This window comes from Janthinobacterium sp. SUN033 (assembly GCF_030397595.1).
In the GTDB taxonomy this organism is placed as follows: domain Bacteria; phylum Pseudomonadota; class Gammaproteobacteria; order Burkholderiales; family Burkholderiaceae_D; genus Janthinobacterium; species Janthinobacterium kumbetense.
Genome location: NZ_JAPQNV010000001.1, coordinates 912,979 through 967,151 on the forward strand (window position 1 = coordinate 912,979; position 54,173 = coordinate 967,151).

58 protein-coding genes (2 of these 58 only partly in view) are annotated in these 54,173 nt (G+C 63.3%); 23 read left to right on the forward strand and 35 right to left on the reverse strand.

What is annotated here, in order from left to right:
• Positions 1-396, forward strand: the end of a protein-coding gene (locus OX460_RS04235) for a response regulator (RefSeq protein WP_251348576.1). It extends 618 nt beyond the left edge of the window; only the last 396 of its 1,014 coding nucleotides appear in the window; its start codon lies beyond the left edge, outside the window; it ends in the stop codon at positions 394-396.
• Between the two features lie 76 nt (positions 397-472).
• Here OX460_RS04235 and OX460_RS04240 read toward each other — a convergent pair whose 3' ends face one another.
• Positions 473-1,000, reverse strand: a complete 528-nt coding sequence (locus OX460_RS04240; RefSeq protein WP_289897780.1) for an SRPBCC family protein — start codon at positions 998-1,000, stop codon at positions 473-475.
• 227 nt (positions 1,001-1,227) lie between these two features.
• On the opposite strand from OX460_RS04240, the gene OX460_RS04245 reads away from it, so the two are divergent.
• Together OX460_RS04245 and OX460_RS04250 are read left to right on the forward strand one after the other, a co-directional pair.
• Entirely contained in the window at positions 1,228-2,013 is a 786-nt protein-coding gene (locus OX460_RS04245; RefSeq protein WP_289897781.1) for a DNA/RNA non-specific endonuclease, read from the forward strand.
• Between the two features lie 20 nt (positions 2,014-2,033).
• Positions 2,034-2,288: a hypothetical protein gene (locus tag OX460_RS04250; protein WP_077404902.1), complete on the forward strand. Its 255-nt coding sequence runs from the start codon at positions 2,034-2,036 to the stop codon at positions 2,286-2,288.
• Positions 2,289-2,303: 15 nt separating this feature from the next.
• Here the strand turns inward: OX460_RS04250 and OX460_RS04255 are convergent, their stop codons facing one another.
• From OX460_RS04255 to OX460_RS04280, 6 genes are all read right to left on the reverse strand, one after another.
• Complete coding sequence (locus OX460_RS04255; protein WP_289897782.1) at positions 2,304-4,646, reverse strand: M20/M25/M40 family metallo-hydrolase; 2,343 nt, start codon at positions 4,644-4,646, stop codon at positions 2,304-2,306.
• Positions 4,647-4,831: 185 nt separating this feature from the next.
• On the reverse strand, positions 4,832-7,696 hold the full coding sequence (locus OX460_RS04260; RefSeq protein WP_289897783.1) for a pitrilysin family protein: 2,865 nt from the start codon (positions 7,694-7,696) through the stop codon (positions 4,832-4,834).
• Between the two features lie 88 nt (positions 7,697-7,784).
• The gene (locus OX460_RS04265) at positions 7,785-8,117 is read right to left on the reverse strand and encodes a type II toxin-antitoxin system RelE/ParE family toxin (RefSeq protein WP_289897784.1); all 333 of its coding nucleotides are present in this window, start codon (positions 8,115-8,117) and stop codon (positions 7,785-7,787) included.
• 1 nt (position 8,118) lies between these two features.
• Positions 8,119-8,406 (reverse strand): type II toxin-antitoxin system Phd/YefM family antitoxin, encoded by a 288-nt coding sequence (locus OX460_RS04270; RefSeq protein WP_289897785.1) that lies wholly within the window; start codon positions 8,404-8,406, stop codon positions 8,119-8,121.
• Positions 8,407-8,476: 70 nt separating this feature from the next.
• Positions 8,477-9,463: a diguanylate cyclase gene (locus tag OX460_RS04275; RefSeq protein ID WP_289897786.1), complete on the reverse strand. Its 987-nt coding sequence runs from the start codon at positions 9,461-9,463 to the stop codon at positions 8,477-8,479.
• A 101-nt stretch (positions 9,464-9,564) separates the two neighbouring features.
• Complete coding sequence (locus tag OX460_RS04280; RefSeq protein ID WP_289897787.1) at positions 9,565-10,464, reverse strand: sensor histidine kinase; 900 nt, start codon at positions 10,462-10,464, stop codon at positions 9,565-9,567.
• Between the two features lie 288 nt (positions 10,465-10,752).
• Here OX460_RS04280 and queE point away from each other — a divergent pair, with 288 nt between their 5' ends.
• The 8 genes from queE (at position 10,753) to OX460_RS04320 (ending at position 19,401) form a co-directional block, all read left to right on the forward strand.
• Positions 10,753-11,388, forward strand: coding sequence for a 7-carboxy-7-deazaguanine synthase (gene queE, locus OX460_RS04285; RefSeq protein WP_289897788.1), 636 nt, complete (start codon positions 10,753-10,755; stop codon positions 11,386-11,388).
• A gap of 10 nt (positions 11,389-11,398) precedes the next feature.
• The gene (gene queD / locus OX460_RS04290; protein ID WP_035819191.1) at positions 11,399-11,845 is read left to right on the forward strand and encodes a 6-carboxytetrahydropterin synthase QueD; all 447 of its coding nucleotides are present in this window, start codon (positions 11,399-11,401) and stop codon (positions 11,843-11,845) included.
• The gene (gene tadA, locus OX460_RS04295) at positions 11,838-12,347 is read left to right on the forward strand and encodes a tRNA adenosine(34) deaminase TadA (protein ID WP_289897789.1); all 510 of its coding nucleotides are present in this window, start codon (positions 11,838-11,840) and stop codon (positions 12,345-12,347) included. The genes queD and tadA overlap by 8 nt, the downstream gene beginning before the upstream one ends.
• 245 nt (positions 12,348-12,592) lie before the next feature.
• Entirely contained in the window at positions 12,593-14,956 is a 2,364-nt protein-coding gene (locus OX460_RS04300) for a TonB-dependent hemoglobin/transferrin/lactoferrin family receptor (protein WP_289897790.1), read from the forward strand.
• A 61-nt stretch (positions 14,957-15,017) separates the two neighbouring features.
• Positions 15,018-16,172, forward strand: a complete 1,155-nt coding sequence (locus OX460_RS04305) for a ChuX/HutX family heme-like substrate-binding protein (RefSeq protein ID WP_289897791.1) — start codon at positions 15,018-15,020, stop codon at positions 16,170-16,172.
• 163 nt (positions 16,173-16,335) lie between these two features.
• The gene (locus tag OX460_RS04310) at positions 16,336-17,253 is read left to right on the forward strand and encodes an alpha/beta hydrolase (protein ID WP_289897792.1); all 918 of its coding nucleotides are present in this window, start codon (positions 16,336-16,338) and stop codon (positions 17,251-17,253) included.
• A gap of 37 nt (positions 17,254-17,290) precedes the next feature.
• Positions 17,291-18,208 carry a muramoyltetrapeptide carboxypeptidase gene (gene ldcA, locus OX460_RS04315; protein WP_289897793.1) on the forward strand — a complete coding sequence of 306 codons (918 nt, stop codon included), beginning with the start codon at positions 17,291-17,293 and terminating at the stop codon, positions 18,206-18,208.
• A gap of 14 nt (positions 18,209-18,222) precedes the next feature.
• Positions 18,223-19,401: a DUF418 domain-containing protein gene (locus OX460_RS04320; RefSeq protein WP_289897794.1), complete on the forward strand. Its 1,179-nt coding sequence runs from the start codon at positions 18,223-18,225 to the stop codon at positions 19,399-19,401.
• Here OX460_RS04320 and OX460_RS04325 read toward each other — a convergent pair.
• Complete coding sequence (locus OX460_RS04325) at positions 19,398-20,111, reverse strand: SOS response-associated peptidase family protein (protein ID WP_289897795.1); 714 nt, start codon at positions 20,109-20,111, stop codon at positions 19,398-19,400. The two genes, OX460_RS04320 and OX460_RS04325, sit on opposite strands and share 4 nt — an antisense overlap.
• A gap of 144 nt (positions 20,112-20,255) precedes the next feature.
• Here OX460_RS04325 and OX460_RS04330 point away from each other — a divergent pair, with 144 nt between their 5' ends.
• A complete protein-coding gene (locus tag OX460_RS04330; RefSeq protein WP_289897796.1) occupies positions 20,256-20,477 on the forward strand; it encodes a hypothetical protein in 222 nt (73 codons plus the stop codon).
• Positions 20,478-20,484: 7 nt separating this feature from the next.
• On the opposite strand, the gene OX460_RS04335 is transcribed toward OX460_RS04330, so the two are convergent.
• The 6 genes from OX460_RS04335 to OX460_RS04360 all read right to left on the reverse strand — a co-directional run bounded on the left by OX460_RS04335 (position 20,485) and on the right by OX460_RS04360 (position 23,968).
• The gene (locus OX460_RS04335) at positions 20,485-20,730 is read right to left on the reverse strand and encodes a hypothetical protein (protein ID WP_289897797.1); all 246 of its coding nucleotides are present in this window, start codon (positions 20,728-20,730) and stop codon (positions 20,485-20,487) included.
• Positions 20,731-20,801: 71 nt separating this feature from the next.
• Complete coding sequence (locus OX460_RS04340; protein ID WP_289897798.1) at positions 20,802-21,131, reverse strand: hypothetical protein; 330 nt, start codon at positions 21,129-21,131, stop codon at positions 20,802-20,804.
• A 227-nt stretch (positions 21,132-21,358) separates the two neighbouring features.
• Positions 21,359-21,565, reverse strand: coding sequence for a hypothetical protein (locus OX460_RS04345; protein ID WP_289897799.1), 207 nt, complete (start codon positions 21,563-21,565; stop codon positions 21,359-21,361).
• A 101-nt stretch (positions 21,566-21,666) separates the two neighbouring features.
• Positions 21,667-22,236, reverse strand: coding sequence for a manganese efflux pump MntP (gene mntP / locus OX460_RS04350; RefSeq protein ID WP_289897800.1), 570 nt, complete (start codon positions 22,234-22,236; stop codon positions 21,667-21,669).
• Positions 22,237-22,415: 179 nt separating this feature from the next.
• Complete coding sequence (locus tag OX460_RS04355; RefSeq protein ID WP_289897801.1) at positions 22,416-23,270, reverse strand: undecaprenyl-diphosphate phosphatase; 855 nt, start codon at positions 23,268-23,270, stop codon at positions 22,416-22,418.
• Positions 23,271-23,347: 77 nt separating this feature from the next.
• On the reverse strand, positions 23,348-23,968 hold the full coding sequence (locus OX460_RS04360; RefSeq protein ID WP_289897802.1) for a LysE family transporter: 621 nt from the start codon (positions 23,966-23,968) through the stop codon (positions 23,348-23,350).
• A 172-nt stretch (positions 23,969-24,140) separates the two neighbouring features.
• Here OX460_RS04360 and OX460_RS04365 point away from each other — a divergent pair, with 172 nt between their 5' ends.
• A complete protein-coding gene (locus tag OX460_RS04365; RefSeq protein ID WP_289897803.1) occupies positions 24,141-25,028 on the forward strand; it encodes a LysR substrate-binding domain-containing protein in 888 nt (295 codons plus the stop codon).
• A gap of 9 nt (positions 25,029-25,037) precedes the next feature.
• Here the strand turns inward: OX460_RS04365 and OX460_RS04370 are convergent, their stop codons facing one another.
• Entirely contained in the window at positions 25,038-25,901 is an 864-nt protein-coding gene (locus OX460_RS04370) for an alpha/beta hydrolase-fold protein (RefSeq protein ID WP_289897804.1), read from the reverse strand.
• 97 nt (positions 25,902-25,998) lie between these two features.
• Positions 25,999-26,640 carry a hypothetical protein gene (locus OX460_RS04375; RefSeq protein ID WP_289897805.1) on the reverse strand — a complete coding sequence of 214 codons (642 nt, stop codon included), beginning with the start codon at positions 26,638-26,640 and terminating at the stop codon, positions 25,999-26,001.
• A 162-nt stretch (positions 26,641-26,802) separates the two neighbouring features.
• Here OX460_RS04375 and OX460_RS04380 point away from each other — a divergent pair, with 162 nt between their 5' ends.
• Positions 26,803-27,231 carry an SMI1/KNR4 family protein gene (locus tag OX460_RS04380; RefSeq protein WP_289897806.1) on the forward strand — a complete coding sequence of 143 codons (429 nt, stop codon included), beginning with the start codon at positions 26,803-26,805 and terminating at the stop codon, positions 27,229-27,231.
• Here OX460_RS04380 and OX460_RS04385 read toward each other — a convergent pair.
• The 3 genes from OX460_RS04385 to OX460_RS04395 form a co-directional block, all read right to left on the reverse strand.
• Positions 27,228-27,560 (reverse strand): hypothetical protein, encoded by a 333-nt coding sequence (locus tag OX460_RS04385; RefSeq protein WP_099667867.1) that lies wholly within the window; start codon positions 27,558-27,560, stop codon positions 27,228-27,230. The two genes, OX460_RS04380 and OX460_RS04385, sit on opposite strands and share 4 nt — an antisense overlap.
• 26 nt (positions 27,561-27,586) lie before the next feature.
• Entirely contained in the window at positions 27,587-28,273 is a 687-nt protein-coding gene (locus OX460_RS04390) for a hypothetical protein (protein ID WP_289897807.1), read from the reverse strand.
• A gap of 98 nt (positions 28,274-28,371) precedes the next feature.
• The gene (locus OX460_RS04395; RefSeq protein ID WP_289897808.1) at positions 28,372-30,042 is read right to left on the reverse strand and encodes a DUF6138 family protein; all 1,671 of its coding nucleotides are present in this window, start codon (positions 30,040-30,042) and stop codon (positions 28,372-28,374) included.
• Positions 30,043-30,439: 397 nt separating this feature from the next.
• Here OX460_RS04395 and OX460_RS04400 point away from each other — a divergent pair, with 397 nt between their 5' ends.
• Positions 30,440-31,132 carry a DUF3334 family protein gene (locus tag OX460_RS04400; protein ID WP_289897809.1) on the forward strand — a complete coding sequence of 231 codons (693 nt, stop codon included), beginning with the start codon at positions 30,440-30,442 and terminating at the stop codon, positions 31,130-31,132.
• Between the two features lie 59 nt (positions 31,133-31,191).
• Here the strand turns inward: OX460_RS04400 and OX460_RS04405 are convergent, their stop codons facing one another.
• The 3 genes from OX460_RS04405 to OX460_RS04415 all read right to left on the reverse strand — a co-directional run bounded on the left by OX460_RS04405 (position 31,192) and on the right by OX460_RS04415 (position 32,976).
• Positions 31,192-31,638, reverse strand: coding sequence for a GNAT family N-acetyltransferase (locus OX460_RS04405; protein WP_289897810.1), 447 nt, complete (start codon positions 31,636-31,638; stop codon positions 31,192-31,194).
• Positions 31,639-31,701: 63 nt separating this feature from the next.
• Entirely contained in the window at positions 31,702-32,364 is a 663-nt protein-coding gene (locus tag OX460_RS04410; RefSeq protein WP_289897811.1) for a hypothetical protein, read from the reverse strand.
• Positions 32,365-32,433: 69 nt separating this feature from the next.
• The gene (locus tag OX460_RS04415; RefSeq protein ID WP_289897812.1) at positions 32,434-32,976 is read right to left on the reverse strand and encodes a DUF2939 domain-containing protein; all 543 of its coding nucleotides are present in this window, start codon (positions 32,974-32,976) and stop codon (positions 32,434-32,436) included.
• A gap of 223 nt (positions 32,977-33,199) precedes the next feature.
• On the opposite strand from OX460_RS04415, the gene OX460_RS04420 reads away from it, so the two are divergent.
• The 5 genes from OX460_RS04420 to OX460_RS04440 all read left to right on the forward strand — a co-directional run bounded on the left by OX460_RS04420 (position 33,200) and on the right by OX460_RS04440 (position 38,888).
• Positions 33,200-34,798, forward strand: a complete 1,599-nt coding sequence (locus tag OX460_RS04420) for an ABC-F family ATPase (RefSeq protein ID WP_034756044.1) — start codon at positions 33,200-33,202, stop codon at positions 34,796-34,798.
• A gap of 137 nt (positions 34,799-34,935) precedes the next feature.
• The gene (gene nadA / locus OX460_RS04425; protein WP_092708677.1) at positions 34,936-36,069 is read left to right on the forward strand and encodes a quinolinate synthase NadA; all 1,134 of its coding nucleotides are present in this window, start codon (positions 34,936-34,938) and stop codon (positions 36,067-36,069) included.
• Positions 36,066-36,932 carry a carboxylating nicotinate-nucleotide diphosphorylase gene (nadC, locus tag OX460_RS04430; protein ID WP_289897813.1) on the forward strand — a complete coding sequence of 289 codons (867 nt, stop codon included), beginning with the start codon at positions 36,066-36,068 and terminating at the stop codon, positions 36,930-36,932. The genes nadA and nadC overlap by 4 nt, the downstream gene beginning before the upstream one ends.
• Complete coding sequence (locus OX460_RS04435; protein ID WP_289897814.1) at positions 36,932-37,690, forward strand: transporter substrate-binding domain-containing protein; 759 nt, start codon at positions 36,932-36,934, stop codon at positions 37,688-37,690. The genes nadC and OX460_RS04435 overlap by 1 nt, the downstream gene beginning before the upstream one ends.
• Positions 37,691-37,805: 115 nt before the next feature.
• Positions 37,806-38,888 (forward strand): TIGR03118 family protein, encoded by a 1,083-nt coding sequence (locus OX460_RS04440; protein ID WP_289897815.1) that lies wholly within the window; start codon positions 37,806-37,808, stop codon positions 38,886-38,888.
• A 55-nt stretch (positions 38,889-38,943) separates the two neighbouring features.
• On the opposite strand, the gene OX460_RS04445 is transcribed toward OX460_RS04440, so the two are convergent.
• Positions 38,944-39,837 (reverse strand): neutral zinc metallopeptidase, encoded by an 894-nt coding sequence (locus tag OX460_RS04445; protein ID WP_099667876.1) that lies wholly within the window; start codon positions 39,835-39,837, stop codon positions 38,944-38,946.
• A 165-nt stretch (positions 39,838-40,002) separates the two neighbouring features.
• On the opposite strand from OX460_RS04445, the gene OX460_RS04450 reads away from it, so the two are divergent.
• Positions 40,003-40,896: a GNAT family N-acetyltransferase gene (locus tag OX460_RS04450; protein WP_289897816.1), complete on the forward strand. Its 894-nt coding sequence runs from the start codon at positions 40,003-40,005 to the stop codon at positions 40,894-40,896.
• 4 nt (positions 40,897-40,900) lie between these two features.
• Here the strand turns inward: OX460_RS04450 and OX460_RS04455 are convergent, their stop codons facing one another.
• Positions 40,901-41,599: a hydrolase gene (locus OX460_RS04455; RefSeq protein WP_180278785.1), complete on the reverse strand. Its 699-nt coding sequence runs from the start codon at positions 41,597-41,599 to the stop codon at positions 40,901-40,903.
• Positions 41,600-41,706: 107 nt separating this feature from the next.
• Between OX460_RS04455 and OX460_RS04460 the strand changes: the two genes are divergently transcribed.
• On the forward strand, positions 41,707-42,381 hold the full coding sequence (locus OX460_RS04460; protein ID WP_289897817.1) for a TetR/AcrR family transcriptional regulator: 675 nt from the start codon (positions 41,707-41,709) through the stop codon (positions 42,379-42,381).
• On the opposite strand, the gene OX460_RS04465 is transcribed toward OX460_RS04460, so the two are convergent.
• The 7 genes from OX460_RS04465 to OX460_RS04495 form a co-directional block, all read right to left on the reverse strand.
• Complete coding sequence (locus tag OX460_RS04465) at positions 42,344-43,024, reverse strand: DNA alkylation repair protein (protein WP_289897818.1); 681 nt, start codon at positions 43,022-43,024, stop codon at positions 42,344-42,346. The genes OX460_RS04460 and OX460_RS04465 overlap by 38 nt on opposite strands.
• Before the next feature lie 182 nt (positions 43,025-43,206).
• A complete protein-coding gene (locus tag OX460_RS04470; protein ID WP_034756072.1) occupies positions 43,207-43,983 on the reverse strand; it encodes a peptidylprolyl isomerase in 777 nt (258 codons plus the stop codon).
• Between the two features lie 116 nt (positions 43,984-44,099).
• Positions 44,100-44,879: a peptidyl-prolyl cis-trans isomerase gene (locus tag OX460_RS04475; protein ID WP_077404793.1), complete on the reverse strand. Its 780-nt coding sequence runs from the start codon at positions 44,877-44,879 to the stop codon at positions 44,100-44,102.
• A 112-nt stretch (positions 44,880-44,991) separates the two neighbouring features.
• Positions 44,992-45,294 carry a BolA family protein gene (locus OX460_RS04480; RefSeq protein WP_251348613.1) on the reverse strand — a complete coding sequence of 101 codons (303 nt, stop codon included), beginning with the start codon at positions 45,292-45,294 and terminating at the stop codon, positions 44,992-44,994.
• Entirely contained in the window at positions 45,291-45,920 is a 630-nt protein-coding gene (locus OX460_RS04485) for a septation protein A (RefSeq protein WP_099411909.1), read from the reverse strand. Before OX460_RS04485 ends, OX460_RS04480 begins: the two co-directional genes overlap by 4 nt.
• Before the next feature lie 75 nt (positions 45,921-45,995).
• Entirely contained in the window at positions 45,996-46,397 is a 402-nt protein-coding gene (gene msrB, locus OX460_RS04490; RefSeq protein ID WP_034756083.1) for a peptide-methionine (R)-S-oxide reductase MsrB, read from the reverse strand.
• A 9-nt stretch (positions 46,398-46,406) separates the two neighbouring features.
• Positions 46,407-47,849: a protein adenylyltransferase SelO gene (locus OX460_RS04495; protein WP_289898412.1), complete on the reverse strand. Its 1,443-nt coding sequence runs from the start codon at positions 47,847-47,849 to the stop codon at positions 46,407-46,409.
• Between the two features lie 262 nt (positions 47,850-48,111).
• Between OX460_RS04495 and OX460_RS04500 the strand changes: the two genes are divergently transcribed.
• Entirely contained in the window at positions 48,112-49,764 is a 1,653-nt protein-coding gene (locus OX460_RS04500) for a 3-(methylthio)propionyl-CoA ligase (protein WP_289897819.1), read from the forward strand.
• Positions 49,765-49,770: 6 nt separating this feature from the next.
• On the opposite strand, the gene OX460_RS04505 is transcribed toward OX460_RS04500, so the two are convergent.
• The 4 genes in view from OX460_RS04505 to OX460_RS04520 are tightly spaced (at most 3 nt apart) and all read right to left on the reverse strand, a layout consistent with a single transcriptional unit that may run on beyond the window.
• Positions 49,771-51,297 carry a chemotaxis protein CheW gene (locus OX460_RS04505; RefSeq protein WP_257219017.1) on the reverse strand — a complete coding sequence of 509 codons (1,527 nt, stop codon included), beginning with the start codon at positions 51,295-51,297 and terminating at the stop codon, positions 49,771-49,773.
• Positions 51,284-51,817, reverse strand: coding sequence for a chemotaxis protein CheD (locus OX460_RS04510; protein ID WP_289897820.1), 534 nt, complete (start codon positions 51,815-51,817; stop codon positions 51,284-51,286). The genes OX460_RS04505 and OX460_RS04510 overlap by 14 nt, the downstream gene beginning before the upstream one ends.
• Positions 51,814-52,638 (reverse strand): protein-glutamate O-methyltransferase CheR, encoded by an 825-nt coding sequence (locus OX460_RS04515; protein WP_289897821.1) that lies wholly within the window; start codon positions 52,636-52,638, stop codon positions 51,814-51,816. The genes OX460_RS04510 and OX460_RS04515 overlap by 4 nt, the downstream gene beginning before the upstream one ends.
• A 3-nt stretch (positions 52,639-52,641) precedes the next feature.
• Positions 52,642-54,173 carry the 3' portion of a PAS domain-containing methyl-accepting chemotaxis protein gene (locus OX460_RS04520; protein WP_289897822.1) on the reverse strand. It continues 532 nt past the right edge of the window, so the window shows 1,532 of its 2,064 coding nt (coding positions 533-2,064); its start codon lies beyond the right edge, outside the window; it ends in the stop codon at positions 52,642-52,644.

The following is a 54,173-nucleotide window of genomic DNA, read 5'->3' on the forward strand; positions in this document are numbered from 1 at the left end:
GATTATGCCGACCTGGTCAGTTCAGAAGCCTTCCGCGGCACGGCCTTTGCCGCCGCCGTGCGCCAGCAGCTCGACACGCTCGAGCGCGAGCATCCGGGGCGCGGCGTGGAACAGGCGATCGACATGCTGCTGCCCGTGTTTGGTGCGGCGCTGCAAAACCAGGGCGGCACGGCGCTGTTCCTCGATGGCCGCCTGCTGACGGAATTCCTGGAAACGCCCACCACCACGCCCGTCTCGGCGATCCACTCGTTCTGGCTGGCCAGCTTGCTGTGGCTGGCGCGGCGCGGCTGGTCCTTGCAGTTGAGTAAAACGGAAATGGGCTTGCAGGGCAAGGTGGTGCAGGCTGAACCGGCGCTCACGCCGGATCACCTGGCGGCCTGGATCGAGCAGTTCTGAGCCGGCTGCCCCGCAAGGGGCGGCGCCAATGACAACAGGGCCGCGCGGCCCTGTTTTTCATCGCGACGGGAAAGGCTTAGCGCTCTGCCGCCGCCTTCAGGTTGTTCAAGCCCTTCTCGAAATCCTTGCCGATCATGGTATCCATGCTGACGAAGACCGTCATGACCTTGCTCACGTAAGGGCTGGGACCTGTCATGGTCCAGTTCACCTTGGTGCTGTCGCCCTCGGGTGTCATGGCAAACGTGGTGGTGTTGTGGCTTTCGAACGGCTTGAGGAAGTCCAGCTTGATGACGGTGCGCTCGGGCTGGGCCGCTTCCGTGATTTCCATGCGGCCGGCGCCCACCTTGTCATTGCCCGTCCAAGCATATTGCGCGCCCAGGCCATTGGCGGGGCCCGTAAACGTGCGGCGCATGGCCGGATCGAGCTTTTCCCACGGCGACCAGGCTGCCCAGTAGTGGAAGTCCGTGATCAGGGCGGCGATTTTCTCGGGCGGTGCCTTGATGGTGATTTCGCGCTGGACACTGAAAGTGTCGGGTTTGGTGGTGGCATAGCCGAGGATGGCGGCGACGACGACAACGATCAGCAGCAGGGTTTTTTTGATCATATGCTCTCCAAATCTTGAATGGTCGATGCGAACGAATCAAGGCAATCTTAGCAGATATGAATGGCTGTGCGCGGCCTGTTGGCCTTTATTTGCGCCAGCTCTGCACAGGGCCGCCCGCACGCCCGCCTGCACGACCGTTCGCCGCCGCGCACGCCAGGTTGGTGCGGGTTTGTGGCGAGGGCCGCCGTCCGCTAGAATGCTGGCCTGCAAAGATTTCAGAGGGAAATATGTTTCAACGATCGATCGCCGGGCTGACCCTGGCGTGCGGCCTGCTGGCTTCCGCCTTTGCCGCGAACCTGGCGCATGCCGATGCCTGTCCCGCCCACTACGTCGATGGCCGCAAGCCGGAAATCACCAACCCCAAGCTGGACGTGGCGACCAGGGAGCTGTGCTACAACGTGTTTGGCGTGATGCATTCGGGGATTACGCGCACGCCCCTGTGGTCGGCTGAACACTTGACGGCGAACAACCTGGAAGCGGCGCAGGACTTGTCGCGCGAAAATTCCTTCCACGCGGAACGCAAGCTGCCCGCCGCCCAGCGCGCCGAGCTGGCCGATTATGCGCGCAGCGGCTTCGACCGTGGCCACATGGCGCCGAACGGCGACATGCCGGACCGCCAGAGCCAGCGCGACAGCTTTACCCTGGCCAACATGGTGCCGCAGGATGCGCGCAACAACCGCTATGTGTGGGCCGGCATCGAGGGCGCCGTGCGCAAGATGGCGAAGAAAGAGGGCGACCTGTACGTGATCACGGGCCCGGCTTTCATTGGCGGCAACCTGCGCAAGGTGGGAAGAGTCATTGTGCCCAGCCATCTGTACAAGGCCGTGTACAGCCCGCGCCAGCGCGCCGGCGCCGCCTACTTCATTGAAAACGTCGATACCAAGGCGTATGAAGTGCTGAGCATTGCGCAACTGGAAGACAGGATAGGCATCGATCTGTTACCGTCGCTGACGCGCCAGCAAAAGTTGCGCATGCTGAGTTTGCCCAAGATCAATAGCAAGTCGAAAAAATAATCCCTTTGAGAGGAAATCCCATGTGCGCAAAGAAATTCGTCCCGTACGCCAATGAAAGCGATGTGCTGGAGATCGGCAGCCTGAGCATCGAAAACAGGATCGACCGCATCAGCATCAGCGGCGACATCGACCTGACCCTGGACAAGCCGGGCCTGGCGCTGGCGAAACAGTTGCAAAAACTGCTGGGCGACGTGGTGGCGCAACTGGAAAAGCAGGACTTGCCCGACCAGCTGCCGCCGCCCGAAGTGACGTCGGTGGCCAATCCCTTCGAGTGATGCTGGCGGGGACGTCTACGGCGCCGCCTTGGCGGCGCGATAGTAGCCTTTCCTGTTGATCTCTTCCGGCGCGTTCGCCACTTCATACGCGGTCAAGGCGATGGCGATGGCCGAGTATTGCTGTGCCGCGCTGAAAGGCTGCACGTTGTCGTAGGTGTCGAGCACCGTGTGATGCACGCGCGCATAGTCGAAATCGCCGAGCACGGTAAATTTCGGCGTCGGCACGCCATGCAGGCTGAAGACGGCGTCATCGCTGCCGGCCCGCGCGCTCATCGCCTTGCTGGCGTCGCGCGGCACGTCATTGATGCTGCTGGCGAAGCCGAACACGGGATGGATGTCTTGCAGTGCCAGCTCGACCCGGCCAAACACGCTCTTCCAGGCCGAGGGAATGGCGATGCCGTCGATGGCGCCGGGCCGCCCGTCGCGGTTGAGCATCATGACGATATGCTCCAATTGCCCCGCATGCCGCTCGGCAAACGCGAACGATCCCTTGCGGCCGATTTCCTCCGCGCCGAAGGCCACCAGCATGATGGTGCGGCGCGGCTTCGCCCCGGAGAGCGCCAGGAGGCGCATCGCTTCCAGCATCGTGGCCACGCCGCCGCCATTGTCGGCCGCGCCCGTGCCGCCGTCATAGCTGTCGAGGTGGGCGCCGATCAGCACGATTTCCTCCGGCTTTTCCGTGCCCGGAATGCGGGCGACGACGTTGTGATACGTCACCGGGCCCGGATAGAACCAGTTGCGGACGTCAAACTCCAGGGTGACGGCTTCGCCGCGCGCCAGGCGCTGGCGGATGTCGGCGTACTGAGGCGCGGCCAGCTTGATGTCGGGCAAGGTCGGCAGGGCCGCCCACGCGGCGGGCGCGGCGCTGGCGGCATACAGCGGTTCTTCGCCGGACTGGATGGTGCCGAGGGCGCCCGCCTGCATCAGCACGCGGGTGATGGCCCTGGGCTGGTGGATGGTGCTGCCATCGCGCCCGCCGCCCCCGTTTTCACCGCCGATCAGCACCCATTTGCCCTTGAATTGCGCGGCGCGCGCCTGCGCCTCTTCCAGGGTGGCCGGTCCCATCATGGCCAGGCCCTGCTGCACGCCGCGCGTGCCGGCCGAATAGGCGGGCGTCGCCAGGCGCAGCGGCTGTTCCTCGGGCGCCAGCATCTTGCCCGACCACGGGCCGCGGTTGAAGCCGACGGGCACCTGGCCCGCTTCTTCCAGCTCCGCTTGCACGCCCCATTGCCGCAGTTGCATGCGCGCCCATTGCGCCGCATGCGTGTAGGCGTCGCTGCCGGCCATGCGGCCGCCGAAGCGGTTGCTGAGGATGTCGAGCCAGTCCATCGCGCGCGGCTCGCCGGTGCCCAGCGCCACGATCCGGCGCGCCGTGGCGTCGTTGGACGGCGACGTTGCGGCGTCGATGCCGGCATTTCTGCCGGACAGTGTGGCGAGGAAGGCGGGCAGCCTGTCTTGCCGGCGCGCCGCCAGCGCCGCATCCAGCTTCGCGGAACGGTTCAGCTTATCCTGGCGCAACAGGGTTTCGTAGGCGTGCAGCACGCCCTGCATGGCCGCCAGGTCGCTGGCGCTCTGCTGCCCAGCCTGCTCCGGGTGTTCGATCTGGAAGGCCATCGCGCTGGCCAGGTATTGAAAGACCGTTGCCTCGCGGATGGCCGGCCGGCTGGCGATGGAGAGCCAGCTTTCCAGCGCGCTGGCCGGTAAGGTGAAGTCGGGAATCGCTTCTATCCATGCGCCCAGCCAGGCGCCGTCGCGCTGTTGCACGGCCAGGGGAGCGCGCTGCGCCTCGTTCGCCATCCGCACCACGCGCGCGCGCTCGGCCGGCGTGGAAGGGCCGCGCGCGGCGCCGCTTGCCGCCGTCGCCAGCGCTGCGGCCGGCAGCGCGGGCGCCACATAGCGTTCCTTGAGCCGCGTGCCGGTCACGGGCTTGGGTTCGTTCTCATCGGTTTCGACCAGGCGCTCGCCGCTCAGCACGTTGCCCTTGGCTTGCAGGGTCCAGCGTATCGTCACGTCGGTGCTGATCTCCTTGCCGTTGCGCTCCGTGCTGACGCGCTTGCCGCCATGCCGGAAGACGGCGCCGGCGGGGCCGGCCGTGCCGTCGACCGTGCGGGGCGGCGTGAGCTGGCCCCCTTCGTCGAGCCACGCGATCGTCGCGCGCAAGCCGCCTTGCTCTTCGCTGATGTCGAGGATGCCCGTGTCGATCAGGTCGACCTCGACGCCATTCGTCGTGGTCGTGCCCGTCGCCGTCTGGAATTGCCACTGTCCGGCGAGGGCCGGCGCTTGCGCGTACAGGGCGCCCGGCAGCGCGGCAGCGGCGAGGAAGCAGGTGGCGTAAAGGTGGGGATGGAACAGGTGCATGGTTGTCCTTGTCATGGTTTTCACTCGGGAAGAGTCGAAAAACAGTATGGGGATAACCAGATTGCCAAGATGCTACTTTCCGACCAAGGCCGGGATTTGCGGAATGAAGGCGGGTTTGGCCGCGCCGAATGCCAGACCAACCCCATCCGGCAAGCTGCACCGGACGAGGTTGATCTGGCACAAACTTACCTGGCGAAGGCCTGCGCCGCCGGCGTGACGGTGACGGCTGCCGGCTTGATGTCCAGCTTCATCGCGCCGATGACCTTGTCTTCATCGAGCAGGGCCTGCGGCTTGTTGCCGTCGTACTTGATGGGCGAAAACGCGTCGCTGACGAGCTTATCCTTCAAGCCTGCCGCATCCTTGGCGACGATGACCACGGACAGGTTCTTCGCCGACAGGTGCTGTTTGATGGCGCGGTTGACGTCGGCCAGCGTCAGTTTCGACAAGCCGTCTCGCATCAGCTTGGTGAACTCGGGCGTGCCATACCATTGCGAGTCGAGTGCATAGCCCAGCTGCTGGTCTTGCGTCGAGGTCATGACAAACACGTTCTTCATCAGGTAGTCGCGCGTGGTGGCGAAATCGTCCTGCGTCAAGCCATTGTCGATCAGCTTGCCCAGCTCCGTCAGGGCCACGCGCAGGGCGAAATGGGCGTTGTCCGGCGCCACGGGGCGGATCCAGATTTCGAACAGCTGCGCCTTGCGGCCCAGGTTCGGGTTCGGGAAGAACTGGTACATGCCGCGCGGGAAGGCTTCGATGTACGCGTAATCGCCATAGTTCATGCCGCGGATTTCGCGGATGCGCTGGTACAGGTAGGAATTCGAGGCGCGGTGCTCACCCAGCCACGTCTTCGCCAGCCACAGGGCGGGGAAGTCCGGGTGCGTGCGCGTCACGTCCAGCGGCAAGCCGAAGGAAATGGCCGTGGCGCGCGTGTTTTTCTCGATGATTTCCACTTCCAGTCCCTGCGCCTTGCGGCCCGCGGGTTTCACGGTGGCGGGCAAGCCGGGGCCGGCCGGCAAGCTTGCCAGCGCCTGCGTCAGCGAGGCCGTCATGGCGTCCGACACGTCGCCGGAAATGCCGACCTTGACGGCGCCTTGCGCATACGCGCTCTTCCAGAACTGTTTCACGTCGTCGAGGGTGATGGCGTCGATGCCGGCGACCGTGCCCAGCACGGGGTGGCCGTACGGCGTGCCCGCATACACATTCGTTTGCAGGCGTTCCTTGGCGAATTCCTCTTCGTTATTGTCCTTCAGGTCCAGCAGCAGCGCGTTCTTTTGCGCATCCTTCAGGCGGCGGAAGTCGTCTTCGCGAAAACCGGGCGAGAGCAGCAGCGGCAGGGCGATGGCGTTGAACTGGGTCCAGTTATCCCGGTGGATGGAACCCGTAAACGTCGTCATTTCCTTGTCCGTCTGCTGGCTGAAACTGCCGGCCAGCGGGAACAGGGCCTGGTTGACTTCGTCGATCTTGCGCTCGGACGAACCACCGGACGCCACCATGGACGCCGTCAGCGCGGCCAGGCCTTCCTTGCCTTGCGGGTCTTGCGCGGAACCGGCCGTAAACAGCAGCTTGTAGCGGATTTGCGGCAGCGCCGACTTTTGCACCAGCACGTCGAACTTCGCGGTCGGGGCGGCCGGCAGCAGGCTGGCCAGCGTCGGCGTGGCGGCGATGGCGGCGGCCATCGGCTGGTGCGACAGGGTCGTCACCACCAGGCCCTCGTCCGTCAGGTATTTGCGCGCGGCCGCCTGCAGGTCGGCCGGCGTGAGCGTATCGATCAGGCGGTAGTACTGGTTGATGGTGGCATACGAGCGGTCGAAATGCACGAAGGAAGCCAGGGTGCCGGCGATCTGCTCCGTGTTGTCGAGCGAGCGGATCAATCCGTATTTTTCCGCCGACTTGGCGTCCGCCAGGTCTTTGTCGCTGACGGGCGTATCGCGCAGCTGCGCCACGGTGGCCAGGATGGCGTTGCGCACGTAGACGGCGTCGTCGATGTTTTTCACGCGCGCGCCCAGCACGGCCAGGGTCGGGTCGACCCGGTCCGGCGTCATGTCGAACAACTGGTCGACCTTTTGCTCGTTCTGCACCAGGCGTTTATATAAAGGCGAGGTGCGGCCGAACGACAGCGACAGCAGGGTCGCCAGCGCCGCCTGGTCCTTGTCCTTCACGGAAAACGCGGGCGCGTGGAAGCCCACGGCCACCCACGGCAGGGTCGGCGTGGGCCAGGCCACATGCTTGTAGACGGGGCCGCGTGGCTTTGGTTCCACGGGCACGGCCGCCTGCTGCTTGCCGCGCTGCCAGTTGCTCCAGTATTTTTCCACCAGCGCGATCGCTTGCTGCGGTTCCACGTCGCCGGCGATGATGATGGTGGTGCGCTCGGGACGGTACCAGCGGTCGAAGAAGAGCTTCGAATACGCGTACTGGTTCGGCATGTCTTCGATGTCCTGAATGAAACCCATCGTCGTGTGCTTGTAGGTATGCGTCGTGTAGGCGCTGTCGCGCATCACTTCAAACAGTTTCGACACGGGATTGGCGCTGTTCTTGTTGTATTCGCCCAGCACGGCCCGCGATTCCGTCTTGAACGCGTCTTCCGCATAGTCGAGGTGCTGGAAGCGGTCCGCTTCCACCTTCAGCACGGTTTCCAGGTCTTGCTTGGCAAACGTCGTGTGGTAATTGGTCAAGTCGTCGCTCGTATACGCATTCTGGCGCGCGCCGGCGCGGGTGATGACTTCCTGGTATTTCTCGGGCGGATACGCCTTGGTGCCGCGGAACATCATGTGTTCGAAGAAGTGGGCGAAACCGGACTTGCCCGGCTCGACTTCGTTGCGCGAACCCGTCTGCACGGGAATCTGCAGCGAGACGAGGTTCGGGAAGCCGGTCGGCACGATGATGATCTTCAAGCCGTTGGGCAAGGTCTTTTCCGTCGCCTTGAATGGCAGCAGATCGGCCTTGCTGGCCGCGGCGCCATGGGCGGCGGCCGGTTTGACGGGCGCGGCGCCCAGGTTCGACGCGGCCATGGCCGACAGGGCCAGGGCGAAAGCGGGTAATAAAGCGGGCATGATTCTTGACACGAAGGCTCCTTCTTTTTTGGATGTTATGAAAGTGCAACGCCGCAGCATAGAATATTCGTGCCGCCCTGCATAGGGGCTAACAGTCGGGCCGCAGGATGCGCGCCGTCAAGTGGGCGAGGAAGTCGCGTTTGGTGGGCAGGAACATGCGGATGTACACGGTGTCGTGCGCGCGGTCATGGTGGTAGACGACGCGGATCTCTTCGCACAGGCGTTGCCGCACATCCATGCCGACTTCGCGGGCGGCCTCGACGGGCGTGCCGCTGTCGGGGAAGGTCTTGAGATCGGCGAATAATTGCCGGAAAGCTGCGATGAACTGCGCGTACGCTGCCGCCGTGTGGTGCGCCTTGCAGTCGCTGCGCAGCTCGTTGAAATCGGCTTGCGCGCTTTTCAGCACGACGATGCGCGCCATGTCAGTCCTGATCGAGGCTGGCCAGGAAGTCTTCTTCGGACACCACGTCGCCGCGCGCGATGTCCTGGTTGCCCATGGCGATCAGTTTCATGAATGCATGCTGCTCCTGCATCTGCCGCGCTTGCCGCTTGCCTTCCTGATACGCGTGCATGGACAGCACGACCATTTTCGCTTCGCCATTTTGCGTGATGATGATGGGTTCGTCCTGGCCCGCGTCGAAGCTGTTGACGATGTCCGTCGTATGGGCCTTGAGATAGGAAATCGGCTTGATGCGTTCCTTGAGGTCCATGGCGGCTCCGAATGCGAAAAACTGTGATAGGACTAAATATACACCAAATTTGGTCGTGCTTCCCTGTTGCCTACGTGAGCGTCGTTTCCGGCAGGCTGATGCGGTTGCGGCCCAGGTGCTTGGCGCGGTACAGGGCGCAGTCGGCCGTGTGGATCAGCTGTCCCAGTTCCGTGCCGGGGCCGGGCAGGGCCGTGGCGGCGCCGATGCTGACGGTGACGCAGGCGCCGTCGGGACGCTTGCGGGGCAGTTGCAGCCGTTCCACGCGCTGGCGGATGCGTTCGGCCACGATGGCCGCGCCCTTGAGCGACTGGTTCGGCAGGATCACGGCAAATTCTTCGCCGCCATAGCGGGCCACCAGGTCGTTCGTGCGCATTTCGCTGGCCACGGCGCCGGCCACCTTGCGCAGGCACAGGTCGCCGCCCTGGTGGCCGTGGCTGTCGTTGTATTCCTTGAAATTGTCGACGTCGACCATCAGCAGCGACAGGGGCTGGCCCTGCCGCTGGGCGCGTTGCCACTCGGCCAGGATGGTGTCGTCGAAGCAGCGCCGGTTTGCCAGGCCCGTCAGGCCGTCGCGCGTGGCCAGGCGTTCCAGTTCCACGTGCGCGCGTTTTTCATCCGTCATGTCGCGCAGGGTTTCGACGACGGCGATCAGCTCGTCGTGATTGCCATAGATGGGACTGGCATCGACGGCCAGGTAGCGCCGCCGCCCCGTGCGCGGCATGTCGCACCAGTTTTCCGCGCACAGATTGCCGCCCGTGCTGCTGCGGTATTGCTGCTGGGCGTGCAGCGCGCGCATGTCGCCGCCGCGCCCGGCCAGCAGCAGGTCGGCCAGGGTGGGGCGCTCGTCGTTGTAGAAGCAGCGGCCCGGCTCGCGCGTGTGCAGCACTTCGGCCGCCGGCACGCCCGTCAGCTGCTCGCAGGCGCGGTTCCAGATCATGACCTGGCCATGCACGTCGAGGACAAAGGTGGGCACCACCAGCAATTCCATCATCTTGACGGCAAAACCCTGAGCTGCATCGCAGGGCGATGCGCTGGCATGAGCATGGCTATCCGGCATGTAAGCATCCTTCTTGGGGTGAATGGGGCTGGCTCGTTGGCCATGATGCAGCGCAGCGGGACGGAGGGTGTTGATATTGAGCAATATTTATGGTGCCACGATCAGTCGTGCAGCACGGGCGCCTCCTCGCAGGCGGCCAGCGGCAGGGACAGGCGCAAGGTGGTGCCGGCGCCGCTGCGGCTTTCGATGTGCAGGCTGCCGCCGGCGGCGGCCACGCGCTCATGCATGCCGGACAGGCCGCAACCGAGGCGCGGTGGCGAGCCCGACAGCCCGACGCCGTCATCGCTGATGCGGCATGCCAGGGTGGCCCCCGCTTGCTGCAGGCTCAGCTGGACATGCGTGGCGCGCGCATGGCGGGCGATGTTCGCCAGCGCTTCCTGCAGCACGTGATACAGCAGGGGGCCGTGCGCGCTGCCGGCGGCGGCGTCGAGCCGGTAGTCGCAGCTGCAATCGATGCCCGTGGTGCGCTTGAAATCGGCCAGCAAGCCGTCGCACGCCGCTTGCAGGCCCGCGTCGAGGGCGGGCGGGCGCAGGTCGTGGATGACGCAGCGCAGCGCCGCGATGCTGAGGTCGATATTGCGCGCCATCATGTCCAGTTGGCGCGCCAGCAAGGGGGCGGCGTCGTGCGTGCTGGTCTGCAGCATGGCCAGGTCGATTTTCAGGGTCAGCAGATGCTGGCCCAGGTCGTCGTGGATGTCGCGCCCGATGCGCAGGCGTTCCTGCGCGCGCGCCTTGTGCTGTTCGCCGGCCAGGCGCGCCTGTTCCGCCTCCGCGCGCAACTGCTCCAGTGCCTGCAGGCGCAGCGCCAGGCGGTGCTGGCGCCACAGCAGCAGCGCCAGCGCGCCGAGCAGGACGGCACAGGCCAGCATCAAGGGGGAGGGCGTGCCGGCCTGCTGCATCGGCCCGGCGGCATGGCTGGCGTGCAGGGCCGCGAGTGCGGCCGCCGCCAGGCAGGCCAGAATACTCAGGCGGTACGGCGGGCGTAGCCAGCGTTGCGGCATGTCCATGCTCCCTTAATGTTTTCCATCAGGCAATGTTCTTACAGAAAATATATTAACTTGGGATCATTTACATTGTCTAAACGCAAAAGCCGCGCAGTTATGCCTGCCCATGTCGATTTCCGGCCCCGGACGCCGCAGCGGCAGGCGGCGGGCACGGCATTTGCACGGGAAGTGTCGCGGCGGCATATAATAGAGGGTTGTCAATCGGCTTTTGCGGTAACGGCGCCACGCGCCAGCCCCGATGCGTTCGCCCTGCGCGATGACGCCAGCCAGCTCTTAGGAAATACAGTGACTTATAGCATCAAAGAGATTTTTTATACCCTGCAGGGCGAAGGTGCGCACGCGGGCCGTCCGGCCGTGTTTTGCCGCTTTTCCGGCTGCAACCTGTGGACGGGCCGCGAAAGCGACCGCGCCACGGCCGTGTGCCAGTTCTGCGATACGGATTTCGTCGGCACGGACGGCGAACTGGGCGGCAAGTTCAAGACGCCGCAGGAATTGGCCGCGCTGATCGACAGCCTGTGGCCCGCCAGCTACGCGCCCAGCAAATACGTGGTGTTTACGGGCGGCGAACCGCTGCTGCAACTGGATGCGGCGCTGATCGACGCCATGCATGCGGTCGGCTTCACCATCGCCATCGAAACTAACGGCACCTTGCCCGTGCCGGCCGGCGTGGACTGGATCTGCGTCAGCCCGAAGATGGGTTCCACCCTGGTGGTGCACAAAGGCAATGAAATCAAGGTGGTCATCCCCCAGTTCCAGCAAGACCTGGCCGCCTACGAACAACTGGACTTCGAGAACTTCTTCGTGCAGGCGATGGACGGCCCCCTGGCCGCGCACAACATGAAGCTGGCCATCGAAACATGCAAAAGCAACCCGAAGTGGAAGCTGAGCCTGCAAACCCATAAACTCCTGCAAATCCCTTAAAACAAATAATATGCTGACTATCACACGCAAGCTCGAATTCGACGCGGGCCACCGCATTCCCGACCACAAAAGCCAGTGCCGCAACCTGCACGGTCACCGCTACACGGTGGAAATCACCCTGGTCGGCAAGGTCATCGAAGCGGAAGGCAATTCCGACAATGGCATGATCATGGACTTTTCCGACGTGAAAACCCTGGCCAAGCAGCACCTGGTCGATGTGTGGGACCACGCCTTCCTCGTCTACGAAAAAGATACGGCCGTGCGCGACTTCCTGGCCAGCCTGCCCGACCATAAAACCGTCGTCATCGACCGCATTCCGACCGTGGAAAACCTGGCGCGCATCGCCTTCGAGATCCTGAAAGCCGCATTTACCGACCATTTCGGCACGGGCTTGCACCTGCATAAGCTGGTGCTGCATGAAACGCCGAATTGCTGGGCAGAAGTGACCGATGACTGAAACGCACGCTAGCGCGCAGGACGCGCGCTACATGCAGCTGGCCCTGGAACAGGCCCAGCACGCATGGGACCTGGGTGAAGTGCCCGTCGGCGCCGTCGTCGTCAAGGATGGGGTAGTCATCGCCGTCGGCTACAACCAGCCCATCGGCCGCCACGACCCCACGGCGCATGCGGAAGTCATGGCCTTGCGCGCGGCCGCCGAAAAGCTGGGCAACTACCGCTTGCCCGGCTGCGAACTGTACGTGACCCTGGAACCGTGCGTGATGTGCTCGGGCGCCATGCTGCATGCGCGCCTGGCGCGCGTCGTGTACGGCGCGGGCGACCCGAAGACGGGCGCCTGCGGTTCCGTGCTGAACCTGTTCGCGCAGCCGGCGCTGAACCACCAGACGGCCATCGCTGGCGGCGTGCTGGCCGACGAGTGCGGCGCTTTCCTCAAGCGTTTTTTTGCCGAGCGCCGCCGTGCGCAGGCGGAAGCGCGCAAGCTGGCCCATCCTCCGGCCTGATTTTGGCCCAGTCAGGGCAGGGCCGCCATGGCCTTGTCCCGCGCGTCTGCCATGCCAGCCACCCCGGCTGGCATTTTTCATAATTGTTGCGAAATAACATCTGTCTAGACCACTTTGCCATTCTCAAATGAGAATGATTCGTGTTACAGTATTGTTTTCGCCAGCAAACTTTCCTTATACATCGTTAACACTTTCGTTATCGATCCGGGTTCAAGAGCCAGCCTTTACTCTTCCACCGGATCATCATGACTACTGTGCCTACGCAGCGCCTCGCTGCACCCGTCGTATCCCCAGCTCACCTGCCTGTCCGCCGCCATAACCTGGTGCTGCGCGCAGCCTTGCTGGGCCTGTTCGCCGCGCCGCTGCTGCCCGTGGCCGCGCAAAACGCCGCCATCAATGCAGGCACGGCCGCGCAGGAACCGGCCAAGCTGCCTGTCTTCCCGGAAATCGTCGTGAACGCCAAACAGGATTACGAGCGCCGCGCGGGCACCAAGACGGTGATCCGCAGCGACGACCTGGAGCGCCGCAACGTGACGGACATGGCCGGCGTCGTGCGCTATCAGCCGCTGATCAGCACGTCAATGGCGGCCTCGGGCGGCGGCGGCATGTGGGATGGCGCGGGCAATACCGGTTACAACATCCGCGGCCTGGAAGGCAACCGGGTCAGCCTGGAACTCGACGGCATTTCCCTGCCCGACGCGGCACCCAAGCCGGACAGCAGTAACATGAACGCCTTCGGCATGGGCCGCGATTATTTTGATCCAGAAACTTTCCGCGAAGTGCGCATCGATTCGGGCACGACGGCCGTCAGCGGCGCCAATCCCGGCCTGGGCGGCGGCGTGGCCTTCATCACCAAGTCGCCCGAAGATTACCTGGGCGAAGGGGTGGACCATTATGTGGCGTATAAATACGGCCGCGCCACGGTGGACCGCAGCAATGCGCACACCCTGACGGGCGCCGCCAAGATCGGCGCCAATCTGCAAGGCCTGGCCGTGTACGTGCACCGCGATGGCGAGCAGCTGGACAGCCGCGGCAGCGCCACCGTCAACCCGGATGACTGGCATTCGAACGCCTTGCTGTCGAAGCTGGTGTGGGCCTTGCCGGGCGAACAAAAGCTGGACTTGACGGTCGACATGTTCGAACGCAAGAACAAGCGCGACCTCAACAATAAAGTCAGCGCCATGTACCCGGACGGCGTGCAGCAGGATTCCACCACCAAGCGCACCCGCGTCAGCCTGGGCCACGAGGTGGTGCTGAAGGATTTCGCCCTGTTCGACCGCCTGACCTCGAAAGTCTATCTGCAGAATGCGAAGATCGAGGACAAGAGCAAAGGCCGCTATGTCTACCGCGGCAACTCCCAGCGCGCCATCGACACCAGCTTCAAGAATGACAGCATCGGCCTGACCTCGGAAGCGTTCAAGCAGCTCAACGCCGACAACGCGCTGCTGTACGGCGTGCAGCTGGAACAGGCCAAATCGCGCCGCCCCTGGATGGAAGACCGCACCCTCATCGCCACGGGCGAGCACCAGATCACGCGCAAGAACCGCATGGCCGACATGGATGCCACCAAGCTGGCCCTGTACGTGCGCGACGACCTCAGTTTCGACCTGGGCGGCAAGAAAGCCGTGCTGACGCCGGGCCTGCGTGCCGACTACCGCAAGCTGGAGCCGAAAAACCTGCAAAACTACCTGATCGGCGTGCCGAATGCGGCCAAGGAAGTGCGCAAGGAGAGCGATTCCTACTTCACGCCGAGCCTGAGCCTGTCCGTGGAAGTGCTGCCGCAAATGCAAGCCTACGCCACGTTCACGCGCGGCACGCGCCTGCCGACGGCGATCGAACGCACGGGTACCTATGATTCCATCAGCTATACGGGCACGGGGAATGGCTATGCCGTGCTGGGCAATCCGAATCTGGGCAAGGAAACCAGCAAGGCGTATGAACTGGGGCTTAAAGGCGACGTGACCAGGGGCTTGAGCATGCAGGCGTCCGTCTACCAGACGGAGTACAAGAACATGATCGAGTACGTGGCGCAAGAGCTGGATCCGGTGAATTACCCGACCCTCACCCTGGGCCTGTTCCGTCCGGAAAACATCGGCAATGCGCGCACCTGGGGCGCCGAGCTGAGCCTGCGCGCGGAGTTGGGAACCTGGTTGCCGGCCATGCAGGGCTACCGCGTCGACCTGGCCACGGGCGTGGCCAAGGGCCGCTCCTTCAATACCCTGACGGGCGAGAGCGGCGGCCTGGCCTCGGTGGCGCCGGCCAAGACGGCGCTGACCTTCGGCTATGACCATACGAACAAGTTGTTCGGCCTGGAACTGACGGCGCTGCATGCCGGCGAGAAACAGGCGCCGAACGATTTGCTGATGGGCGGGACCGCGCCGCTCTTCAAGGTGCCGTCGTACACCATCTTCGACCTGTCGACCTACTGGAACGTGCACAAGAACGCCAAGATCATCGTCGGCGTGTACAACTTGACGGATCGCAAGTACTGGGATTACGCCGCCGCGCGCAGCCTGGCCGCCGGCACCACGGCTGCCAGCCGCCTGGAGATCGAGCGCTACGCCAAGCCGGGCCGCAACGTCGCCGCCAGCCTCAGCGTCAACTATTGATTTTTACCGGGGAGGGGTGCTTGCCCCTCTTTTTTTCCATGTTTGATTGAATGGTCTCTCTATGAAGTTATCCAAACTCGTTCTATCCCTGCTAGGCAGCCTGCTGATCGCAAACGCATACGCGGCCCCAGCCACTTTGGCGGAACGCTGGTCCACCTTGCGCACGGAGCAGCCGAAGCTGCAGATCCGCGACGCGGCGCGCGCGCTGGGTGTATCCGAAGCGCAATTGCTGGCAACCAACATCGGCAAGGGTGTCACGCGCCTGCAGGCCGACGGCAACCAGCCGCGCGAAATCATGCGCGCCGCGCTGGACCTGGGCACCGTGCAAGCGATCACGCGCAATGAAAACGGCGTCATCGAAACGACGGGCGTCGCCAGCAAATTCAAGCAGGCGGGCGACAAGTCCGAGCAGGCCGACGCCAAGGACCCGGAAACGGAAGCGCGCCAGCGCAATATCGCGGGCGGTTATCTGGGCGGCCAGATCGACCTGCGTTTCCACTTTGAAAACTGGAAATACGCATTTGCGGTAGAACAAGCAGGCCGCGATGGCAAGCCGACGCGCAGCCTGCAATTCTTCGACGCCAACGGCACGGCCGTGCACAAGATCTACCTGCGCAACGAGCCGGGCGTGGCCGTCTACGATAAATTGGTGGCCACCTTCCGCATGCCCCAGCAAAGCGCGGAGCTGAACGTGCTGGCCGTGGCGCCGAAAGCGGCGGAAAAGCCGGATGCCGAGATCGACGTCAAGGAATTCCAGCTGGCCTGGAAAGACATGACGGACGTGCACCAGTTTGCGCAAATCATGCGCGAATTCCACCTGTCGCGCGAACAGGCCCTGCGCCTGGCGCCGGCCGGCGTGGTCGAACGCGTGACGCCAGCGGCGCTGCGCACCCTGCTGGAAAACGCGGCCAAGGACAAGGTCGCCATTATGGTGTTCCTGGGCAATGAAGGCTTGACGCAGATCTACAGCGGCAAGATCGGGAAAACCATGGCCGCCGGCGGCTTCTTCAACGTGCTGGACCCGGACTTCAACCTGCATATCCGCGACACGGCCCTGCGCAGCGGCTGGATCGTCAAGCGCGGCGGCGTCACTTCCGTCGAGTTCTTCGACAACGATGGCACGCAAGTGGTCTCCTTCTTCGGCGTGCGCGAGCGCGGCAAACCGCAGCCGCAAAGCTGGGTGGACCTGGCCGATTCCTTGCCTAAGGCCAAGTAAGCAGTAGCGATGATTCTGCACGGTTGCCGCGCGCCGTACCGGCGCGGCAACACTTCAGCTTGTGTACCGCGTGCCGGTCTCATGTCTGAAGCACAATAGTGGTATGCTGATTGCAAGGCCGCAGCGATCGTGCCTGCGTGCTGGTTCCTGAAGAGAGGCAATCATGGCAACCATCATGGCGAACGGCCTCAACATAGCTTATGAGAGCCACGGCAACCCCGATGACCCGTGCGTGCTGCTGGTCATGGGCCTGGGCATGCAACTGATCGCCTGGCCGGCGGACTTCGTCGAAGGCATCGTCGAGCAAGGCTTCCGGGTGGTGCGTTTCGACAACCGCGACAGCGGCCTGTCGAGCAAGATGGCGCTGGCGGGCAAGCCGTATCTGCCGCTGGCCTACGTGAAAAACCTGCTGGGCTGGCCCCTCAAGACTTCCTACACCCTCGATGACATGGCGGACGATGCGCTGGGCTTGCTGGCATCCCTGCGGATTGCCCAGGCGCACGTGATCGGCGTGTCGATGGGCGGCATGATCGCGCAAGTGATGGCGGCGCGCGCGCCGCTGCAGGTGCTCAGCCTGACCTCCATCATGTCGAGCAGCGGCCGGCGCGGCTTGCCCGGCCCCACGCGGGCCGCGCGCAATGCGCTGCTGCAACGCTCGAAACGCAACGCCAGCCGCGCCGAACTGATGGCGCACATGGCCGCCACCGTGCGCGTGATCGGCAGTCCCGCTTATCCCGTGTCGGAAAAACTGCTGTACCAGCGTATCGAAGCGGCACTGCAGCGGGGCAGTTGCCCCGAAGGCGTGGCGCGGCAAATGGTGGCGATCGCCGCCTCGGGCGAGCGCACGGCCTTGCTGCCAAGCATCAGTTGTCCGGCGCTGGTGATCCATGGCGCGGCCGACCCCTTGATCCCCGTCGCCTGCGGCATCGATACGGCGGCGCTGATCCCCGGCGCCCGGCTGGAAGTGATCGAAGGCATGGGGCACGACATGCCGCCCCAGCTGATCGAGCGCCTGCTCGCCTTGATCGATGTGCATCTGCAAGGTAAGATGGCGCCCCAGATGCGCTCCCAGCCAGCTTGAGCCAGGCGCGCCCACCACTTGACTAGCCAGGCATATTTTGAAGACACCTGAGATTGGCATCGCCATCGTCGCGCCGGGCGGTTGTGCGCCCGACGAGGCGGCTTTGGCGCGCGGCATCGCCCGCTTGCAGGCGCAAGGCGCCACCGTCCACAATTACTACGACCCCGACCGCACATTCCAGCGCTTCGGCGGCACGGATGCGGGCCGCCTGGCGCAGCTGAACGCGGCGGCCGCCGACCCGGCCGTGCAGGTGGTGATCGCCTTGCGCGGCAGCTACGGCATCAGCCGCATCCTGCCCGATATCGATTTCGACCGCATGGCGGACAGCGGCAAGCTGTTTGTCGGCTACAGCGATTTTACGGCCTTCCACATGGGCTTGCTGGCAAAAACGGGGCGCGCCAGCTTTGCCGGCCCCATGATCTGCGATGATTTTATCCGCGACGAGCCCGAGCAATTTACGCTGGATCAACTATGGTCGTGCCTGGCCGGTCCCACGCACACGGTCGCGGGCGCGGCGGCGGGCAATCCGCAGGTCGAGCTGAGCGGGCAACTGTGGGGCGGCAATCTGGCCATGCTGGTTCACTTGCTGGGCACGCCATATTTCCCCCAGATCGATGGCGGCATCCTGTTCCTGGAAGACGTCAACGAACACCCATATCGGGTTGAGCGCATGCTGCTGCAACTGCTGCACGCGGGCGTGATCCAGCGCCAGCAAGCGGTCGTGCTCGGTGACTTTTCCGGCTATAAACTGAGCCCCATGGACAAGGGCTACGATGTCGACGCCATGCTGGCCTACGTGCGCGAGCGCCTGCCCGTGCCCGTGCTGACGGGACTGGAATTCGGCCACATCCGCCGCCGCGTCACCTTGCCGTTCGGCGGCCAGGCGCGGCTGCAATCGGATGCGTCCGGTTTCAGCCTGCAGGTGGGCGATTACCCGACCCTGGCGCGCCCCTGAACGTCCTGCACTCCGTGGGCGCCAAGCCCGGACGCCTGCTGCAGCTCGATGTGTTGCGCGGCATCGCCGTGTTTGGCATCTTGCTGGTGAATATCTGGTCGTTCGCCTGGGGCAGCCTGTCCTTGCGCTACGGCACCTTGCCGGCGCAGCCGCCCGTGCTCGACCAGCTCGTCATTTTTGGCGTGGCGGCGTTGGCGCAATTCAAGTTTTACCCCATCTTCGCCTTTCTGTTCGGCGCCGGTTTTGCCTTGCAGACACGTTCCCTGCGGCGCCAGCTGGGGAGCTGGGAGGCGGCGCAAGCGGCTTACCGGCGCCGTTTGCGCTGGCTGCTCGTGTTCGGCCTGCTGCACGGCTTCTGCATCTGGAGCGGCGACGTGCTGACCTCGTATGCCGTCGCCGGCATGCTGGTCCTGCCCCTGCTGTCCGCCAGGCTCAGCCGCGTGCGCAACCGCGCCTGGCTGGTGGCGGCCGGTTTTCTATTATTCATGTGCCTGTTGATTCCTGTGGGCCAGCAGGGTGGCGCGCCGGACATCGCGCGCGACCTGCAAGCCTTTGCGGAGCGCTACGCGGTCTACACGCAGGGCGGCGCATGGGCAGTCGCCAGGCTGCGGGCCAACGATTTCCTCGTGTCCTTGCTGTACTCGGCCGTCATGTTGCCGCATATCATCGTGCTGTTCTTGCTGGGCATCTTGTCCGTGCGTTTCGGCTGGCTGACGCAGCCGCAGCGCCACCAGCGCCTGTGGCGGCGGGTGCGTGCCGTGGGACTGGGAGCGGGCTTGCCGTTCAACCTGCTGGCGGCGGGAGCCGTCGCGTGGCAGGTGGCCGATCCGTATCAAACCGTGTTTGACACGGCCCTGTTCGAAGTGGGCCTGTTCGCCGGCGGACCCGTGCTGGCGGCCGGCTATGTGGCCGCGCTGATGCTGGCCGGCCCCTTCATGCTGCGCTGGCTCGGCGCATGGCTGGCGCCCGTGGGACGCATGGCGCTGAGCAATTACCTGCTGCAATCGCTGATCGGCACCTGGCTGCTGCAGGGGCCGGGCCTGGGCTGGGGCGCAACACTGCGTCCCGCCGAGATGCTGGGCCTGGCGGTCGTGATGATGGCGGGGCAGGTGCTGCTGAGCCGCTACTGGCTGCGCCATTTCAGGCAAGGTCCCATGGAAGCGCTGTGGCGCAGCCTGGCGCGCCTGCCTTAATCCGTACCCCAGTCGAATGCACTTTGCGCCGCGGCCGGCGGCGGCTTGGCCCTGGCGGACGGCACCAGCGGATTGTCGACGGCATGCCATTCGAACAAGTCCACGTCGAGCATGCAGGTGCGCGCCAGGTGCAGCGCCTGCTCGGGCGTCAGGGCGGGGTCCAGCCAGCGGTGCGCGTCTTCCCTGCTGACGGCCACGGGGCGGCGGTCGTGGATGTCGACCATGCCGCCCATGCTGTCGGCCGTCACCAGTACGAAGCCCGCTTCTTCCCGATTGACCTTGTAGGGACCGAACTGGGCCAGCGCCAGCAGGAACAGGGGCGCGCGGTCCTTGCGGTGGATGTGCCACGGCTGCTTGCCGCCTTTCTCACCCGTCCATTCATACCAGCCGGAAACGCAGACGATGCCGCGCCCCGCGCGCAGCAAGGGTTTCCAGTAGGCGCCGGCGAGCTTTTCCAGGCGGGCATTGATGGCGATGGGGATTTTTTTCTTGCCGGGAGCGGGCGTGGCCGCGGCGGCCCAGGCGGGGCGGTAGCCCCAGAAGACATCGTCGACCCGGTGCACGCCATCCTGGATGTGCAGGATGGGCCGGTAGGTGCCGGGCGAGACGTTCAGGTGCGCTTCCGCCTCGCTGTCGAACACCGCGTCGGTCCAGCCGAAGGATGACGCCAGCACGCGCGCCGTGTCATTTTGATCGAATCGTCCACACATGGGAAAATCATACCCGATCGCCTGCCGGCGCGAGCGCGGCGCGTGCCCTTTTCGTGAGTGTGGTCAAACGTACAGACGTGGGCGGCCGCAAGGCGCACAGTGGAAACCAGTCAGGTCCCTGACGCTTCTTGCATCGGAGGAATTATGCCTTTTGAAAATCCCACCATCCACAAAGGTTTTACCATCAGCGCCACGGCCAGCCAGCGCCGCGATGGCCGCTGGGTCGGCTCGTATGTCAGCCAGAACCAGGCGTGCGGCGCATATGCGGACACCTGCGATTACGACGATTGCAGCAATGAAAAAGAGGCGCAGCAACTGGCGCTGTCCGTCGGCTGGCGTTTGGCCGATGGCATACCGGTACGCTGAAGCGGCCTTAGCGCTTTCCCCGCAGGGCCAGCAGCAAGCCCGCGAACGGCAGCAGCAGGGCGGCGCCCAGCCGTACGGAAGTCAGGGAAGCGATCTCCACGCCCAGCACATGGGGCAAGGCCAGCAGCAACAGGGGAGCGGGCACGGCAATCGCGAAAAAGAACAGGTACCACGAATAGCCATTTTTCTTGGCCAACAAGGCAATCAGGGCGCAGCCGACGAGGAAGAGCAGCGGCAAGTTCACATATTCCATGGTGCTGAGTTTTCATCCGGGAAAGCGCGTCATTATACGCGCGCCCGGGGCGCCGGTTTGGCTTGCCGGCGTCAGTTGCCGACGAAATCCGGCGGCTGCGGCGCCTGCGTACCGGCCTGTGTACCGGCCTGCGTATCCGCGAGCGGCACCTCGGCCGGCAGCAGCGCCTTGATGGCGCCGTTATAGATGAGTTCCTGGGCGTACGCCGAGGCCTCGATCAAGGCCGCATGCACGGATTTGAAACTGCTCGGCGTTTCAATCAGCACGGGCTTGGCATACGCCTGCAAGGTATCGCCGCGTTTGCTGATCAAGATCATGCCCCGGTAGCGCCCATCCTTCTCCAGCGCCCCCGTCACATGAAATTCATAACCCCTGATCTGGTGTTTTTGTTCCTGATCCATGTCTCCCGCCTCCAATTCCATTGTCACGGCATTGGGCCATCAATTCGATAGGAACAGCAGAGTGTTTGACCTGAATCAAGACCGCCATTTCAAGCCACGATTCGACGCAGGTCTCGGCGCTTGTCGCAAGCGTAGCGGATGTGTGGCTGAGAAGCGCAACCGCACTGACGTGCCGTGAGCATCGCCAGCCGCAAAGCGCCCCGCGCAGTAGCTTGCGGCTGCCGTCATCACCCCGCGCGGATGGCACGGATTTGCTGGGCCGTTTCTTCGATCTCCCGATACGCTTCCTGGATATAGCCATTGATCGGGTGCCCGTCCATCCACTCGAAATAGGCGCGCTCGTCGTGTTTGATGGCAAAAGGGACGTGGTGGTCGCGTATCGATTCGGCCGTTTCGCGCACCAGCGCGGCAAAAAGCAGCTCCAGAGTTTCCATGATGGTCACCTTGCGAGACAGGAATGCAGAGCCTTGAATGTAGCACAAAGTGGCGCGTCGCCTGCGCCGCCGGCCATGGCGTGCGCAGGCCTTGCCCGGCCTCAGGCCGGATGGCCGAGATGCTCGTACAGGATCACGCAGCCGATGACGATCAGCACCAGGCCGCCCACCAGCTCGGCGCGCCGGCCCGCCACCGTGCCCAGCACGCGGCCCAGCATCACGCCCAGGGTGACCATGACGAAGGTGGAAAAGCCGATGGCGGCGGCCGTCACGACGATGTTGGCGCCCAGCAAAGCCAGGCCCGCGCCCACCACCATGGCGTCGATGCTGGTGGCCAGGCCCGTCACGGCCAGCACCCAGAACGAGTGCGACTGGGCCGGCGCTTCTTCTTCGTCGGCATCGGAAAGGGCATTGCGTATCATCAGCAAGCCGATGATGCCCAGCAGGCTGAAGGCGATCCAGTGATCCCACGCTTCCACGTAGGGCGCGGCCACGCTGCCCAGGGCCCAGCCGATGATGGGCGTGATGGCTTCGATGACGCCAAAGATCAGCCCCGTGCGCAGCGCTTCGCGCCATTGCGGCTTGTGCAGGGCGGCGCCCTTGCCCACGGCGGCCGCGAAGGCATCGGTGGACATGGCAAGCGAGAGGGCGGCGGTGGCGGCGAAATTCATCGTTGGCTTTCAGTAAAACCTGGCTGGGATAATAAAGCAGCAACGCCGAAGAAAACCGTAGCGAGCGGAAGGGAGTTGCGGTCGAGAAGCGCAACTGTACGCAGGTACAGTGAGCATCGCAGGCCGTAAATCACGACGCGCAGTAGGTTTTATAGGCGTTTAACGCAAACCCGGCGATTTTACCCTACGTACAAGACGATCAAGGAAGCGACCAGGCAATATGCGCCAAAGAAATGCCAGCGCCCCTGTTCCAGCCAGCGCGACAGCCAGAGCAGGGCCAGCAAGCCGGCCAGGAACGACAGCAGCATGCCCAGCAGGCTGGGGCCGAGCAGGTGCAGCAGGCTGTTGCCGTGTTCCAGATGGTCGAGGCTGCCGTTTGCCACGGCCTGGTAGAAGCGCCAGCCTTCCTTGACCAGCACGGCCGGCGTCAGCACGACGGCCAGGGCGAAGCTGAATTCTTCCGCGCGGCGCTGCGGCACGCCCATGGCGATGCCGGCGGAAATGGTGGCGCCCGAGCGGGAAAAGCCCCGGAATGGCAGGCACAGTCCCTGCACGGCGCCGATCACCATTGCCTTGCCGATGGACAAGGTGCCATGCTGGCGCGCCTGCAGGCGCGACGACACAATGATCAGCACGCCTGCGGCGGCCAGGGCGGCGGCCATCAGTTTCGCGTTGCCGAACAGGTGCTCGATTTCAAAGCCGGGCGCATCCTTGCTCATGACGTGCGTAATGCCTTTCAGCAAGCCGAAGCCGACGATGCCCGTCAGGGCCGTGGCGGCCACGAGCAGCAGCACATTGCTGCGGAAGGCGGTGGCCGAGCTGAAATACGTGGCGCGCCAGGATTTCCAGAAATACACGATGACGGCGAACATGGTGCCCGTGTGCAGCATCACCAGCAGCATGGTCAGCTCCGGCGACGTCGGGTCCAGGCCCATCAGCTTTTCCGCCATGATGACGTGGGCGGAGCTGGACACGGGCAGCAGCTCGGCGAAGCCCTGGACGATGGAAAGAATAAATAATTGTAAAAAACTCATGGATATCTGTACTCGGCGGGGTGAAGAAGGGCCGCCGATTTTACCCGCCGGATGTGGCGGGCACGTCCCGCGCCAGATTACAGTTTGTCCATGTTGGCGCAGACGAGGGCGGCGCCCAGCGCCATCAGGACCGCGCCGATCAGCCGGTCGATGCTCCGCTGGTGGCTGACCATGCGCATGCGGAAGCGCGCTTGCGAGAAAAAGACGGCCACCAGGGCGAACCAGGCCAGGTGGATGGCGGACATGCACAGCCCGTAGCCGAACTGGACTGCCAACGGCGTGCCGGGCTGCACCACCTGGGTATAGGTGCTGATGACAAACAGGGTCGTTTTCGGGTTCAGGGCATTGGTCAGTAAGCCGTTGAGCAAGATTTGACGCCGGGGCACGCTGGCGCCGCCGTGCAGGTCGATGACGAGTCCGGCGTTGTTGGCCCAGGTTTTCCAGCCGATCACGGCCAGGTAGAGGGCGCCGGCCAGCTTGATCGCCGTAAATAGTCCAGGCGAACCGGCGATGAGCAGCGCTACGCCAAACATCGTATAGAACACGTGCACTTGCACGCCCAGCGCGATGCCGAGCGCGGCCAGCAGGCCGGCACGGCGGCCATGCAGATAGCTGTTGCGCGTGACCATCGCGAAATCGGGGCCGGGGACGATGGAGGCCAGCAGGGTAATCAGGGCAACGGCAAGCAATGCAATCATGTGTCTTCCTTGGGCAGTGGTGGCGCCCGCACGGCCATCGGTGAGTATTTCTCGCCTGTTGGGCAAGGGCGCGGCGCGCATGCGGGCTGCCGGAAGACAAATTATCGCTAGAATGGCGTTCCATGAAAAACGATGATATCTTGCGGATATGTGTGAGAAAAAGTGACAGATCATGACTAGACAGACGGCGCTGGGCACCTTGCGGTTCTTCGAGGCTGCGGCCAGGCTGGGCAGTTTCGTCCAGGCGGCCGCGGAGCTGCACGTCACGCACGGGGCCGTCAGCCGGCAAATCCGCCTGCTGGAAACGTCGCTGGGCACGCCCCTGTTCGAACGCCGCAACCGCGGCGTGTTCCTCCTGCCGGCGGGCGCGCAGCTGCGCGATGCCGTCCAGCAAGCGTTCGAGCGGCTCGACGCCGCCCTCGACGCCGTGCGCCAGCCGGTGCGCCAGGGGCCGCTGGTGGTGTCGTGCGAGCCGACGATCGCGATGAAATGGCTGATACCGCGCCTCGGCGACTTTTACCAGCGGCATCCCGAGGTGCCGCTGCACCTGTTCGCCTCGGGCGGGCCGGTGGCGTTCCAGCGCGACGCGGTGGACGTGGCGCTGCGCCGCAACGATTTTCTGTGGGATGCGGGCTTGCATGCGGAAAAGGTATGCGATGAATGGATCGCGCCCGTGTGCGCGCCGGCCCTGCTGGGGCAAGGCAGGCTGGACCTGTCCGCGCAGCGCCTGCTGCACACGGCGTCGCGCCCGGCCGCCTGGGCCCACTGGCGTGCCGCCGGCAAGGATGCCGACGGCGGCGGCCAGGGCGGCAGCCAGGCCTACGAGCACTTCTATCTGAGCCTGCAAGCGGCTTGCGCCGGCCTCGGCGTGGCCATCGGCTCAGTCTTCATGGCGCGCGAAGACCTCGACAGCGGGCGCCTGGTCGCGCCCTACGGTTTCCGGCGCGACGGCAGCGCCTATTTCCTGCTGTCGCCGCTGCCATTCGATGGCGATGCGCGCCGCACCACCTTGCTGCACTGGCTGCGCGAGCAGATGGGGCAGGCGTTGCCGGCGCCGTAGCCGTCTTGCTTATTGCGGCGGCGTGGCCGGCTTGAAGACGCTGCGAAACGCTTTCAGGGCGGCCGGGTGATAGATCGTGCCGTGGGTTTCTTCCGGCATCTTTTCCACATGCCATTGCAAGCCGCGCGGCGCCTGTTTTTCCAGCACGTCGGCCAAGCGCTGCACTTCCACGGCGATGCCTGCTTCGCTGCTGGACGCCAGGTACAGGCTGTGCTTGCCCGGCGTGCCTTTCGCCAGCAGGGCTGCCGCCTGGCGCGGCAGGGCGCCATGATTCCACCACAGGCTGGGGTCGAACGCCACGTAATGGTCGAACAGCTGCGGTTCCAGCAGATAGGTTTCCACCACGAACAGGCCACCCAGCGATTCGCCGACGATGGCCGTCTCGCCCGTCGTGCGGTAGCGGCGCTTGATTTCCGGCATCAGCTCATCGCGGATGAAGGCCCGGTAGGCGGACGCGCCACCCACGACGGGAGCGATCTTGCGATCTTCCGCATTCCCGGTCGGCCCCGTCAGGTCGCGCCGGCGCTGCGTGTTTTGCATGCCGACCAGCATGAAGGGGCGCATCGTCCCATTCGCCACTGACACTTGCAGCAAGCCGGCCACGTGCAAAAAGTCTTCGGCCACGCCGCCGTCGGGCATGTACAGCACGGGCAGCGGGGCGTCGGGCGGCGTATCCCAGGCGCGCGCCATGTACACATTGATGTGGCGTTTTTCCTTCAGCGCCTGCGAATCGATGCTGAAACTTTCGCCGATGACGAGCGGCGTGGCTGCGCTGGAGGAAGCGGTAGCGGCGGGCGCGGCATTGGCGAGGTGGAAGGGACTGGACAGCAGCAGGGCGGCGGTAAGGTGCAGTGCAAGGCAAGAGCGGCGCATGGTTTCCTGTAATAAGTAAGTTTGGATCGATGGCATGTACTCGTATAGACATGCCATCAAGCAATTCTATCTCATCTGTCTTGTCTTTGATGCAGCCTTACTTGATCGTCAATAGTTTTCGCTCGCGCACGATACCGGCCTTGTCGATCGTGTAGGCGACCAGCAGCGCGCCATCGTCGGCGCAGGCGTGGCAGGTGATCAGGGGCGTGGAAAACAGCACGCTCTGGCCGCCATCGCCGGTGGCCGTGCTGCCGACGAACTCGGCGGGCGCGAACGGCACGGCGTCCGGGTGGGCGGCGGTAAATGCTTGCCAGGCAGGCGTGGCCCGGTCTTCCTCGCGCACGGAGTGCTCGTCGACATCGATGGCCGCGCCATCGCTGCCGATCAGCAAGGTGCTTTCATTCGTGTTGGCGCGAAACGGATAGGTGACGGTGGCCAGCGCCACCTTGCCCAGCGGGCGCCAGGCAGAGATGTAGCCTGGCATGTTTGCCCCGACCAGCATCCTGGCGGCGGCGATGGCTTGCGGGGGCGCACCGGTACGCTTCATGGTGCGCAGCAGGCAGACGTCGGGCGCCGTGGTCGATGTTTCGCTGCGGCAAGCCGACAGCGAGCTTTCCTGCCACACGGCGCGCGCGTCGATGGGGCCCGTCTCTTCGGCATGGACGGCCTGCATGGCGACCAAAGCGGAAAAGGCCAATACGGCGCAACCGATTACATGGCGGGGAAATTGTTTGGACATGGGGAACTTTCTGTAGCGGAAACAATAGAGCCTCAGATTATAGGAGGGGGCCGACGAGCTTGCGCGCACGGCTGGATGGCCGCTTGACGCCCCGCGTCCGCCCGCCGATGATGGCGCGCTGAGGCAGCCCGCCGCGCGCCTATTCAAAGGAAACCCATCTCTATGCGTCTTGCCCCAGTCATCGCCGCCGTCGCGCCGTACTGGCGTGCCAGTCCTGGCGCCACGCCGGCATCCCTGGCTGCCATCGAACAGGCCATGGGCCTGCCGTTGCCGCCGGATTTACACGACTTCCTGTGCTGGTCCGATGGCGGCGCAGGGGATATCGATGGGCAATCGCTGTCGCTGTGGCCCGCGCGCGAGCTGGTGGCGCTGAATGGCGCGTATCAACTGCAGCGCTACCTGGGCGGCCAGTGCCTGGGGATCGGTTCCGATGGCGGGCCGCTATGCCTGCTGCTCGATTATCGCGCGGGCACTACGCCGGCCCTGGCGTACGTCAACTTCGGCGACCTCGATCCGGCCGAGGTACGCGTCATCGCCCCCGCGTTCGGCGAGGGCATGGCCTTGCTGGCGGCCGGCTTGCGCCTCGATTAACGCTTTTTGGCCGCCGCCTGGCGCAAGGCCTTCGCTTCCTGCTTGTTGGGGATGTGCGGGCGCGTGGCCAGCACCGCCTTGACGGCGGCGATGGCGGCGCCGAACTGCTGCTCGGCCTGCTCTGGGGTGGCGCCTGCATAATCCTGCTGGTTGGATTGCGCGGCACGCAGCCGGCGCAGCAGCGCCAGCAATTGCTTGCCGTGCAGGCTGGCCAGGTCTTGCGCCAGTACCTGCTTGCTCAGCGCACCGTCCACGTGATCGGGATCGAGCAGGCGCAGCAGGGCCAGGCCTGCCGGCTGGGCGACGGGTGTCAGTTTGGGTTTATCCACCGGCAGCCTTAGGGATGAGTGAAGGATTACAGGTATTCCCAGATTTCATCGAAGGTTTCACGCGCGAAATCGTTGCGCCAGGCTTCCGAATTCTTTTCGCGGCTGACGGCAAACACGGCGCGCCAGGTCTGTTTCGGCGAGCTCGTGTAGGTCGCGGCGATCTTTTGCAGGCCGGCCTTGCATTGCTCGGCCTTGCAGCCGCTCTTCGCCAGTTGCTGGGCGGCAGGCGCCCATGCCAGCGGTACCTTGACGATCTGGCATTCGAAGCTGACGGCGGCCGTCTGGATGCCGTTTTCCACCGTCACCGGGTCCGCCTTGGTGGCCTGGCACACGGCGCCCTTCTTGGCGGCGATGACGTTTGCCGCCAGCAATTCGGCGGCCGGCGTCACGGCCGCGCGCATGGTCGCGGGGAACAGGTCGGCGATCAGCTTGCCCGTTTCCGTTGGAAACTTGGCGTCCGCTTCCTTCATGTCGCTGTACGACGCGTATTCGGCGCTCTGGTGGCCGGCCAGGCGGGTGGGGCGCAGGTAGGCGTTGAGCTTGGCGACGCTGGCTTCATCCAGATTGATGATGGTCTTGATGTACAGGTTGGCCGCATCGAGCGGGGCCAGTTCCGCGGCGTCGGCGGCGATGGCGGGCTGGGCCAGCGCCACGGCGGCGGCAAAGCTTGCTGCCAGCAGGAAGGTGCGCGATGTTTGTTGTGTTTGATGCATGTATTTTCTCCACGATTCAATGTCAGGCGCCAAAAGATGCCTTAAAGCAACTCTGGCGCCGCGCATTATATATGGTGAAAGTCATAACGTTGCGCACATTAGGCGCCGGTCTTGCTGGCCGCTTCCAGCAAGGCCAGCAGCAGCTCCTTGCGCCGGCCTTGCGCCTTGCGCGCCAGGGCCGCCAGTTTTTCCAGCTTGCCCCAGATGGGGTACAGCATGTGCTCGACCAGATAGCCTTCCAGTCCTTGCAGTTGCTGGCAGAACAGTTCCAGTTTCTCCACCTCTTCCAGTTCCGCCTGGATTTTGACTTTGGCGTTATCCGTGCACGCCCGCAGGCAGGCCGCCAGCACGGGGATGGACTCCGTCGTCACGCCATGCCGCTCGGCGAAGGCGGCCGTGAACTGATCCTGCACGGACTGGTGTTCCTCGTCGACGTTGGCCATGTAGTGCTGCACCAGCGGGAAATGGCGTGCATCGAGCAAGCCCAGGCCAAACGTGGCGTAACTGCCGGGCATGCAATTCTTTTCGCCTTCCGTGTCGGCATAGAACTCGTATTGCTCGATGGCGGCGCGCGCATACGCTTCCAGTTGCGGCTGCAGCGATGCATGGGCGAGGGCGTTGGCAAAGAAGCGGTGCGTGTCGGAGCGGGCCAGGCCTTTCAAGGGCAGATATTCCTTGACCTTCGATTTGAGCTTGATCTGGTAGCTTTTCGGGAAACCGTTGTTCAGCAGGTGCGTGATGAACGCGAGCGCCTGCGCATACGCGCCTTCTTCTTCCTGGGCAATCGTGATGCTGATCGTGGCAAACACGTCGTTGGCGCGGCATTCCAGCAGCGCATTTTTGACGTGGATGTCGCCGTCGGGGAAGGTGCCGCTGCCTTCCTTGAGCATGCGCACGGCCCGTTCACTGCCCAGTTCACGCGCGATTTCCAGGAATTTCAGGCCCGTCGATTTGGCGTAGCTCGGTTCGTGGCGCAAGATCATCACGGCCCCGTACAGCAGCAGGTCGATCGGTGCCAGCGTCTGGGCATCGGGCGCCGCGCCCGCTTTCAAGGTGTACTCCGTGCCCCTGTAGCTTGAGGTTTGCACGTCATAGAACTGCGGCAAGAACTGTTTTTCCGCCCAGGCCGACACGGCCTGGATGATGTCGCCGCGATGTTCGGCCAGCGCTTGCGGCCGCGACTTGTTCAGCTGTTCGATGCGCTCGAATTGTGCGATGGTCCAGGCGATATCGGGCTGCGGAAACAGCTGGGGATCGAGCAGGTGGCGCGCCAGGAAGAAGGTTTCCAGCTTTTTCGTCGGCCGGTTGCCGCGCTCGAGTTTCTGCGCGACGTAGCTGTGGATGCGCGCGAGCAGGGCGCTGCGCTTGCCTTCGTTGACATGATCGAGCAGATTCAGGTGCAGCGTGCCCTGTGCCGTCTGGAATTTGCCGCGAAAGCTGAAGCGGTAGTCGATCAGGGGCGTGTCGGCCAGCGTTGCCAGCTTCGCTTGCACCATGGCAACCAACTGGGGCGCGATGCCGTCGCGCACGACGGCTTCATCGAGACGCGATGGCGTCCTCTGCGTGAAATCCCCGGCATCGGCCAGATGGTAATCGTCGGCCGTGGTGCGGCCGGGTTTGTAGTCGAGCAAGAGATCGTTAAAGATACCCATTTGCAAGGTGGTCCGATTCACGGCGCTGTCCAGGTCGGTGCGCTTCAGGCGCTCGACAAACCACGCCTCCACGGCCGCCATCATTTCCGCCGTTGCCTGTTCCTGCAGTGTACTCATCCTCTCATGCCTTTCGGTAGTTGCGTCCCGCGGGGCAGTATACGTGATGCTGCCTTTTCGCCATGGTTTCAACCGTGCCAGCCTGAATCTTCCTGCATGCTTATCTTCCGCATAATGTTGCATTGCAGTGTATTGGTATTTCCGCACAGATCGTCAAGTAAATGCAGGTATGGCTGGACGGAAATGTTACATCTGGGTATTCTGCGCATGATACTTATTTCTATACAGAAAAAGGTAAGAGGGCGGTTCGGAGCGGCGGCAACGCGGCGCGCGCCGCCACGCAAGGTCAGGCATGCAAAGGTGAAGTCGTCCGCCAGCTGAGCGAAACTGTCAGGTTTCGGCTCGCGGCGGGCAGGGAACAGTGCTGTCATCTTTAAAATAGTAGGAGAGGTTGCTCATGGATGCAGAAAAGGATGTTGTGTACGGTACAGAAGATTTGTTGATGAGTTTGTGCAACTCGGTAGTTCGGGTGCTCAACGTTGCAACGCAAAGCAAGGTCAATTATTCAGGCATGGTGCAGCGCATCACCAAGACGGGCCTGAAGCCGGATATCGGCTGTTTCGTGATGTTCGATGGCGGTTTCACGGGCCTGGTGGTGCTCAATTTTGCCGCCGATACGGCGATGGAAATCTACGAGCGCTATATGTTGCACATGGGCATGCCGAAGTCGGAGCTGGCCAGCTTCTACACGTCGGACGAAGTGTCGAACATCATGGGCGAGCTGATGAACCAGATCGTGGGCGACTTCACGGGCAAGGTACGGCGCGAACTGCAAACGAATATCACCCAGAGCCAGCCGAAGATGCTGGTGCTGAACAAGCAGGTGATGCTCAGCGTCGACACGCCGCTGGACCGCCCGGAAATGCGCCGCGTCACTTTCTACACGGAAAAGAACAATATTTTCTATCTGGAACTGGCGATCGACCGTACCGAGTTCATCAAGTTGCATGATTTCGATTCCCGCGAAGTCGACGCCGACTCGCTGATGGATGGCGAATTCGCGAACCGCGAACGGGACGCCGCCCCGGCGCCTGCCGTGGAACCGGAAGACGACGACAACGCCGACCTGCTCAAGTCCCTGGGCATGTAAGCAGAGGTCGCTGACCAGGGCTGGCGGCAGGTTTGTCGCCAGCCCTGGTCGCATGCCGTCTACAGGGTCTTGCTCATGAATACCCGGCTCGTCCCCTCGGGACTGCAGGCAATTTCGCCGAAGCGGCGCCAGCCGCGCCGCTCGTAAAACTCGGGCGCCTGGAAAGTGATGGTGTACAGCACCGCCGAGGCGCAGCCGCGCCGGCGTCCTTCCTCTTCGAACTGCGCCAGTATCCGGCTGCCCAGTCCCAGTCCCCGCAAGGCGGCGGGCAAATAAAACAAATCGAGAAACAGCAGGCCCAGCGAAGTCCGGCCCATGGCGCCGCCCAGCACCCGCTGACTGTCGCGGTCGCGCACGACGACGTTCAATACCTGTCTGTCGCTATAGCCGGTGATGGCGTCGTTGTAGGCATTCAAGCCCTCGAGGATGGTTTGCTCGATCTCCGCGTCGATCGTGGCGCTGACGCAGATGGTGTACGGTAATTGGATGGGCGGGTGTGCAGGCATGCTCGAAAAGGGGATAATAAATAACTGTATGAATATACAGTATTCCGCCTGTTCGCGTCTATTTTATTGCGGCAACGTCAATGTTTCCATCCTGCGAATGCCGACCATGCCGCGTTGCTGGCTGTCATCGAGCGACCAGTACTCGAGCGCGTACGCATAACTGCCGTCGATGATGGTCAGCGACTCCTTCTGGCGGCCGTTGGGCGCCTTGTAGTACAGGCGCCGCGCGGGCCTGCCATCGACCTGTTGCTTGAACGATTGCGGCGAAATGTGGGCGCGCTTGCCCGTCTTGCCGGCCATCGACATGGCCGTGATCGTCACATAGGCCCTGTCCGGGCACCGCGCCAGCAGGTGCGCGCCGCTCAGGACGGTCGCTTGCGCTTGTTCCAGCGGGAAACCGAACGGCTGCATGCCGACGATATCGCCGCAGCCCATCTGCTGCGCCAGGCTGCTCAGCACGGCCGGATCGAGCGCGCTGGTATAGTGTTTTTCAGCGGCCTGCGCCTGTCCCAGCGCCAGGCGGCGCTCCAGCTCGGCCAGCGAAATGTCGCTGGGCACGGGCAGCAGTGCCGGGGCGTCCGGATCGGCGGCTCTGGACGTTTCCGCCTGCATGCGCGCGGCAACGGAGTGGCTGCGCTCGGCGGCGGCGATTCCATCGTGGGCATGGGCGGATGGTGCGGCGCCGGCAAAGGCCATGGCCAGCGCCAGGGTCGTGTGTTTCAGCATGAAATCTCCTGCAATCGGATACAAGTGGCCTGCATTGTGTATCAGATTGCCTGCGCATGCGCGCTTCTTCTAGCGTGCGGCCATCGCCGACGCAATCTCGATCGAACTCAGCTTCCAGCCCCACACGCCATGGCGCAGCAGGACCAGCGCGCCTTCCTGCGCATTGCCATCCTTCGCGCGCACGATGAAGGTGTTCAGGCCGGCATAGCCGGCTGAATAGTCGGCCTGCTTGCGCGCGCCATCGGCGGGCGCATCCGGATTTGGCTCTGCTTGCGGGCTGACGGCGCTCTTGTTGACCAGCGCCACCACGCCGGCGGGCGAGACCATGGTATCGACCATCTTGCCCAGCATGGCGCTGGCGATCGACTGGCCCAGCGCGGCCAGCGGGTTGCCGCTGCCGGCGGTCGCCTCGATGCTGCGCGCCATGCTCGCTTCCAGCTGCGTCTTGACGCTGGCGCGCAGGGCGGGGAAGTCCACGTGTGCGGCCAGCGCGTCGGCGTTGCGCTCGGCCAGCGCGGTCTTGATCTGGTGCAAGGTGTAGTAGGGCGAAGCGTAGGCGGTGACAGCGACGGCAATGACGGCCACGGCGGCGGCGATGGTGATTTTTTTCAAGTGATGCCTGTGAGGTAAAGGGTAGAAAACAATGCCACGCAGCGTAGCTGCTAAATGGGAATACGGCAATCATATTTTCTTGCCATTATTTCTGCGCCGTATGCCTGCGCATGGGCTCCGGCTGCGACTGCCGGGCCACTATAGAGTGGAAGAGGGTGGGTGCTGTATAATGGGGGAAAAGTACTTAACTAGCTGTTTTAACTGAATAAAGACCTAATATCACATGCTTTCAACCGCAAATATTACGATGCAGTTTGGCGCCAAGCCATTGTTTGAGAATATCTCCGTCAAGTTCGGCGACGGCAACCGCTATGGTTTGATCGGCGCGAACGGCTGCGGCAAGTCGACGTTCATGAAGATCCTGGGCGGCGACTTGGACCCGTCGGGCGGCAACGTCATGCTCGATACCAACGAGCGCCTGGGCAAGCTGCGCCAGGACCAGTTTGCGTTTGAAGACATGCGCGTCCTCGACGTCGTCATGATGGGCCATACGGAAATGTGGGCCGCCATCCAGCAACGCGACGCGATCTACGCGAACCCGGAAGCGACGGACGACGACTACATGCAGGCCGCCGAACTGGAAGGCAAAGTTTCCGAATACGACGGCTACACGGCCGAATCGCGCGCGGGCGAACTGCTGCTGGGCGCCGGTGTCGCCATTGATTTGCATCAAGGCCCGATGAGCAATGTCTCGCCAGGCTGGAAGCTGCGCGTGCTGCTGGCGCAGGCACTGTTCTCGAACCCGGACATCCTGCTGCTCGACGAGCCGACGAATAACCTGGACATCAACACGATTCGCTGGCTGGAAGACGTGCTCAACGAGCGCAATTCCACCATGATCATCATTTCCCATGATCGCCACTTCCTGAACCAGGTGTGCACCCACGTGGCCGACATGGACTACGGCACCCTGAAGATTTATCCAGGCAACTACGACGAATACATGTTCGCCTCGACCCAGGCGCGCAACCAGCAGCTGGCCAACAACGCGAAAGCGAAAGACAAGGTTGCCGAGCTGCAGGAATTCGTGCGCCGCTTCGCCGCGAACAAGTCGAAGGCCCGCCAGGCAACATCGCGCGCCAAGCAGATCGAAAAGATCAAGGTCGACGACATCAAGCCATCGTCGCGCGCCTATCCGTTCGTGCGTTTCGACGGCGAAAAGAAATTGCACCGCCTGGCCGTGGAAGTCGAGAATATCTCGAAAGGCTTCGATCGCCAGCTGTTCAAGAATTTCAGCATCATGGTCGAGGCGGGTGAACGCATCGCCATCATCGGCGCCAACGGTGCCGGCAAGACCACCATGCTGCGCTGCATCGCGGGCGACATCGCCGGCTTGCAGCCGGACCAGGGCCGCGTGAAGTGGGCGGAAAACGCCAACGTGGGCTACATGCCGCAAGATCCGACGGAAGATTTCGCCAAGGACACGAACCTGACCGACTGGATCGGCCAGTGGACGAAAGAGGGCGACGACGACCAGGCCGTGCGCTCCATCCTGGGCCGTTTGCTGTTCGGCGGCGACGACGTCAAGAAGGCCGTCAAGGTACTGTCCGGCGGCGAAAAAGGCCGCATGATGTACGGCAAGCTGATGCTGGGCCGCCACAACGTGCTGATGCTCGATGAGCCGACCAACCACATGGACATGGAATCGATCGAATCGCTGAACATCGCGCTGGAAAAATACGCGGGCACCCTGATCTTCGTGTCGCATGACCGCGAATTCGTCTCTTCGCTGGCCAACCGCATCATCGAGATCAAGGAAGATGAAGTGGTCGATTACCGCGGCAACTACGAAGATTACCTCAAGAGCCAGGGTATTGACTAAACTCTGAGGCAAGATGCCGGATGGCGCGCCAGTCGCCCATCCGGCAGCAGCACACCGACGCGCCGCGGTCCTTTCGTTCCGGCGCACCTGCTTTATTGCAATCGTGCCGGTCTATCCCGTTTTTGTTTGACACAGCCATGCAAACTTTAGCCATCAAATCCGTCGAGTACGAACATCCACAAGACGGAGCCAGCTGCACTGCCCACGCCTGGGCACGCACGCCAGCGACGCCTTCCCCGGCCGAAAAAGCCGAACTGATCACGCGCATCAAGCGCTTGCTGATCGAGCGCGAAGCCGTGCTCGTTGCCCACTACTACGTTGATGCTGACCTGCAAGATCTGGCGGAAGCCACGGGCGGCTGCGTCTCCGATTCCCTGGAAATGGCCCGCTTCGGGCGCGACCATCCGGCCAAGACCCTCGTCGTGGCCGGCGTGCGTTTCATGGGCGAAACGGCGAAAATCCTCAGTCCCGAAAAAACGGTATTGATGCCCGACCTCGACGCGACCTGCTCGCTCGACCTTGGCTGCCCGGTGGATGAATTCACGGCCTTTTGCGACGCCCATCCAGACCGCACCGTCGTCGTCTACGCCAATACCAGCGCCGCAGTCAAGGCGCGCGCGGACTGGATGGTGACGTCGTCCATCGGCCTCGACATCGTTGCCCATTTGCATGCGCAGGGCAAGAAAATCCTGTGGGCGCCCGACAAGCACCTGGGTTCGTATATCCAGAAGGAAACGGGCGCCGACATGCTGCTGTGGCAGGGCAGTTGCCTCGTGCATGACGAATTCAAGGGCATCGAACTCGATTTGCTCAAGGAAGAGTATCCGCAAGCCAAGGTGCTCGTGCATCCGGAGTCGCCCGCGAATGTGGTGGCCCTGGCCGACATGGTCGGTTCCACGTCGCAAATGATTGCGGCAGCGCAAACCATGGATACGGACACTTTCATTGTCGCCACCGACAACGGCATCCTGCACAAGATGCGCGCGGCCGCGCCGGGCAAGCGTTTCATCGAAGCGCCCACGGCCGGCAACAGCGCCACCTGCAAGAGCTGTGCGCACTGCCCGTGGATGGCCATGAACGGCTTGCTGAACCTGGCGCAAACGCTGGAAAACATGCATAACGAAATCCACGTCGATCCCGCCGTCGGCCAGCTGGCCGTGCGTTCGATCAACCGCATGCTCGACTTCGCCGCCGCCAAGAAGGCGGGCCTCAAGCCGGGCGCGGACCTGGCAAAAGAAACTAAATTGTTCCAAGGAATCGGTCCAGCATGAGTACCCTCGTTAATTCTTTCGCCCCCTTCGATCCCGCCCTGGCGCGCGCATTCGAAGGCAATTTGCTGGCCGCCTTGCTGGAAGACGTGGGCCAGTGCGACCTGACGGGCGAACTGGTGCCACCAGACCACATCGTCACGGCCCGTGTCATCGTGCGCGAAGCAGCCGTGCTGTGCGGCGCACCCTGGTTCGAAGGCATCATGAAAAGCCTGGACCGCAGCATCGACATCGTTTGGCATTACGCCGAAGGCGACATGATGACGGCCGACAGCGTCGTGTGCACGATCGAAGCACCGGCCCGCGCCTTGCTCACGGCCGAGCGCAGCGCCCTCAATTTCCTGCAATTGCTGTCGGCGGTCGCCACGGCCACGCGCCAGTATGTGGACGTGGTCGCCGGCACCAAGGCGTCCATCCTGGACACGCGCAAGACCTTGCCGGGCCTGCGCCTGGCGCAAAAGTATGCGGTGCGCGTGGGCGGCGGCAAGAACCAGCGCCTGGCCCTGTATGACGGCATCCTGATCAAGGAAAACCATATCGCGGCCGCGGGCGGCGTCAGCCAGGCCCTGGAAAACGCGCGCAACCTCGACGCGGGCGTGCCCGTGCAAATCGAGGTGGAAACCCTGGCGCAATTGCAGGAAGCGCTGGACGCGGGCGCCGTCTCCGTCTTGCTCGATAACTTCAGCAACGACATGATGCGCGACGCCGTGGCCTTGACGCATGGCCGCGCCTTGCTGGAAGCGTCCGGCGGCATCAATTTCGATACCGTGCGCGCGATTGCCGAAACGGGCGTGGACCGCATCTCGATCGGCAGCCTGACCAAGGACGTGCGGGCCACCGATTACTCCTTGCGCATCGTCGGCTGATGAGCGGAGCAGGGCGGCGCCTGCTGGCCTTGGCGCTGCTGTGGCCGGCATTTGCCGCGCCGCTGCAGGCGCGCGAGCTGCTGGCCGTGGGCGCGCAGTTCGAGCGCGTCTTCGAGTACCAGGATAGCGGCGAGTATGGCGGCCTGGGCGCGGAACTGCTGCGCCTGATGGCGGCACGCACGGGCAATACCGTGCGTTTCCGCATGGTGCCGTGGGCGCGCGCGCAAGCCATGCTGGTGCAGGGCCAGGCCGATATCCTGATCGGGCCCTACAAGACGCCCGAGCGTATCGCCGGCATGGCGTTTTCCGACAAGCCGTTTTACCAGGACCAGATGGTCTTTTATACGCGCCAGGATGCCAGCTTCGGCTGGGATGGCGATTACGCGGTGCTGAAGAGCCGCCGGGTGGTGCTGCTCAATGGCTGGGCCTATGGCGCGGACTGGGAGCGCGTGCGCCCCGGCCTGCAGGTCAGCGTGGCGAATAACGTGGAAAACGGCTTGAAGATGCTGGTGCATAACCACGTCGACGTATTCGTCAGCAACCGCCGCAATACCGACCCCGTGATCGCCCGCCTCGGCTATGGGCGCCAGGTGAAACCCTTGCCCAAAGTCATAGAAGTGCAGAATGGCTATTTTGCCTTTCCCCGCTCGCCCGCCTTCGACAAGCTGCGCCTGCAGTTCGACCAGGAATTGAATAGCCTGATCGAGACAGGCGAACTGAAAAAGCTGGGCAAGCGCTACGACGTTGGCATACCCTGACGGGGCGCAAGCCCTATCTGCGCTGCGCTTGACGCGGCTCAAGCGTCCGGCACGGTCCGCTTATACCCTGATGGCAGGCAGCGCAACTCTGCCCATCACGCAGAAGGGGAACGCCATGAAAACGCATACCACCAGGCAGATTGTTTGCGCCTGTCTCGCCGCCGCGCTGGCTACCGTGCTGTTTGCCTGCGGCGGCGGCCACCACCATCACAAGCCGCCAGCCCTGAACGCATATGCGGCGACCAGCCTCGTATCCGATACGGCCGCGCTGCCGGCCGCGCACACGGACCCCAACCTCGTCAACGCGTGGGGCGTGGCGTTCAATCCGCGCGGCTTCGTCTGGGTGGCGGCGAATGGCACGGCGAAGTCGACCTTGTACGATGGCAACGGCGTGCCGCAATCGCTGGTGGTCAGCACGCCGGCAGGCCCGACGGGTATCGTCTTTAACGGCACGCAGGATTTCAAGCTGAGCCAGAATGGCGTGACGGCGCCCAGCCCCTTCATCTTCGCCAGCGAAAGCGGCAGCATCTCGGCCTGGTCGCCCACGGTCAGCCCCGTCACGGCCCTGGTCGTGTATGACGGCAGCGCCGGCGGCAGCGTCTACAAGGGCCTGGCGATTGCCGCCTATGCGGGCGCCAACTACCTGTATGCGGCCGATTTCCATAACGGGCGCGTCGACGTCTTCGATGCCAATTTTGCCAGGGCCAGCTGGCCTGGCGCGTTCAGCGATCCCGGCTTGCCGGCTGGCTATGCACCGTTCGGCATCCAGGCCATTGGCGAGCGCATCTATGTCGCCTATGCCATGCGCGAAGCCAGCGGCGACGATGAGCAGGCGGGCGCGGGCCTGGGCATCGTCAACGTGTACGACACCGGCGGTACGCTGCTCAAGCGGCTGGTGAGCGGCGGGGCCTTGAATGCGCCATGGGGTATGGCGCTGGCGCCGGCCGACTTCGGCTCTGCCGGCAATATGCTGTTGATCGGGAATTTTGGCGATGGCAGGATCAACGCCTATGACAGCGCCACGGGCAAGGCTGGCGGGCCGCTGCTCAAGCCCGACGGCACGCCGCTGGTGATCGATGGCTTGTGGGGCATCGCCTTCGGCAATGGCCTCAACAGCCAGCCCGTCAATACCTTGTTCTATGCGGCCGGGCCGGCTGACGAGGCGCACGGACAATATGGGCGCATCGACGTGAAGTAGCGTGGCACGGGCAGGCGCGCCGTGCCCAGTGCGCCTGCAACCGGCCGGCAAGGGCCTACAACTGGCGTGCCTCGAAGGTGTTGCACTGGGAAATCTGGCCGCTCTCGATGCCCTTGCTGAACCAGCGCACGCGCTGCTCCGAGGTGCCGTGCGTAAACGAGTCCGGCACGACATGGCCTTGCGACTGGCGCTGCAGCGCATCGTCGCCGATGGCTGTGGCCGCTTTCAGGGCCGCTTCCACGTCGCCCTGTTCCAGGATCTTGCGGTCGGCGTTCGCGTGATACGCCCACACGCCGGCAAAGCAGTCGGCCTGCAATTCCAGGCGCACGGACATGGCGTTGGCCTGACGCTCCGACTGCGTGCGGCGGGCATTGTCGACCTTCTCGGACAAGCCCATCAGGTTTTGCACGTGGTGGCCCACTTCATGCGCGATCACGTAGGCCTCGGCAAATTCGCCCGAGACCTTGAAGCGTTGCTGCATCAGGTTGAAGAAATCGAGGTCCAGGTAGACTTTCTGGTCGCCGGGGCAATAGAAAGGGCCGCTGGCGCTCTGGCCCGTGCCGCAAGCCGTCGGCGTGCTGCCGGAAAACAGCACCAGCTTGGGTTTCACATAGCTGCCGCCTTCCGCCTTGAACAGGGCGCCCCACGTGTCTTCCGTATCGGCCAGCACGGTTTTCACGAAGCGGGCCATCTCGTCCGATTCGGGCGGCTGGCGCGCGGGCGACTGGCTTTGCTGGGTGCTGATCTGGCCGCCACCGCCGCTGAGCAGGTTGAGCAAGGTCAAGGGATTGACGCCCAGCACATACGAGCCGACGAGGGCGATGACGATGGTGCCGATGCCGATCGAGCGCCCGCCAAAACCGAAGCCGCCCCCGCCGCCGCCCCCACCGCCGTCTTCGCCACGGCGATCTTCCACATTGTCGCTTTCGCGATTGCCTTCCCATTTCATGATATCTACTCCTGCTGCGATTTGCGATTGATTGGTGACGTCGCAAGATGCGTCTGGCGACGAATCTTATGACGAGTCTTATAATTATCGCAGCAAACCGCGCCGCGACAGGAGCGACAGTGTTACGCTTTGCAACTTTCCACCCACATCACAACAGGTACACGCATGGCGCTTGCCAACGATACACGCATTTCTCCCGTCGCGGTGGTCCAGGCCCAACTGGACGCCTACAACGCGCACGACGTGCCGGCCTTGCTGGCCATCTATGCCGATGACGCACAGCAATTCCAGCATCCCGATACCTTGCTGGCCACGGGCAGCGGGCAAATCGGCCCCCGTTTCACGGCCCGCTTCGCCGCCAGCAAACCGCATGCGCAGTTGCTCAACCGCATCGCCTGCGGCAAGCTGGTGATCGACCATGAAATCGTCCATGGCGACACGGACGATGGCGTGTCGGCGCAGGAACTGGTGGCGACGTATGAAGTGGAGCAGGAACGCATCAGCCGCGCCTGGTTCAGCTTTGGCGCTTTGAGCAGCTTGCGCGTGGCGCTGCCGGCCGATGTGCCTGCCATGAACGCGCTGATCGCCCGTTCCGGCGTGGCGCTGAGCGCGGGGTTTTATACGCCGGAACAGGCCGAGTCCGTGACGCGTCACGTGTTCGGCGTCGATACGCAGCTCGTTGCCGACCAGACGTATTTCGTCATCGAACGGGAGGGCGCCATGCTGGCCTGCGGCGGCTGGAGCCGGCGTGCCACCCTGTATGGCGCCGACCGCGCCAAGAGCGGCCCGGACCCGCTGCTCGATCCGGCCAGCCAGCCGGGCCGCATCCGCGCCTTCTTTGTGGAGCCAGGCGCTGCCCGTCAGGGCCTGGGCAGCATGCTGATGCGCCATTGCGAACGCCAGGCGCTGGCCGCCGGTTTTACTGCCCTGGAACTGGCCGCCACCTTGCCTGGCGTGCCGCTGTACCTGGCCAGCGGCTTTGCCGTGACGGAAGAGTTTTACCTGGACTTGCCCGATGGCATCAAACTGCCGCTGGCGCGCATGCACAAGCGGCTGTAATGTTTTACCAGGGCAACGGGGCTTGCTCTCCATTCGCGTGCTCGCCGTAATACAAGGATGGCAGGAAGCGCGACAGGTAGGTAAATTCGCTGTAGCAATGGCGCAGCAAGTTCAGGCCCAGCACGTCGGGCACGTCGCGCACGGGGTTCAGGCTATTGCGGCCGAGCAAGAAGCGGCTGCGCAGCACGCAGCCCGTGGGGGTGTCGCGCGTCAGGTGCAGCATTTCGCCATCGAGCGGGTCGCCCTGCGGGTCGAGCACCACGTGGTCGCCGAAGCCGATGCGCGCGCAGATGGCGGCCGACAGGGCGCCGCTGTCCCTGGCCTGTTGCAGTTGCGCCGTATCAAATACATCCTTCGGATCATGGAACTTCAGCTTGGCTTTCACGGGCGGAATGTCGCCCAGCGATTCCACTGCCTCGATTGAGGCGCCGTAGTAACTTTCTCCCTTTTTCCACGCGCTGTTCCAACCATGATGGGCCACGTGATCGTGCGGGTGCCACCATTTGATGTGCTGCGTCGTCTCGAAAAACGTAAACCACCAGTCCAGCATGCGCCCGCTGCAGCCGTGCAGTTCCGTGCGCGCCGCCACCAGCAGGCAACCGTTTTCCAGGCGCGTGACGCCCGTTTCCAGGTGCAGGGGAAATGGGTCGAGCAAGTCGCCCGTGCTGGTAATGCTCCATGGGAATTCAATATGCTGCGTCATGTCGTTCTCCTTTGTTGGGGTGAGCCAATTATATATTAAAGAAACGTTTAGCGTTTCCTAAATATGTTTCAGTGTAAAATTGCTCATCGATCAAGCTTGGAGCTGGCATGCAGGAAGAAGAGAGCAAGGCTTTGCGCGGACGGGGCCGTCCGGCGCGGCCTCCCGAGGAAGCGCGCGAGGCGGCCGTGCAGGCGGCCACCTGGCTGCTGCTGAACGAAGGCTATGCGGCCACGACCATGGAAGCGGTGGCGCGCCATGCGGGCATGGCAAAGAAATCGCTGTATCAATACGCGGCCAACCGCGAGGAACTGGTCGCCCTGGTGGTGCGCGGCTGGACGGATGCTTTCCTGCCGGCCATGGCGCACGATGCGGCCGGGCCTGGCGAGGTGTTGCCGCTGTTAAAAGAGATCTTGCAGGCGATGGCCGGGCGCGTGCTGACGGCGGACGCCGTCGGACTGTTTCGCCTGCTGTGCACGGAGTTTCCCGCCCGCGCGGATCTACTTGCCGTGTATCAGCGCAACGGCATCGAGCGGGGCACGGCCCTGCTGGCCGACTGGCTGCAGCGCCAGGCCGCGCGCGGCCATCTGGCGCTGCAGGATGGGCGGGAGCTGGCCGGCTTGCTGCTGGCCATGGTGATTGCCGAGCCCTTGCGGCAGATGGCACTGGGCTTGCTGGCGCCCGCGCCGGCCTGGGATGCCGCGCCGCGCATCGATGCCGCGCTGCGCCTGCTGGGCGGCTCGGCCTTCAGCGCGGCTGGTGCTTCAGCGCTTCGCGGTAGCTGAGCGCCGACAGTTGCTGGCGGTGCGCGTCGGCAAATGCCGTCACGGCCTCTGGCGCGTGGCGCGCGTAATCGCGCAAGGCCCAGCCGATGGCCTTGCGGATAAAAAACTCGTCTTCGTGGGCCAGCGCCAGCGCCGCGCCGAACAGCCAGGCGGCGTCCGTGTCGGCCCGCCAGCCCAGCTGGTGCAGCATGGCGATGCGGCGCAGCCAGAAGTCGTCATGGCGCAAGGCGCCCTCCATGTGCGCATGGCCGTCGCCGCTGCGCTGCCGTTCCGCCTGCAGCACCTCGCCGACGATGCCCGCCATGCCGTCGACGCTGTCCCACCACGCGCGCTGGCGCGCCAGTGCCAGCAGGGCGGGAAGGTGTTCGATGCCCAGCTGGCGCCGGTGCAGGGCCAGCATGTCGAGCGCCACGTGCTGATATTCGCGCTCCGGCTGTTGCCACAGCAGTTGCGCATGTTCCAGCAGGGCATCGGCACCGATGCCTTGCAAGCCCGCCAGCAAGCCCCTGGCGGCCATCCGCCGCTGCGGCGCTGCCACGCCCAGGAAAACGAACTGGTCGCGCATGTAGGCTTGCATGGGGCCCGCACGGCCCGGTTCGGCAACCGCTTCCAGCGCCGCCTTCAGTTCTGCATGTAAATCCATCGCATCTCGCTTTTTTCAGACGTAAAAAAAGCGCTCCGTGGAGCGCTTTATACCCGGGCAGAATGCCCGATAAAACCGTAGCGAGCGGAAGTGAATTGTGGCCGGGAAGCGCAACCGTACGAAGGTACGGTGAGCATCGCAGGCCGCAAGTCACGACGCGCAGTAGGTTTGATCGGGTATTCTTATTGGATTTTGGCTTTCTTCATCAGTTCGTCGCGGTAGGCGGCGAGTTTCTTCTGTTGCAGCGACTCGGCCACCTGGCCCTTGACTTCTTCCAGTGCCGGCAACTTCGTCGGACGGGTTTCTTCCAGCTTGATCACGTGGAAGCCGAATTGCGATTGCACGGGCGTTTGCGTGACCTGGCCTGGTTTCAGGGCGACCATGGCGTCAGAGAATGGCTTCACGTACGAAGCTGGGCTAGCCCAGTCCAGGTCGCCGCCATTGGCTGCGGAACCGTCTTTCGATACTTTCGCCAGTTCTTCGAACTTGGCGCCGCCTTTCAGCTTGGCGATGATGTCTTTCGCTTCCGCTTCGGTGGCGACCAGGATGTGGCGTGCATGGTATTCCTTGTCGCCCGCTTGTGCCTTGAACTTGTCGTATTCGGCCTTGATTTCAGCGTCCTTGACAGGGTTTTTCTTCACGTAGTCGGCCAGCAGGGCGTTGATGATGATGCTTTGACGGGCATTGTCGATCTGCGACTTGACTTCCGGACGCGTGCCGTAGCCTTGCTTGTCGGCTTCCTGGATCAGCACTTCACGGCCGATCAGGTCTTTCTTGATGGCTTCGCGCAATTGCGGCGAATCGGCTTGTTTGCCTTGGGCGACGACTTGCTTGACGACCTGGTCGACGCGCGACGAAGGGATGGCCTTGCCGTTCACGGTGGCCACGTTTTGCGCGAACGCAGGGATCGCTACAACGGCGACCAGGGCTAAGATCAGGCGGGCTGGCTTCAAAATCATGTTCATTCCTAATAAGTATACAAAAACCGATACAAAAGATCGCGACTGCCGTGCAGTACGCATTCAGGCGCAGAATACACGACCGGCGCCGAAAAGGGCGCCGGGGAGGTCAGTTCTTACTGAACTTTCGCTTTTTTGATCATTTCTTCCTGATACGCTTGCAGTTTCTTTTGCTGCAGCGCTTCGGCGATCTGTGGCTTGACTTCTTCCAGGGTCGGCAGTTTTGCCGCGCGGGTGTCGTCCAGCTTGATCACGTGGAAACCGTTAGGCGTTTGCACCGGGGTGTCGGTCACTTGGCCTTTTTGCAGTTTCACGAAGGCGTCGGAGAAGACTTTCGGGAAGGACGATGGTGCTGCCCAGTCCAGGTCGCCGCCGTTGTCGGCCGAGCCGGCATCTTTCGATTGCTTGGCCAGGTCTTCGAATTTGGCGCCGCCTTTCAGCTTGGCGATGATGTCTTTCGCTTCCGCTTCGGTAGCCACCAGGATGTGGCGTACGTGGTATTCCTTGTCGCCGGTCTGGGCCACGAAACGGTCGTATTCCGCCTTGATTTCCGCGTCGTTGACCGGGTTCTTTTTCAGGTAGTCGCCGACCAGGGCGTTGATGACGATGGCCTGGCGCGCGTTCTCGATTTGCTGCTTGACTGCTGCATCTTTACCGAAACCTTTGTTTTCCGCTTCTTGCATCAGCACTTCACGGCCGATCAAGTCCTTCTTGATCATTTCGCGCAATTGCGGCGAATCCGGTTGCTGGCCTTGGGCGACGACTTGCTTGACGACTGCATCAACGCGCGACGATGGGATAGGCTTGCCATTAACAACGGCAACATTTTGCGCAAAAACAGGTACCGCGACAACGGCGAGTAGTGCGATCAGCAAGCGGGCTGGCTTAAAAGTCATTATTAAATCCTGTTAGGGAAAGTTTCGTAAAAAACGCATGGAAAGAAATCCAGGCATGGCGCCAGAAGCAAGGGCATACCCAAGTGATCCGGGTACGCCAAAAACGCCATCCTTATGCTACCTCGGACGGCGCCAATGCCACAATCGCCAATGCATGTATCTCATTATGCATCATATCGTGCACGGAATCATACACCAGTCGATGGCGCATGACGAGCCTGAGCCCCTCAAATTGACTAGAAATAATGCGTAGATTGTAATGGCCGCCGCCCGAGGCGGCGCCCGCATGGCCCCGGTGGCGCGCCGAGTCGTCTTCCAGCACGCATTCCAGAGGGGAAAGTGCCGTTTCCAGGCGGGTACGAATGCGCTGCATGCGCGTTTCCGGCGAAGTATTTTCGGTGGTGGTGTGCATCATGCGTCTTCCTTGATATGTTTGGCCAGGAACAGGGTTTGCGCCACGATGAAGGCAAAGAAAATACCCGTCGCGCCAAACGCCTTGAAGCTGACCCAGGCAGCCATGTCGCCCTTGTACAGCACGAAGGCGACGAACAGGTTCAGTGCGCCGATGGCGCCGAAGAAAATGATCCATGCGGCCAGCAGCTGGTTCCAGACGGCATCCGGCAATTGCACTTGCGCTTCCATGGTCTTGCGGATCAGGTTTTTCTTGAAACCCACGTGGGCGATCAAGAGGGCCAGGCCGGACAGCCAGTAGATCAGGGTCGGCTTCCATTTCAGGAAGAAATCGTCATGCAGGTAAATGCTGGCGCCGCCGAACACGACAAAGATGAACAGCGACAGCCACAGCATGCCGTCCACCTTGCGCCCGCGCAGCAGCAGATAGCTGACCTGGCAAGCCGTGGCGACGATGCCGACGAGGGTGGCAAGTATCCACGGCGCCTGGTCGGCCTTGATCAGGCCGCCGGACACGAAGCCGGACAGATATTGCTGCACGAAATCGTGCGTGGCCGCTTCATACATGCCGCCCAGTTTGAAGGCGGTGAAGAAGGCGATCAGGGGGAAGAGGTCGAATAGAAATTTCATGGCGAGACTTTACACTGGTCTTATTAAAATCATCTTAGGAATGGCTTAGGAGCAAGGCCCAAGCCATTGCCAGCATCACGGCTGCGGATCGAAGCGCAGGGAAGCCGAATTGATGCAATAGCGCAAGCCGGTCGGCGGCGGGCCGTCCGGGAACACGTGGCCCAGGTGGGCGTCGCAGACGGCGCAGACGATTTCCGTGCGCACCATGCCGTGGCTGCGGTCGACGATTTCCGTGACATTCGCCGGGTCGAGCGCCTGGAAATAGCTGGGCCAGCCGCAGCCCGAGTCGAATTTCGTGTCCGAGGCAAATAGTGGCGTGTTGCAGCAGACGCAGGTGTAGACGCCGTGTTCATGGTGGTCCCAGAACTTGCCCGTGAAGGCCCGTTCCGTGGCCGCGTGGCGCGTGACTTCGTATTGCATCGAGTCGAGCATGGCGCGCCATTCGGCGTCGGTTTTCTTGACTTTATTCGTGGTCATAAGGACTCCTTAGGATGAGCAGCTGACTTCAAGGTGGCTGGCCCAGTCGGGCGGCAGGGCCGCATAGTGCTGGTGTTCGGGCTGTTCGTCAAATGGCTTTTGCAAAACTTCCAGCAATTTCGCCACTTCCGTGTAATCGTGCTGCTGGGCTTTCTCGATGGCCACTTGCGCCAGGTAGTTGCGCAGCACGTATTTCGGGTTGACCTGGTTCATGGCTGCACTGCGCTCGGCATCGATACTCTTTTCTTGCAGCAGGCGCGCGCGGTAGGTCGTCGCCCACGCATCGAAGGCGGGGCGGTCGATGAACATGTCGCGCAGCATCGTGTCGTGTTCGGGAGCGGTCACTTGCAAGGTCGCCAGCGCGCGGAAGAAGTTGGTGAAATCCACGTGGTTGGCTTGCATCAGCGCAAACATGCTGTCGAACAGCGCCGTGTCGTCGTCCTGCGTCGTGCGCAAACCCAGCTTGGCGCGCAGCAAGGCATTCATCTTGTCCGCAAACGCGGGTTGGTAGCCGTCCAGCGCCGCCTGCGCCAGTTCCACTTCGCCGATCAGCGGCAGCAGGGCCTGGCCCAGCGCATAGCAGTTCCAGTGGCCCACTTGCGGCTGGTTGGCGTAGGAATAGCGGCCCTGCTGGTCCGTATGGTTGCAGATGTGCTCGGCGTCAAACGCTTCCATGAAGCCGAAGGGGCCGTAATCGAGCGTCAAGCCCAGGATGGACATATTGTCCGTGTTCATGACGCCATGCATGAAGCCCACGGCTTGCCAGTGAGCAATCATGTGCGCCGTGCGCACGCACACTTCGGCCAGCAAGGCTTGATATGGATTTGATGCGGCGCGCAAATGGGGATAAAAACCGTCGATGACGTAATCGGCCAGGATTTTCAGCTCGTCCGGCTTCTTGCGGTAAAACCAGTGTTCGAACGAGCCGAAGCGCACGAAAGTGGGCGCCATGCGCGTCACGACGGCGGCCGTTTCCACCGTTTCGCGCATGATGCCTTGCTGCGAACCCATGATGGATAGCGCGCGCGAGGTGGGAATGCCCAGCGCCGCCATGGCTTCCGAGCACAGGAATTCGCGGATGGACGAGCGCAGCACGGCGCGCCCGTCGCCCATGCGTGAATACGGCGTGGCGCCAGCGCCTTTCAGCTGCAGCTCCATCGGGCCGTGTTCGGTGGCGATATCGCCCAGCAAGATGGCGCGGCCGTCGCCCAGCTGGCCGGCCCAGACGCCGAACTGGTGGCCCGAATACACGGCCGACAGGGGAATCGAGCGCTCGGCAACCGTGTTGCCGCTCAGCAGCTCCACGTAATCGGGCCCGGCCAGGCGCGCGGCATCGATGCCGACCAGGCTGGCGGCCGGCGCGCTGGCGGCCACGAAATACGGGGCGGGCAGGGGCGTGGGCATCAAGCGCGTATAGAACGCGGGCGGCAAGGCCGCAAAGGCGTTATCCAGTGGTAAGGTATGAGCGGTGATGGCAATTCCAGTCAGATAAGAGGGACCGGCAAGGTGCGCCAGCCTGGAAGGCGATTTTACCGCACGGCGCCAAGCTGCGTGGCGGGCGCGGAAATGGGGGCCACTGCGGCAAAAAACGGAATCAAAAATTCCATGCTGCAATGCAATATCGAAATGCGTTGACGATTTCCGCACGACCGTACGAAACTAAGGAAAATCTTTAAATTCCAACAATAACCGAGTATCCAACCCAGGAGACACGATGTCGGCATTTCCCTTGAGTCCAGTGATGGGCCAGATGATGAATCAGCCCCTGCTGATTTCCAGCATTATCGAGTTTGCAGCGCGTCATTATGGAGGCAGCGAAATCATTTCGCGGCGGGTGGAGGGCGATATGCACCGCTACACCTACCGCGATTGCCACCAGCGCGCGCGCCGGCTGGCGAATGCCTTGCATGGCCTCGGCGTCGGCATGGGCGACCGGGTCGCCACCCTGGCCTGGAATGGCTACCGCCACCTGGAAGCCTATTATGCCGTGTCCGGCTCGGGCGCCGTGCTGCACACCATCAATCCGCGCCTGTTCCCCGACCAGATCGCCTACATCTCGAACCATGCCGAAGACCAGGTCTTGCTGTTCGATTTGACCTTCTTGCCCGTGGTGGAGAAAATCGCCGCCGACTGCACCTTTGTCCGTCACTTCGTGCTGATGTGCGACCGCGAGCGCATGCCCGCCAGCAGCACGATTCCCGACCTGCTGTGCTATGAAGATTTGATCGCCACGCATTCCGACGATTACGCCTGGCCCCTGTTCGACGAAAATGCAGCCGCCACCCTGTGCTACACGTCGGGCACGACGGGCAACCCCAAGGGCGCCCTGTATTCGCACCGCTCGACCGTGCTGCACGCGTACGCGTCGGCCATGCCCAGCGCCCTGAACGTGCGCGCTTCGGACACCGTGCTGCCCGTCGTGCCCATGTTCCACGTGAATGCGTGGGGCTTGCCGTATTCCGTGCCCCTGTCCGGCGCGCGCATGGTGTTTCCCGGCGCGGCGCTCGATGGCAAGTCGCTGTACGAACTGTTCGAGGCGGAAAAGGTGACGTTCTCGGCCGGCGTGCCCACCGTCTGGCTGGGCTTGCTCAATCACGCCTTGCAGAATAACTTGCGGTTTTCCACCTTCCGCCGCACGGTGATCGGCGGCGCCGCGTGCCCGCCCGCCATGATGGATACCCTGATCGACAAGTTCGACATCGAGGTCATCCACGCCTGGGGCATGACGGAAATGTCGCCGCTGGGCACGGCCGGCGGTTTGCAGACCAAGCACCTGGACTTGCCGAAGGAGGAGCAGCGCAAGATCCTGCAAAAGCAGGGCCATGCGATCTATGGCGTGGACATGAAGATCGTCGACGACGATGGCAAGGAATTGCCGTGGGATGGCGTGGCCTACGGGCATTTGCTGGTGAAAGGGCCGTGGATCATTTCCTCGTACTACAAGAACGAGGGCGGCGAGGTGCTGCAGGATGGCTGGTTCCCCACGGGCGACGTGGCCACCATCGACGGGGACGGCTACATGCAGATCACGGATCGCAGCAAGGACGTGATCAAGTCGGGCGGCGAGTGGATCGGCACCATCGACCTGGAAAACCTGGCCATGGCGCACCCGGCCGTGCTGCAGGCGGCCTGTATCGGCGTGTTCCACCCGAAATGGGACGAGCGCCCCGTGCTGGTGGTGGTGTTGCGTCCCGGCATGACGGTCACGCGCGATGCCTTGCTGCAATTTTTCGAAGGCAAGATCGCCAAGTGGTGGACGCCGGACGACGTGCTGTTCATCGACGCCTTGCCCATGGGCGCCACGGGCAAGATCCAGAAAAACAAGCTGCGCGAGCAATTCAAGGGGCACAAGCTGCCGGGCATGTAAAGCAGCCTAGGCCGCCTGCGGCAGCGCCGACCCCAGCTTTTCCAGCAAATGATCGCACTGGAAGACGGACAGGGTCTGGCGCTGCGCATCCGTGCCGATATCGATCATTTCATCCATTTCGCTGCGCAAGTCGTCATGTTCTCCCGTGCGGATGATTTGCGGCGCCGCAAAGCGCTGGCTGTCGGAAATCGTCATGATGTTATCGACATGGTCGACGAGAAAACCGTAGCGCTCGTCACCCCGTTCCACGATCAGGATCTTGCCCGCGCTGGCGTCCGGCAAGGCCGGCATCGCGTACAACTGGCGCAAGTCGATGATGCTGATCATTTGCTGGCGTAAATTCAGCATGCCGCGCATGCAGGCCGGCATGCCCGGCGGCGTGGTGATGGCGCCGCTGAAATCGATGATTTCGCGCACTTGTCCGATTTCCACGGCGAAGCGGGTTTCCACCGTAAACGTGATGTAGACGCGGCGCTGCGCCTTGCGCGTGGCGGCGGTGGCCGTTTCCGGGTCGCTGGGGTACAGGCGCGCGTGGCCGTCGCGCATCTCGACGATCTCCGCCTGCGACAGGATTTCCTTGTGGTCCAGGAAAATGATGTCGCCCAGGCCTTCTTTCGTGATGCAGCCGGCAAACATGGCGGCGCGCGCCTTGCTCAGCAGGGGAATCGGCAGCACTTCGTCGCCAAAGAAATGCACGATGCTGTCGACGGAGTCGACGAGGAAGCCCACGGTCGTGTCCTCCAGGCGCACGACGATGATGCGCTGGTCGCCGGTGGCTGCCTTGCCGGGCTCGCCCGCCTGCAGCAGGGCGCCGAAATCGACGACGGCCACCTGGCTGCCGCGAAAATGCATGCGTCCCAGGCACAGTTCGCTGTTCAGCAGGGAACTGTGCAGTTCCGGCACCCGGATGATTTCCTGGATGGCCAGCATTTCGAAGGCAAACGTGGCGCCCGCCGCATGGAAGCTGACGCACTGCCGGCGTTCGCTTTGCGCGTGATAGCGGGACGTGCTCAGCCTGGCGCCCGTCGCCTGCAGGGCCAGCACGTGGGGCACGTTTTCGATGCGCAGCAGGGCGTGCGGGTCGAGTACCTGCAGCAGGCGCGCGCCGCCGTCCTGCAGGATCGTGCCGGCGATGACGGCGTGGCTGTCGCCGGCCGCATAGTGCAGGGCGCTGCGGGCGCTGGCGGGCACGCGCAGGATTTCGCCCGTATCCTGGAAAACGATGCCGATCAGCACTTGCTGGAAATCGAGGATGGCGATCTTGTCCGTGGCCACGGCGCGCGGCGCGTCGGCGCGGAACAAGCGGCCCAGATTGACCACCGGAATGACGCTGCCGCGCAAGGTGAACATGCCTTCCAGGTACGCGGGCGACAGAGGCAGGGCGGTGACTTTGGCGGGGTAATTGACGACCTCGCGGATGCAACTGGCGGGCAGGGCGAATTCATCGTCGCCCAGGTGGAAGGACCCGAACAGTTCGGTGGCCGTGTCGCTGGCGCCCTGCGCTTGCAAGCCCGTTGCTTCATGCATATCCATATGCGCCTTCCTTGCGTGGAATCAATTCGGGTTGCGCCACCACATCGGTGACGGCATAGCTGTGCCGGGCGCAATCGATCAGCAACTGGCGCCCGTAGCGGCCGCCCAGCGCGCAAAAACTGACGTGCAAGCCGCATTGGTCCAGGTATTTTTGCGCCGCTTCCGCGTTTTGCCGGCCCACTTGCAAGCGCCCGTTGCGCGGGCCAAACATGCTGGCGCCGCCCGCCAGCACTACTTCGATATCGGCGTAATCGGCCTGGCGCACGCCCATCAGGCGCAGCAGCGAGGGCACGGCCTGGCTCACATAGCGTGCATTCGGAGCGCCAGGGGCGCCGGCGGTACCGGGCGCTTCCGGCAGCAGGCAGTGGGCCAGGCCGCAGCACGGGCCATTTTTCCAGATGAAGCCGATGCCGATGCAGGAACCGAGCAAGGCTTGCAGCTGCTCGCCCTGTGTGCCCACGCTGAGTTGCCCCATGCCAACATGTTGCAGTGGCAAGTTATGCTCGATGATGATGCTCATGCGGTACCCGCCTTATAAATCATGGGAAACTCGAATTGATAGCCGGTGCCGAGGCGGGCGATGGTTTCCGACTCGCCCAAGATCAGCCGTCCCTCGTCCTTCAGGCTCAGGCGCGCCTGGCGCAGCACGGTTTCCTGGTGCTCGGCGTCGAAATAAATGAGCACATTGCGCAGGAAGACCAGGTCGAAGCGCTGGGCCGGGCGCAGCGCTTCCAGCAGATTATGCTGGGCAAAGCTGACGTGCTGGCGCAATTCCTCGTTGACCTTGACGCCGTACGGCGCGGGCGTGAAATATTTGCGCAGCAAGTCCGGATGCGACAGGCGGATGCGCTCGACGGAGCGGCCGCTGTACTGGCCGGCCCGCGCCGCGCCCAGGATCTGCTGCGAAATGTCGCTGGCCAGGATCTGGTAGCGGAAGGCGGGCGCCTGCAGCTTGAATTGCTCGCACAGCATGGCGATCGAATACAGTTCTTCGCCGCTGGCGGCCGCCGCCGACCAGATGGCGAGGCAGCCGTCCGGATGCGCGCGCGCCCAGGCGGGCAGGTAGCGGTCGCGGAAGTAATCCCAGATGGACGGCGTGCGGAAGAACAGGGTGTCGTTGGTGGTCACCAGGTCGATGAAATGGGCCACCTCGTCGCGGTCGCTGGCCACGCGGTCCAGGTAGGCCTGGTAGCTGTGCAGGGACAGCGCCTGCAGCCGTGGCTGCAAGCGCCGTTCCAGCAAGACGCTCTTGCGTGCCGTCATGGCGATGCCCGTATGCTGACGCACCAGCGCGATCAGGGTCGTCAGCACCTCGGGCGTCAAGGTGGCCGCGTGGCTCATGGCCTACACCACGAAGCCGGAGACAGTCTGGTTCAGGCTGCCCGCGCGCTCGTTCAAGCCATCCGTCGAGCGGGCGATGCTGTCGCAGTTGGCGGCCGACTTTTCCGTTTCCTCGGCAATGTACTGGATGGCCGTGGACACTTCGCGCGCCGTCAGCAGCTGCTCGTTGGCCGCCTTCGAGATGTCCGAGATGGCCAGGGTGGTCTTCGCCACGCCCGAGACGATCTTGTCGAAGGCGTCGCTGGCCTGGCGGGAGATTTCGCTGCCCGTCGAGACGCGCTTGACGGATTCGTTGATCAGCTTGGAAATTTCCTTGGTCGCCTGCGAAGAGCGCTCGGCCAGCTTGCGCACCTCGTCGGCGACGACGGAAAAGCCCAGGCCGTGCTCGCCCGCGCGCGCCGCCTCGATGGCCGCATTGAAGGCCAGCATGTTGGTCTGGTTGGCGATTTCGCTGATCACCTTGACGATTTCGCCGATGTCTTCCGACGAGCGGTTGATCAAGTCCATCGCTTCGATCGACTTGGCGACGGCGCGCGCGCCCGCTTCCGCTTCCTGCTGCGTGGCTTTCGCCAGGTAATCGGCGTTCGAGGTGTTTTCCGCGATGGAATTGATGGAAAAGGTCAGGCCGTCGATGGAGGCGTTCATTTCTTCCACCGTGGCGCCCAGCGCCTGCGTGCCCACGGCCACGCCCGTGGCCCGTTCGGCGATCGCGTGCGAGGCGTCGGCAAAGCCGTTCGCCGCCGACACCACGTTGCCGATCACGCCGCGCAAGTCGATGATCATCTTGCTGATGCCGCCGGCCAGCAGGTCGATCGGCTCGTCGCCCTCGGGCACGATATTGCAGGTCAGGTCGCCTTGCGCCGCGCGCGCCACCGATTCGAGCAGGGCATTGACCTTGCGGCTGTCGTTGGCGGCCTTGGACTGGATGCTGTTTTCCAGGTTCACCTGTTCGCTGATGTCGATGGCGAACTTGACCACCTTATACGGCTTGCCGTTGAGGTCCAGGATGGGGTTGTAGGTGGCCTGTATCCACACCACCTTGCCATGGTTGCCCAGGCGCTTGTAGCGGCCCGCGTCGAATTCGCCGCGGTTGAGCTTTTGCCAGAATTTCTTGTACTCGGCGCTGCTCGCATACTCGGGTTCGCAAAACATGCGGTGGTGCTCGCCCTTGATATCGCTCAAGTCATAGTCCATGACGGCGAGGAAATTGTCGTTCGCGTCCAGCACATTGCCCTGCATGTCGAATTCGATTACGGCCTGCGCCTTGCCGATGGCGCTGACCTTGCCTTCGTACTCGGCGTTGCGCTTTTTCAGGGCCGTGACGTCGCTGGCGAACTTGACCACCTTGAAGGGCCGGCCTTCCGTATCGAAAATGGGATTGTACGAGGCGTTGAGCCAGATTTCGCGGCCGTCCTTGGTGACGCGCTTGTATTCGCCCGCGTCGAACTGGCCTTGCCCCAGCTTGTGCCAGAACTGCGCATAGTCGTCGCTGTTGGCGTAGTCGGGCAGGCAAAACATGCGGTGGTGCTTGCCCT

What these genes read in the sequence shown, in the direction of transcription:
- OX460_RS04500 (WP_289897819.1), top strand. Translation starts at nt 48,112, where the DNA reads ATGTCGGCATTTCCCTTGAGTCCAGTGATGGGCCAGATGATGAATCAG.
- OX460_RS04310 (WP_289897792.1), top strand. Translation starts at nt 16,336, where the DNA reads ATGGCAACCATCATGGCGAACGGCCTCAACATAGCTTATGAGAGCCAC.
- OX460_RS04510 (WP_289897820.1), bottom strand. Translation starts at nt 51,817, where the DNA reads ATGAGCATCATCATCGAGCATAACTTGCCACTGCAACATGTTGGCATG.
- OX460_RS04300 (WP_289897790.1), top strand. Translation starts at nt 12,593, where the DNA reads ATGACTACTGTGCCTACGCAGCGCCTCGCTGCACCCGTCGTATCCCCA.
- OX460_RS04450 (WP_289897816.1), top strand. Translation starts at nt 40,003, where the DNA reads ATGGCGCTTGCCAACGATACACGCATTTCTCCCGTCGCGGTGGTCCAG.
- OX460_RS04370 (WP_289897804.1), bottom strand. Translation starts at nt 25,901, where the DNA reads ATGCGCCGCTCTTGCCTTGCACTGCACCTTACCGCCGCCCTGCTGCTG.
- OX460_RS04410 (WP_289897811.1), bottom strand. Translation starts at nt 32,364, where the DNA reads ATGCTGAAACACACGACCCTGGCGCTGGCCATGGCCTTTGCCGGCGCC.
- OX460_RS04365 (WP_289897803.1), top strand. Translation starts at nt 24,141, where the DNA reads ATGACTAGACAGACGGCGCTGGGCACCTTGCGGTTCTTCGAGGCTGCG.
- OX460_RS04255 (WP_289897782.1), bottom strand. Translation starts at nt 4,646, where the DNA reads ATGCACCTGTTCCATCCCCACCTTTACGCCACCTGCTTCCTCGCCGCT.
- OX460_RS04420 (WP_034756044.1), top strand. Translation starts at nt 33,200, where the DNA reads ATGCTTTCAACCGCAAATATTACGATGCAGTTTGGCGCCAAGCCATTG.
- msrB (WP_034756083.1), bottom strand. Translation starts at nt 46,397, where the DNA reads ATGACCACGAATAAAGTCAAGAAAACCGACGCCGAATGGCGCGCCATG.
- OX460_RS04405 (WP_289897810.1), bottom strand. Translation starts at nt 31,638, where the DNA reads ATGCCTGCACACCCGCCCATCCAATTACCGTACACCATCTGCGTCAGC.
- OX460_RS04435 (WP_289897814.1), top strand. Translation starts at nt 36,932, where the DNA reads ATGAGCGGAGCAGGGCGGCGCCTGCTGGCCTTGGCGCTGCTGTGGCCG.
- OX460_RS04460 (WP_289897817.1), top strand. Translation starts at nt 41,707, where the DNA reads ATGCAGGAAGAAGAGAGCAAGGCTTTGCGCGGACGGGGCCGTCCGGCG.
- nadC (WP_289897813.1), top strand. Translation starts at nt 36,066, where the DNA reads ATGAGTACCCTCGTTAATTCTTTCGCCCCCTTCGATCCCGCCCTGGCG.
- OX460_RS04505 (WP_257219017.1), bottom strand. Translation starts at nt 51,297, where the DNA reads ATGGATATGCATGAAGCAACGGGCTTGCAAGCGCAGGGCGCCAGCGAC.
- OX460_RS04305 (WP_289897791.1), top strand. Translation starts at nt 15,018, where the DNA reads ATGAAGTTATCCAAACTCGTTCTATCCCTGCTAGGCAGCCTGCTGATC.
- OX460_RS04280 (WP_289897787.1), bottom strand. Translation starts at nt 10,464, where the DNA reads ATGCCGCAACGCTGGCTACGCCCGCCGTACCGCCTGAGTATTCTGGCC.
- OX460_RS04270 (WP_289897785.1), bottom strand. Translation starts at nt 8,406, where the DNA reads ATGGACCTCAAGGAACGCATCAAGCCGATTTCCTATCTCAAGGCCCAT.
- OX460_RS04465 (WP_289897818.1), bottom strand. Translation starts at nt 43,024, where the DNA reads ATGGATTTACATGCAGAACTGAAGGCGGCGCTGGAAGCGGTTGCCGAA.
- OX460_RS04445 (WP_099667876.1), bottom strand. Translation starts at nt 39,837, where the DNA reads ATGAAATGGGAAGGCAATCGCGAAAGCGACAATGTGGAAGATCGCCGT.
- OX460_RS04240 (WP_289897780.1), bottom strand. Translation starts at nt 1,000, where the DNA reads ATGATCAAAAAAACCCTGCTGCTGATCGTTGTCGTCGTCGCCGCCATC.
- queD (WP_035819191.1), top strand. Translation starts at nt 11,399, where the DNA reads ATGCTGACTATCACACGCAAGCTCGAATTCGACGCGGGCCACCGCATT.
- OX460_RS04380 (WP_289897806.1), top strand. Translation starts at nt 26,803, where the DNA reads ATGCGTCTTGCCCCAGTCATCGCCGCCGTCGCGCCGTACTGGCGTGCC.
- OX460_RS04245 (WP_289897781.1), top strand. Translation starts at nt 1,228, where the DNA reads ATGTTTCAACGATCGATCGCCGGGCTGACCCTGGCGTGCGGCCTGCTG.
- OX460_RS04355 (WP_289897801.1), bottom strand. Translation starts at nt 23,270, where the DNA reads ATGAGTTTTTTACAATTATTTATTCTTTCCATCGTCCAGGGCTTCGCC.
- nadA (WP_092708677.1), top strand. Translation starts at nt 34,936, where the DNA reads ATGCAAACTTTAGCCATCAAATCCGTCGAGTACGAACATCCACAAGAC.
- OX460_RS04330 (WP_289897796.1), top strand. Translation starts at nt 20,256, where the DNA reads ATGCCTTTTGAAAATCCCACCATCCACAAAGGTTTTACCATCAGCGCC.
- OX460_RS04340 (WP_289897798.1), bottom strand. Translation starts at nt 21,131, where the DNA reads ATGGATCAGGAACAAAAACACCAGATCAGGGGTTATGAATTTCATGTG.
- OX460_RS04260 (WP_289897783.1), bottom strand. Translation starts at nt 7,696, where the DNA reads ATGCCCGCTTTATTACCCGCTTTCGCCCTGGCCCTGTCGGCCATGGCC.
- OX460_RS04335 (WP_289897797.1), bottom strand. Translation starts at nt 20,730, where the DNA reads ATGGAATATGTGAACTTGCCGCTGCTCTTCCTCGTCGGCTGCGCCCTG.
- OX460_RS04275 (WP_289897786.1), bottom strand. Translation starts at nt 9,463, where the DNA reads ATGCCGGATAGCCATGCTCATGCCAGCGCATCGCCCTGCGATGCAGCT.
- OX460_RS04395 (WP_289897808.1), bottom strand. Translation starts at nt 30,042, where the DNA reads ATGAGTACACTGCAGGAACAGGCAACGGCGGAAATGATGGCGGCCGTG.
- OX460_RS04400 (WP_289897809.1), top strand. Translation starts at nt 30,440, where the DNA reads ATGGATGCAGAAAAGGATGTTGTGTACGGTACAGAAGATTTGTTGATG.
- OX460_RS04440 (WP_289897815.1), top strand. Translation starts at nt 37,806, where the DNA reads ATGAAAACGCATACCACCAGGCAGATTGTTTGCGCCTGTCTCGCCGCC.
- OX460_RS04250 (WP_077404902.1), top strand. Translation starts at nt 2,034, where the DNA reads ATGTGCGCAAAGAAATTCGTCCCGTACGCCAATGAAAGCGATGTGCTG.
- tadA (WP_289897789.1), top strand. Translation starts at nt 11,838, where the DNA reads ATGACTGAAACGCACGCTAGCGCGCAGGACGCGCGCTACATGCAGCTG.
- OX460_RS04375 (WP_289897805.1), bottom strand. Translation starts at nt 26,640, where the DNA reads ATGTCCAAACAATTTCCCCGCCATGTAATCGGTTGCGCCGTATTGGCC.
- OX460_RS04470 (WP_034756072.1), bottom strand. Translation starts at nt 43,983, where the DNA reads ATGATTTTGAAGCCAGCCCGCCTGATCTTAGCCCTGGTCGCCGTTGTA.
- mntP (WP_289897800.1), bottom strand. Translation starts at nt 22,236, where the DNA reads ATGAATTTCGCCGCCACCGCCGCCCTCTCGCTTGCCATGTCCACCGAT.
- OX460_RS04475 (WP_077404793.1), bottom strand. Translation starts at nt 44,879, where the DNA reads ATGACTTTTAAGCCAGCCCGCTTGCTGATCGCACTACTCGCCGTTGTC.
- OX460_RS04515 (WP_289897821.1), bottom strand. Translation starts at nt 52,638, where the DNA reads ATGAGCCACGCGGCCACCTTGACGCCCGAGGTGCTGACGACCCTGATC.
- OX460_RS04360 (WP_289897802.1), bottom strand. Translation starts at nt 23,968, where the DNA reads ATGATTGCATTGCTTGCCGTTGCCCTGATTACCCTGCTGGCCTCCATC.
- OX460_RS04455 (WP_180278785.1), bottom strand. Translation starts at nt 41,599, where the DNA reads ATGACGCAGCATATTGAATTCCCATGGAGCATTACCAGCACGGGCGAC.
- OX460_RS04265 (WP_289897784.1), bottom strand. Translation starts at nt 8,117, where the DNA reads ATGGCGCGCATCGTCGTGCTGAAAAGCGCGCAAGCCGATTTCAACGAG.
- OX460_RS04345 (WP_289897799.1), bottom strand. Translation starts at nt 21,565, where the DNA reads ATGGAAACTCTGGAGCTGCTTTTTGCCGCGCTGGTGCGCGAAACGGCC.
- OX460_RS04480 (WP_251348613.1), bottom strand. Translation starts at nt 45,294, where the DNA reads ATGATGCACACCACCACCGAAAATACTTCGCCGGAAACGCGCATGCAG.
- OX460_RS04390 (WP_289897807.1), bottom strand. Translation starts at nt 28,273, where the DNA reads ATGCATCAAACACAACAAACATCGCGCACCTTCCTGCTGGCAGCAAGC.
- OX460_RS04325 (WP_289897795.1), bottom strand. Translation starts at nt 20,111, where the DNA reads ATGTGTGGACGATTCGATCAAAATGACACGGCGCGCGTGCTGGCGTCA.
- OX460_RS04485 (WP_099411909.1), bottom strand. Translation starts at nt 45,920, where the DNA reads ATGAAATTTCTATTCGACCTCTTCCCCCTGATCGCCTTCTTCACCGCC.